Here is a 44,228-nt window from a genome sequence, read left to right as displayed (position 1 = left end):
GACGACGGCGGTGAGGGGGTGGTCGGCGGGGACGGTGTCGAGGAGGCGGGCGAGTTGGTCGCGGTCGGTGGTGTCGCAGGCGGTGAGGGTGACGGTGGCGCCGAGTCCGGTGAGCCGGGTGTGCAGGTCCCGGGCGCCGGGGGCGTCCGGGCCGCGGCGGCTGGCCAGGAGCAGGTGCCGCACCCCGTGCTCGCGCACCAGGTGCTCCGCCAGGACGGTGCCCAGCGCGCCGGTCGCACCGGTGATCAGCACCGTGCCGTCACCCCACTCGGGCGCGGTGGCGTCCGCTGCCGCGCGGGCCCAGCGGGGCACGAGCAACGTGCCCTCGCGGAGGGCCAGTTGCGGCTCGCCGGTGGCGAGCGCGCCGGGCAGCGCGGTGAGGTCGCCGTCCTGTTCCGCGTCGACGAGGACGAGCCGGTCCGGGTTCTCCGTCTGCGCGGAGCGCACCAGCCCCCAGACCGGGGCGTGCACCAGGTTCGTCCCGCCGGTGGCGCCCCGCGTGACCACCACGAGCCGCGACGCGGCGAACCGCTCGTCGGCCAGCCAGGCCTGCAGGTCGCCCAGGACGCCTTCCGTCACCTCCCGCACGGCGTCGGGAACCTCCGCCTCCGGGTGTTCCCCCACCGGCAGCAGCACGTACGGCGGGACCTCGGCACCGGCGTCCACCGCGCGGACCAGGGCGGGCAGGCCGTCGTACGCGACCGTAGCGCCGTACGCCGCCGTCCCGGAGCGGCCGAGCACGGCGAGCGAACCGGCCGCGGGCTGCGCCGGCTCCTGTGGGAGCGGCGTCCACTCCACCCGGAACAGCCCGTCGCGGCCCCCGCCGTCCGCGGCCCGCAGCGCCTCCGCGGACAGCGGCCGCAGGGTGAGCGCGTCGACCGAGACCACCGGCGCGCCGGTGGGGTCGCAGACCGTCAGGGCGTACGTCGGCGAGTCCGGGTCGCCGGCGGCCGGCGCCAGCCGGACCCTGAGGCTCGCCGCGCCCGTCGCGTGCACCGTGACCCCCGACCAGGCGAACGGCAGCCACGAGCGGCCCCCCGGTCCCGCCACCCCGGGCAGCACCGGATGCAGCGCCGCGTCCAGCAGCGCCGGATGCACCAGGAAGCGTCCGGCGTCCGCGCGCCACTCCTCGTCGAGGGACACCTCCGCGTACAACGCGCCGTCGGCGGCCGACGTCCACAGGCGGCGCAGCCCGCTGAACGGCGGCCCGTACGCGTACTCCGCCTCGGCCAGCCGCTCGTAGACGCCGCTCAGGTCGACCTCGGTGGCGCCCGCCGGGGGCCAGGCCCGCAGCTCCGCGCCGGGACCGCCCGCGGTGTCCGTGAGCCGGCCGTGCGCGTGCAGCGTCCAGCCGTGCTCCTCACCGCCGTCGCGGCCCGCGTCCGGCCGGGAGTGCACCCGGACCGAGCGCCCGCCGGCGTCGTCGGGGGCGACGGACACCTGGAGCTGGACGCCGCCGCGCTCGGGCAGCACCAGCGGGGCGGCGAGCGTCAGCTCCTCGACCCCGGCCGCACCGGTGCGCTCCGCCGCCGTCAGCGCGAGGTCCAGCAGACCGGTCGCGGGCACCAGGACGGTGCCGGCGACGGCGTGACCGGTGAGCCAGGGCAGCCCGGAGCGCGACAGCCGCCCGGTGAAGACCTGCTCGTCCCGGCCGGCCAGGGCGACCGCGGCCCCGAGCAGCGGATGGTCCGCCTCGGCGAGCCCCAGGCCGTTCGCGTCGCCCGCCGCGGCGGGCGCGTCCAGCCAGTACCGCCGGTGCCGGAACGCATAGGTCGGCAGATCGGTGCGCCGGGCGCCCGGGAAGACCCGCTCCCAGCGCACCGGGGCGCCGCGCAGCGCGAACCGGGCGAGGGCCGTGGCGAACGCGACGCCCTCCGGCCGGTCCCGGCGCAGCGCCGGCACCAGCGCACCGGTGTCCGTGCCGTCGAGGCAGGCGCGGGCGAGCGCGGTGAGCACCCCGTCCGGGCCGAGCTCCAGCCACTCCGTGACCCCGAGGCCGGCCAGGTGCCGCACGCCGTCCATGAAGCGGACCCCCTCCCGGATGTGCCGGGTCCAGTACTCCGGGGAGGTCAGCTGCTCGTCGGTGGCCAGCACACCCGTCACGTTCGACACTATCGGGATCTTCGGCCGGTGGAACGTCAGGCCCTTGGCCACGGACCGGAACTCGTCGAGGATCTCCGCCATGTGGGCCGAGTGGAAGGCGTGGCTGACCGGCAGCCGCCTGGTCCGCACCCCACGGGCGCGCCACCCGGCGGTGACCGCGTCGACGGCCTCGGCGTCCCCGGAGACCACGGTGGCCAGCGGCGCGTTGACCGCGGCGACCGTCACCGCGTCGCCGAAGCCGGCGAGGGAGGCGCGTACGTCCTCCTCGCCCGCCTCGATCGCGGCCATCGCCCCGCCCTCGCGCGCCGCCTGCATGAGACGGCCGCGCTCGGCGATCAGCACACAGGCGTCCGGCAGGTCCAGCACACCCGACAGGTGCGCGGCGGTCACCTCGCCGAGGGAGTGGCCCAGCAGGAAGTCCGGGACCAGCCCCTGGTGTTCGGCGAGCCGGAACAGCGCGGTCTCCACGGCGAACAGCGCGGCCTGGGTGAACGCGGTCAGGTCGATCAGCGCCGCGTCGGCGGAGTCCTCCGGCGCGAACAGCACCTGCTTGACCGGCCGTACCAGCTCCCGGTCCAGGTGCCGGCACACCTCGTCGAACGCCTCCGCGAACACCGGGGAGGCCTCGTACAGTTCACGGCCCATGCCGAGCCGCTGCGCCCCCTGCCCGGTGAGCAGGAAGGCCGTCCTGCCGCGCGGCACGGTCCCGTCCTCGCGGACCACCGCCGCCGACGTCTCACCGCGGGCCGTCCGCTCCAGCGCGTCCAGGAACCCGGCACGGTCGGTGGCCACGACGGCCGCGGCCCGGCCGTGCAGGGCACGGGTGGTGGCCAGGGAGAAACCGATGTCCGCCAGTGCCGTGCCGGAGGCGTCCACGTGCGCGTGCAGCCGCGCCGCCTGGGCCCGCAGGGCGTCCTCGTCCCGTGCCGACAGCAGCCAGGGCCCGGCGCCGGCGGAGTACCCGGCCGGCTCCTCGCGCGGTTCCTCGGCGGGCGGCTCCTCCAGGATGACGTGGGCGTTGGTGCCGCTGATGCCGAAGGAGGAGACGGCGGCGCGGCGGGGGCGTGCGGTGGGGCCAGCGGGCCAGGGGACGGGTTCGGTGAGCAGGCGCATGGTGCCGGTGGACCAGTCGACCATGGGGCTGGGGTTCTCGGCGTGCAGGGTCCTGGGCAGGGTGTGGTGGCGGAGGGCCTGGATCATCTTGATGATGCCGCCGACGCCCGCCGCGGCCTGGGCGTGGCCGATGTTGGATTTGAGTGAGCCGAGCCAGAGGGGCTGGTCGGGGGTGTGGGCGGCGCCGTAGGTGGCGAGGATGGCCTGGGCTTCGATGGGGTCGCCGAGGCGGGTGCCGGTGCCGTGGGCCTCGACGGCGTCGACGTCCGCCGGGCCGAGCCCCGCGTCCGCCAGGGCCGCCCGGATGACCCGCTCCTGGGAGGGGCCGTTGGGCGCGGTGAGCCCGTTGCTGGCCCCGTCCTGGTTGACCGCGCTGCCGCGCAGCACGGCGAGGACGCGGTGGCCGTTGCGGCGGGCGTCGGAGAGACGTTCGACGAGGAGGAGACCGACGCCTTCCGCCCAGCCGGTGCCGTCGGCGTCGGCGGAGAAGGAGCGGCAGCGCCCGTCGGCCGACAGCCCCCGCTGCCGCGAGAACTCCACGAAGACACTCGGACCCGCCATCACGGTCACCCCGCCGGCCAGGGCGAGGTCGCACTCGCCGTTGCGCAGGGCACCGGCGGCCAGATGCAGGGCGACGAGCGAGGAGGAGCAGGCGGTGTCGACGGTGACGGCCGGCCCCTCGAAACCGTAGGTGTACGACAGCCGCCCCGAGATGACGCTGGAGAGGTTGCCGGCGAGCAGGAAACCCTCGAACTCCTTCGGGCTGGAGGCCAGCCGCGACACGTAGTCGTCGTACATGGCGCCGGTGAACACACCGGTGCGCGAGCCGCGCAGGGCGGCCGGGTCAAGTCCCGCGCTCTCCAGCGCCTCCCAGGCCGTCTCCAGCAGCAGCCGCTGCTGCGGGTCCGTCGCCGTCGCCTCGCGCGGCGAGATCCCGAAGAACTCGCGGTCGAACTGGTCGGCGTCGTGCAGGAACCCGCCGTGCCGCACGTACGACGTTCCGGTGGCGGCCGGGTCGGGGTCGTAGAGCCGCTCCAGGTCCCAGCCCCGGTTGACCGGGAACTCGCTGATGGCGTCGGCGCCGTCGGCGACCAGCCGCCACAGGTCGTCCGGCGAGGCCACCCCGCCGGGATAGCGGCAGGCCATGCCCACGATGGCGATCGGCTCGTCCGCGGAGGCGGCCGTACGGACCGGGGCCGCGACCGGGGGAGCGGTGGGAGCGGCCACCAGCGACACCAAATGGTCGGCGAGGGCCTGCGGCGAGGGGTGGTCGAAGACGACCGTGGTCGACAGGCGCAGGCCCGTCGCCGCGATGAGCTGGTTGCGCAGTTCGACACCGGTCAGAGAGTCGAACCCGGCCTCGCTGAAGGCGCGCTGCGGATCCACGGCCGCCGCGTCGCTGTGCCCGAGCACCCGCGCGATCGTGGCCCGCACCAACTCCAGCACGGCGCCGCCGCGTTCCTCCTCGGGCAGGGCCGCGGTCCGCTGCGCCCAGCCCGTGTCCGCACCGCCCGCGCGGGCGGCCGTACGACGGGACACCGGCCGCACGAGTCCGCGCAGCAGCGCCGCCGGCTGCTCGTCCCGGCCGCGCAGCGCGGGCAGGTCGAAGGCGACCGGCGCCAGCAGCGCGGCGGGCTGGGCCAGCGCCCGGTCGAACAGCGCGAGCCCCTCGGCCGGTTCGAGCGCACGGATGCCCGCGCGGCGCCACCGGGCCACGTCGGCCTCACCGAGCGTGCCGCCCATGCCGCCCGTCGCGTCCCACAGGCCCCAGGCCAGGGAGACGGCGGGCAGGCCCTGTGCCCTGCGGTGCGCGGCCAGCGCGTCCAGATAGGCGTTGCCGGCGGCGTAGTTGGCCTGGCCGGGGGTGCCGACGAGACCCGAGACGGAGGAGAACAGGACGAAGGCGGTGAGGGGGTGGTGGCGGGTGAGGTCGTGGAGGTGCCAGGCGGCGTCGGTCTTGGGTCGCAGGACGGTGTGGAGGCGGTCGGGGGTGAGGTCGGTGAGGAGGCCGTCGTCGAGGGTGCCTGCGGTGTGGACGACGGCGGTGAGGGGGTGGTCGGCGGGGACGGTGTCGAGGAGGCGGGCGAGTTGGTCGCGGTCGGTGGTGTCGCAGGCGGTGAGGGTGACGGCGGCGCCGAGTCCGGTGAGCCGGGTGTGCAGGTCCCGGGCGCCGGGGGCGTCCGGGCCGCGGCGGCTGGCCAGGAGCAGGTGCCGCACCCCGTGCTCGCGCACCAGGTGCTCCGCGAACAGGGCGCCGAGACCGCCGGTTCCGCCGGTGATCAGGACGGTGCCGTCGGCGGCGAGGCGCACCGGCTCGCTCGCGGCACCCGCCCGGCCGAGGCGCGGGACCAGCAACCCGCCGTCCCGGACGGCCACTTGCGGCTCGTCCGTGGCCAGGGCGGCCGTCAGCAGGGACTCGTCGTCCGGGCCGGTCACATCGGCGAGCACCAGCCGGCCCGGGTGCTCGGACTGGGCCGAGCGCACCAGCCCCCAGACCGGAGCGGAGGCCAGCCCGGTGATCTCCTCGCCCTCCCGCGCGGCCACCGCCCGCCGGGTGACGAGGAGCATACGGGCCTGCGCGTACCGTTCGTCCGCGAGGAACCGCTGGACCAGCCCGAGGACGTGCCGTGCCGTGGCGTGCGCCGCGGCGGCCGGGTCGTCCCCCTCGGCGGCGAGCTCCCCGACGCGCACCAGCACGGTGAACGCGCCGCTCTCGTCGGGGAGTTCGCCGCCGGTCGCCGCCACGAGCCGCACCTCGTCGGCGGCGGGCGAGGGAAGCCGATGCCACTCCACCCCGTACAGGGCGTCCGCCGCGCCGTCGCGTACCGCGAGCCCGCCGCGCGGAACCGCGCGCAGCGCCAGCGACGCCACGGACGCCACCGGCGCTCCGGAGCCGTCGGCGAGGGACAGCGCGAAGCTGTCCGGGCCGGTGGGGGAGATACGGGCGCGCAGCTCGGTGGCCCCGGCCGCCCGCAGCTCCATGCCCGTCCAGGCGAACGGCAGCCGCACCGCCCCGTCGCCCGCGGCCTCGGCGGCGTGCAGGACCAGCGGGTGCAGCACGGCGTCGAGCAGCGCGGGGTGCACTGCGAAGCCGGCGGCACCGGTCCGCTGTTCCTGGGGCAGCCGGACCTCGGCGTACAGCTCGTCGCCGGCCCGCCACACGCGGGTCACGCCCTGGAAGGCGGGGCCGTAGACGTATCCGGCCTCGGCGAGGCGCTCGTAGACGTCCTCGGTCGGCAGCTCCGTCGCCCCGGCGGGCGGCCAGGCGGCCGGACCGGCGGCGGGCGCGGCGGCCGGGCCGCCCAGGAGGCCCGAGGCGTGCCGGGTCCACTGCGGGTCCCCGTCCGCGGCGTGGCCGGGCCGGGAGTGCACCGCGAAGGGCCGCAGGCCGTCGGCGTCGGGCGGGCCGACGGTGACCTGGACCCGTGCCGCCGCCTCGGCGGACAGCACCAGCGGCGTCTCCAGGGTCAGTTCCCCGATCCGGTCGGTGCCCAGCCGCTCGCCGGCGGCCAGCGCCAGCTCCAGGAAGGCCGTGGCGGGCACCAGGACGCTCCCCGCGACGGCGTGGTCGGCCAGCCACGGGTGGGTGGCGGTGGACAGCAGACCCGTGAGCACCAGGTCGCCGCGGTCGGCCAGCTCCACGGCCGTGGACAGCAGTGGGTGCCGGGCCGGGTCCAGCCCGAGGGAGCGGGCGTCCGCCGGGGCCCCGGAGGGCAGCCAGAACCGCTCCCGCTGGAAGGGGTACGTCGGCAGATCGGCCGGGCGGCCGCCCGGGAAGAACGTGGCGCCGTCGAGCGGCGCGCCGTGCACGCGCGCGGTCGCCAGCCCCAGCGCGAGGGTCTCGGACTCGGGGCGGCCCGCCCGCAGCAGCGGTACGGCCACGGCCGGCGCCGGTCCGTCCAGGACCGCCCGCACCAGGGCGGTCAGCACCGCGTCGGGCCCGATCTCCACGAACACCGTCGCACCGCGCGCCCGCAACTCGCGGACGGCGTCGTGGAACCGCACGGCCTCGCGGATCTGCCCGCTCCAGTAGTCCGCGGAGGACAGTTCCGCGGCGGTGGCGACCCGGCCGGTCACCGTGGACACGATCGGGACGCCCGGCTGGCGGAACGTCAGCTCCGCCGCCACCGAACGGAACTCCTCGAGGATCTCGTCCATGTGCGGCGAGTGGAAGGCGTGACTGACCGTCAGGCGGCGCGTCCGGCGGCCCCGGGTCCGCAGCCGCTCGGCCACCTCCTCCGCCGCGTCCGCGTCACCGGAGAGCACGACGGCCCTCGGCCCGTTGACCGCGGCCACCGCGAGACGGCCCGCGAACTCGGCCAGCTCGCCGACCAGTTCGTCCTCGTCCGCCTCCACGGCCACCATCGCGCCGCCCTCGCGCGCCGACTCCATCAGCCGGCCGCGCGTGGCCACCAGCCGGGCCGCGTCCGCCAGGGAGAGCACGCCCGCGCAGTGCGCGGCGGCCAGCTCGCCGATGGAGTGCCCGGCGAGCAGGTCCGGGACGAGCCCGTGGTGCGTGGCCAGCCGGAACAGCGCGACCTCGATCGCGAAGAGGGCCGGCTGGGTGTACGCGGTACGGTCGAGCAGCGCCGCCTGGGCACCGTCCTCCGCGGCGAACAGCACCTCCCGCAGCGGCCGTTCCAGGTGACCGTCGAAGGCCGCGCACACCTCGTCCAGCGCGGCGGCGAAGACGGGGTGGCCGGCGTACAGCTCGCGCCCCATGCCGAGGCGCTGGGCGCCCTGGCCGGTGAAGACGAAGGCCGTACGGCCCGCTCCCGACGCGTCACCGGCCACCGTACGCGCGTCGTCCCGGCCCTCGGCGAGGGCACCGAGACCCGTCAGCAGGTCCTGCGTGGTCACCCCGACGACGGCCGCCCGGTGCGGCAGGGCCGTCCGGTGGGCGGCCAGCGTGTACCCCACGTCGGACGGGTGCGTCCCCGTGGCGAGCACCAGATCGCGCAGCCGGCCCGCCTGGGCGCGCAGCGCCGCCGCGTCCTGCGCGGACAGCAGCCACGGCACCGGCACGGCCGGCTCGGCGGGCTCCGGGGCGGACACCGGCTCGGGGGCCTCCTCCAGGACGACATGGGCGTTGGTGCCGCTGATGCCGAAGGAGGACACGGCGGCGCGCCGCGGCCGGCCGGCGTCCGGCCACACGGCCGGCTCGGTCAGCAGGGACACCGCGCCCGCGGACCAGTCGACCAGCGGCGTGGGCTCCTCGACGTGCAGGGTGCGGGGGAGCAGGCCGTGCCGCATGGCCTCGATCATCTTGATCACGCCGCCGACGCCCGCCGCGGCCTGCGCGTGCCCGATGTTCGACTTCAGCGAGCCGAGCCGCACCGGGGACGTGTCCGGGCGGTCCTGCCCGTAGGTGGCGATGACCGCCTCCGCCTCGATGGGGTCGCCGAGGCGGGTGCCGGTGCCGTGGGCCTCCACCGCGTCGACGTCCGCCGGGCCGAGCCCCGCGTCCGCCAGGGCCGCCCGGATGACCCGCTCCTGGGAGGGGCCGTTGGGCGCGGTGAGCCCGTTGCTGGCGCCGTCCTGGTTGACCGCGGTGCCCCGGACCACGGCGAGCACCCGGTGGCCGTTGCGCACGGCGTCCGACAGCCGCTCGACCACCAGCAGACCCACGCCCTCCGCCCAGGAGGTGCCGTCGGCCGAGGCCGCGAACGCCTTGGACCGGCCGTCCGCGGCCAGCCCGCGCTGGCGGGAGAACTCCACGAACATGCCCGGCGACGACATCACCGTCACCCCGCCCGCCAGGGCCAGCGCCGACTCGCCCGACCGCAGCGAACGCACCGCCAGGTGCAGGGCGGTGAGCGAGGAGGAGCAGGCCGTGTCGACGGTCACCGCGGGACCGACCAGCCCCAGCTGGTAGGCGATGCGCCCGGACAGCACACTCGGGGTCGTACCGGTGAGCACGTGCCCCTCGACGCTGTCGGGGGCGTCCTGCATCCGCGGCCCGTAGTCGAGCGCCGTGGCACCGATGAACACGCCGGTACGGCTGCCCCGCAGGCCCTCCGCGTCCAGGCCGGCCCGCTCGACGGCCTCCCACGCGGTCTCCAGCAGCAGCCGCTGCTGCGGATCCATCGCGAGCGCCTCGCGGGGCGAGATGCCGAAGAAGCCGTTGTCGAACCAGGCGGCGTCGTCCAGGAAGCCGCCCTCGCGCACGGTGCTGTGCCCGCTGCGCCCGGGATCGCCGTCGTACAGCTCCGGGTTCCAGCCGCGGTCCGTCGGGAAGCCGGACACGGCGTCCCGCTCCTCGACCAGCAGCCGCCACAGGTCCTCCGGCGAACGCACCCCGCCCGGGAACCGGCAGGCCATGCCGACCACGGCGATCGGCTCCTCGGAACCGGCCGGCCCGGCCGGCTCCGGCGCCACGGCCGGCCGCGTCCCCTCCAGGAGCGCGCCCAGCCGCTCGGCGAGGGCCTCGGGCGTCGGGTGGTCGAAGAGCAGCCCGCCCGGCAGCCGCAGCCCGGTCGCCGCAGCCAGCGCGTCACGCAGCTCCACCGACATCAGCGAGTCGAAGCCCAGCTCCTTGAACGTGGCCCGGGCCGGCACCGGCTGCCCGTCCGGGTACTCCAGCACCCGGGCGGCCTCCCGCTGCACCAGCTCCCGCACGTCCGGCGCGGCCGTGGCCGCCGGAGCGCTCCGGGTGTCCGCGACCGGAGCCGACGGCAGGGCCGGGCGGGCCGTGCCGCCGACCCAGTAGCGCTCCCGCTGGAAGGCGTACGTGGGCAGCGGCACCCGGCGCGCGCCCCGGCCCGCGTGCACGGCCGCCCAGTCGACACCGGCGCCGTGCGCGAACACCCTGCCGACGGCGGCGAGCAGGGAGGGCACCTCGGGGCGCTCACGGCGCAGCGCGCCGGCCGTGACGATCGTGCCGTCGCCGCCCACCGAGGCGTCGGCCATGGTGGCGCAGACCGTGTCGGGGCCCAGCTCCAGGAACAGGCCCGCGCCCGCGTCCGCCAGCGCCCGCGCCGCGTCGGCGAAGCGCACCGGGCGGCGCACCTGCTCCACCCAGTAGTCCACCGAGGCCCACTCGTCGGCGACCGGCCGGCCGCTGACCGTCGACACGGCCGCGACTCGGGGCGCGCGCAGGGTCAGCGCGCCGACCACGGCGCGGAACTCCTCCAGCATCGGCTCCATCAGGGGCGAGTGGAAGGCGTGCGACACCGACAGCCGGGCCGTCCGGTGGCCCTGGGCGGCCAGCTGCCCGGTCACCGCGAGGACCGTCTCCTCGGCGCCGGAGACCACCACCGCGCGCGGCCCGTTCACCGCGGCGACACCGGCCCGCTCCTCGTGACCGGCCAGCAGCGCGAGGACCTCGTCCTCCGTGGCCTCCACCGCCACCATGGCGCCGCCGGCCGGCAGCGCCTGCATCAGCCGTCCGCGGGCCGCGACCAGCCGGGCCGCGTCGGCCAGGTCCAGCACCCCCGCGACATGGGCGGCGGCGATCTCACCGACCGAGTGACCGGCGACCAGGTCCGGCCGCAGACCCCACGACTCCACGAGCCGGTACAGCGCGACCTCCACCGCGAACAGCGCGGGCTGCGTGGACCCCGTCTCGTCCAGGCCCTCGCCGGAGGCGATCACGTCACGCAGCGGACGCTCCAGCAGCGGATCGAGTACGGCGCACACCGCGTCGAACGCCGCCGCGAACACCGGGAACGCCTCGTACAGCTCCAGGCCCATGCCGGCGCGTTGCGCGCCCTGGCCGGTGAACAGGAAGGCGAGCCCGGCGTCGGTCGCGGCCCCGGTCACCACCCGCGGCGAGCGCTCGCCGCCGGCGAGGGCGGCCAGGGCGGCGAGCAGTTCGCCCCGGTCGTCGGTGGGGACCGGCAGGACCGCCCGGTGCTCGAACACACTGCGGGTCGTCGCCAGCGACCACGCCACGTCCAGCGTCCCCGCCGCACCGTCCCGCCCGAGCACGGCACCCAGCTTCGCGGCCTGCCCGCGCAGGGCCGCCTCGGAACGGGCGGACAGGACGAGAGCGGCGAAGGGCAGGGGGGCCGGGGGTGGGGTGGGGGAGGGGGTGGTTGTGGGGGTGCCGGCGGAGTCGGGGGCGGCTGTCGGGGTGCCGGTGGCAGCGGCTTCGGCACCGCCGGCGGGGGCGTCGGCGGTTTCGAGGTCGGTAACGGAGGCGTCGGCGACTTCGGCACCGCTGGTGGGGGCGTCGGCGGTTTCGAGGCCGTCGCCGGGGACATCGGCGGCTTCGGGGTCGGTCGTGTGGGCCGGTGCGGGCAGTGGGGGCTCCGCCACGACCACGTGGGCGTTCGTGCCGCCCATGCCGAAGGACGACACCCCGGCCACCAGCGGTGCCTCGGGCGCGGGCCAGCCGGTCGGCTCGTCCTGCACCCGCAGACCCAGCTCCGCCAGCGGGATCCCCGGGTTCGGCTCGGCGAAGTTCAGGCTCGCGGGAAGCCGGCGGTGGCTGATCGCCAGCAGCGTCTTGACCAGGCCGACCATCCCGGCGGCACCTTCGAGGTGCCCGACGTTGGTCTTCGCCGAGCCGACCCGCAACCGCTCCTCGTGGCCGCGTCCGGCACCGAGCACCGCACCGAGGGCAGCCGCCTCGATCGGGTCGCCCACGGGCGTGCCGGTGCCGTGCAGCTCGACGTACTGCACGGCCGCGGGCTCGACCCCGGCCCGCCGGTACGCCTCGCGCAGCACCCGCTCCTGCGCCTGCCGGTCGGGCACGGTCAGCCCCGGGGTCGCACCGTCGTTGTTGACCGCGCTGCCGCGGATGACGCCGTAGATGCGGTCGCCGTCCGCGATCGCCCGGGCCAGCGGCTTGAGCAGGCAGGCCGCCCCGCCCTCGCCGCGGACGAAGCCGTCGGCGCGCGCGTCGAAGGTGTACGTCGTCCCGGTCGGCGACAGCCCGCCGAACCGCTCCTCGGCCAGCGCCCCTTCGGCCAGCAGATGCAGGTTGACGCCCGCGACCAGGGCCGCCTCGGACTCGCCCGCCCGCAGGGACGCGCAGGCCAGGTGCACCGCGACCAGCGAGGACGACTGCGCGGAGTCGACCGTGAGGCTCGGGCCGCGCAGACCGAGGTGGTACGACACCCGGTTGGCGATGACGCCCCGGTTGACGCCCGCCAGCGTGTGCTGGGTGACCGCCTGTTCGCCGTGCTGGTAGAGCAGCGCGGTGTAGTCGTCGCGCAGGGTGCCGACGAACACCGCGGTGCGGCTGCCGCGCAGGGACCGCGGCAGGACGCCCGCGTCCTCCAGCGTCTCCCAGGCCAGTTCGAGCACCAGCCGCTGCTGCGGGTCCATGGTGACGGCCTCGCGGGGCGAGACCCCGAAGAACGCGGCGTCGAAGGTGTCCACCGCGTCGAGGAACCCGCCGCGGCGCATGCCGGGTTCGGCGGCCTCGGGGACCGTGCCGGTCGCCGCGGCCGTCCACCGCCCGTCGGGTACGTCGGTGATCGCGTCCCGCCCCTGGAGCAGCAGGTCCCAGAACGCGTCGGGTCCGTCGGCTCCGGGAAGCCGGCAGGCCATGCCGACGACGGCGATGCCCTCGGCGGTGTCCTCGTCGTGTCCGGGGCCGCGGACGACCGGGTGGGAACGCTGCTGATCCGTCATGGCGTTCGACTTCCCTTTCCAGCTCGCACCGGTCGGAGTCGCCGGCCGGCAAAGGCGTTTCGGAGAAAGCACGCCGATCGTAGGCAGGCGCTGCTCTCCGGCTTCTCAGCAGCCGTCAACCGCCCGGTAATCGCGGGCTTCCCGGCAGGAGATCGGCTCATTACCCGGTGATGGTCGACATGTTGATGCCCGCCCCTAATGTTGCCGACGGAATGCACGCCACGTCACGAGAAGGCAGGTTGACTCTCGTCATGTCTCAGCTCACCGACAACGTCGAAAAGCACACCGATCAGTATGTGGCGGCGTTCAACGCCGGCGACTTCGAGACGGTCGACAGTTTCTACACGGAAGAGGCCGTCATCATCTGGGAGCCCGGAAAGCCGCTGACCGGCGAGGCGCGGCGGGAGTACCAGAGGGAATTCCTGAAGAACCGGCCGAAGATGACGGCCGTGCCCCGCGAGAAGTACGTCACCGGTGACACCGCCCTCCTGATCGTCGACTGGACGATCGACACGGTCGACGCCGACGGCAAGCCCGAGCGGCTCCAGGGCATCGGCGTCGACGTCCTGCGCCTGGGCGAGGACAAGGTGTGGCGCTACGCCATCGACGACCCGTACGGCCAGCGCTGACCGCTGCCCGCCCGCCGTACCCCCAGCCGCCCGCCCCGTACCCCGGACCGCAGAAGGGACCACCGCCCATGTCGCACTTCACCGTCGACTTCGATCCGGACCACCCGGACCTGACCGCCGACACCGACCTGCAGAACGAGATCTTCCTCCAGGCCTTCAACTCCGGCGACGGAGCCGTGTTCAACCTGCTCTACCGCGACGACTCCATCTCGAACTTCTCCGGCGAACCCCTCACCGGCGCGGCCCGGCTCGCCTTCTTCAAGGAGTTCCTGGCCGGCAAGCCCAGCCTGGAGGCGACCGTCACGCACTCCTACGTCGCCGGTGACGTCGCGCTGATCGGCGTCGACTACAAGGTTGACACCACCGGCCCGGACGGAGAGCCGGTCCAGCTGCGCGGCCAGTGCACCGACGTGCTGCGCCGCGGCGAGGACGGCCGCTGGCTGATGGCCATCGACCGCCCCGTCGCCGACAACGGCCTGCTGGCCGACTGACACCGGCGAACGCACCACCCCTGCGAACCCCCCTGCCCCTCCAGGGGGGTTCGGACGTCTGACGGCAATCCGCGCACAGCACGCACACCGAGGAGAGAGAGTGGCCACGCAAGAAGAGCTGAACTCCGTACTGACCGCGGTCCGCGAGGCCGTTCCCACCCTGCGCCGCAACGGGGCGGAGGCGGAGGAACGCCGCTGGATCCCGGACGAGAACATCCACCTGCTGGAGAAGGCGGGGGTGTTCCGTACGGCCGTGCCGCGCGCCCACGGCGGCCTCGACTTCGACGTGGCCCAGCAGGCGCAGGTCATCGCCGAGGTGGCTCGCGGCTGCCCGTCCACCGGCTGGCTCACCATGGTGTGGCTGACCAGCACCGCCGCCGCCGCGCTGTACCCCGACCGGGCGCAGAAGGAGGTGTTCGAGGGCGGCAGCGCCAGGGTGTCCATCGTGTTCGCCCCCACCGGCACGCTCACCCCGGTCGACGGCGGCTACCGGCTGAACGGCACCTGGCGCTTCAACTCCGGTGTCCGGGGCGCCGGCTGGGACCTGCTCGGGGCACTCGTCGAGCGTCCCGACGGGACCGAGGAGGAACTGGTCGCCCTCGTGCCGACGGCCGAGCTGTCCGTCGCGGACGACTGGGACGTGACGGCCGGCGCCGCGACCGGCAGCTCGACCACGACCGCGCAGGACGTGTTCGTGCCCGAGCACCGGGTGGTGCGGCTCGACGAGGCCATGCTCAGCGGCACCGGCAACCGGGCCAACGCGGGGGCCACGGGCCGCAACTACGCCCTGCTCGGCTACATCCTCTCCGGTGTCGCCGCGACCTTCGTGGGCATGGCCCGGGGCGGTCTCGAACTGTTCGTGGAGCGGCTGCCCGGGCGGGGCATCACCTACACCGAGTGGACGGAGCAGAGCCTGCACCCGCTCACCCAGCAGCAGGTGGCCGTCGCCGGCAACAAGATCGCCGCCGCCGAGGCGCTCTCCGCGACCTGGCACCGGGTCCTGCAGGAGGCGGCCGACGCCGGTGTCCAGCCGTCCGACACGGACAAGGCCGTCATGCGGGGCCGTACCGCCTACGCCGCGCAGCTGGCCAAGGAGGCCGTCGAACTGCTCTTCACCGCGAGCGGCGGCTCGGTCATCCGCCGCACCGAGCCACTCCAGCGCGTCCACCGCGACATCCAGGGCTTCTCCCTGCACGCCCTGGTCCAGCTCAACACCAACCTGGAAGTCCAGGGCCGCGTCCTCCTGGGCCTGGACCCCGGCACGTACTTCCTCTGACGGGTCGGGGGCGCCGCGTGGGGGCGGGGCCTCTGGGGGGCCGGGGTGCCTGTGGTGCCGGGGCCTGCGTGGGGCCGGGGTGCCTGTGGCGCTGGGGCCTGCGGGGCCGGGTTGTCTGGGGTGGCGGGGTCTGTGTGGGGCGGCCGGGTTCCGTGTGGTGCCGGGGTCTGTGTGGGGCCGGGTCCTCTGTGGCCCGGGCCCGGGCCCACAGGGGGCGTCGCCCGCATGGCCCCCGGCCCGTGTGGCGTCGGCCCCACGGCGCCGGACCCGTGTGGTGTCGGCCCCATGGTCCCGGGCCGGTGCGGCGTCGGCCCCATGGCCCCGGGCCGGTGCGGCGTCGGCCCCATGGCCCCCGGGCCCCATGGCTGGTCATGGGGCCGCCTCTTGCTTCATCCGCCCCTGGTCGCGGGCTCGTTCGTGGCTCCGAGTGCCTCTGGCCGCGGTTCCGCTCGTGGCTTCCGATCGCCTCTGGTCCCGGGTCCGCTCCTGGCTCCGGGTCCGCTCCTGGCCCCTGGCTCGGCGCGGGTCCGGGGCCAGCCGTGTCTTCTGGCCGGCTGGGCGAAGTCAGGCTTGGACCGAGACGGCGAGCGTCCAGGGGGCGGGTCGTCGGAGTCGGCCCCGCGCACTTTCGTGGGGGGCGGGAGAGAGGTCGGGCAGGGGCCCCGGCCTGCGCCTCGGGAACCGGGGGACACGTCCCCGGGCGGCGGGTGTCGCGTCCGCGACGACGTGACGGCAGGGGCGGCCCCCCCCGGGGGGCGTACACCACTCCGTCCGAGCCCGGGGCAACCACCGCCTCGGCGGCGGGCGGGCCGAGCTGCGGCGGGGCACCTCCGCAGACCGGGCGGTGTCGGTGGCGGCAGGCAGGCGGAGTCGGCCGTGCCCCCGTCCGGGCGGTGGGCGGCGGTGGGCGGTGTGGTCCTGGGCTCCCGCACGGGTCGCAGCCCGGAGCGCAACCGGTGTCGTACCTGCCTCGCCGACGCCGTGGTGTTCGCGGGGCGAGGGGCTGGCCACCCTTCACCGTCACCCGGGGGGCGATGCCGACCCGGCGCCCTCCCAGCCCCCGCACGTCCCCGGAACGGGCCACGCAGCCGGCGTCCGAAGACCCACCGAGCGGCCGCCTCCGTCCCCGCACGCCTCCGGCCCCGTGCCCGACCAGCGTCGTACACGGGGCCGGAGGCCGGGGCCGCGCCCGGCCGGGGCGGGACCGCTGTCGCCGGTGGGCCGGTGCCGTAGGCGGCCGTTCGCTCAGTGCGCAGCCGGACGCGGGGACTCCGCGCGGCCGAAGCGGCCGTTCACGAACAGCAGGCCGTCCGCGTCGTCACCCTGGCCCGCGGCCAGCACCGTGCCGATGAAGAGCGTGTGGTCGGCGAAGACGTGCGAGTCGGTCAGCGTGCACTCCAGCCACGCCACCGCGCCCGCCAGCAGCGGCGCCCCGGTGTGTTCGCCGGCCGACCAGTCCACGCCCTGGAACTGCGCGGCGCCGAGGGTGCGTTTCTTGTCCGCGAAATGCCGGGCCAGCCCCTCCTGCTCGGCGCCGAGAATGTTCACGGCGAATCGCCCCGCCGAACTGAGCGCACTGTGCATCACGGCGCCGTGTCCGACACTGCACAGCACGGACGGCGGATCGAGGGAAACGGAAGTGAACGCATTCGCCGTCATGGCGTGCACGTGTTCGCCGCCGACGGTGAGGACGGTGACCCCGGTGGCGAATCGGGACATCACTTCCCGCATCTTCGCGGGCGGCGGCCCGGATTCCGACGCCGGCCCGGAACGCAGGGCCACGGAATCGATGTCAGTGGACGCGGAATTCATGCCACCCTCTCCGTATTAGGCTGCACGGGATGCCGGCGGGCCGCGACGGGCATGAGCAGCCGACACATTCAACGTACCCGCGCCTTTCGCTGCGTCTCCCACTGTCGGGTAACCGCGCCGCCACCCCTCGCTGAGCACGGGTGATGACCCCGCGATGACCGCCCGTTGACCCCGCTGGCGCACTCTTCTGGCCATGGACGACTACAACGCGACGACTTCCGGGCCCGAGCTGGCGGAGCCCTATCTGCGCGAGGTGCTCGACAGTGCGGGGCTGGCCGTCGAATACGTGCGCGCGCAGGGGAACAGCCTGTACCAGCGAACCGACGACGGCGAGCTGCCGGTGGCCGATTTCGCCGGCGGCTACGGTTCCGTGCTCCTCGGTCACAACCACCCGGCGATCGTGGCGCGGGCCAAGGAACTGCTCGACGGCGGCACCCCCGTGCACGCGCAGTTCTCCCGCCACCCCTACGCCAACCGGCTCGCCGCGGAACTCAACCGCATCATCCACCGCGAACTCGGCACCGACGAGCCCTACTACGCCGTCTTCGCCAACAGCGGCGCCGAGGCCGTGGAAGCGGCGATCAAGCACGCCGAACTCGACCGGGGCATGCGCATCGCGGACCTCCTGACGCAGACGGCCGCCCGCCGCGACTCCGTGCGCTCGGCGGTGGCGGACGGCACGGCCACCGTGCCCGACACCGTCCTCCACACCCTCGGCGTCACCGCCCGACCGGAGTCCGCGGCGGAGCGGTTCGCGCTCGTGGAGGAGGAGATCGAACGGCGCACCCGTGAACTGACGGCCCGGCCACCGATGTTCCTGTCCCTGGAGGGCGGCTTCCACGGCAAGCTCGCCGCCAGTGTGCAGCTGACACACAACGAGGGCTACCGGCTCCCGTTCGCCGCCCTCGCCGCCCAGGCCCGCTTCGTCCCGCAGGACCGGCCCGACGTCCTCAAGGAGATCCACGCCGAGGAGCGCGGCGTCCTGCCGGAACCGGCCGTCGTGGACGGCCAGGTCGCCCTCGTGGAACGGGAGTTCCCCGTCTTCTGCGCCTTCCTCCTGGAGCCCGTCCAGGGCGAGGGCGGCATCCGCGAACTGTCGGCCGAGTTCGCCCGGGAGATACAGGAGTTCTGCGCAGCCGTCGACTGCCCCGTGGTCGTGGACGAGATCCAGAGCGGCATGGGACGCACCGGCACCCTGCTCGCCAGCTCCCCGCTCGGCCTGCGCGGCGACTACTACACGCTCGCCAAGACGCTCGGCGGAGGCATCGCGAAGACGTCCGTGATGCTGGTGCGCCGCACCTGGTACCGCAAGGAGTTCGAGATCGTCCACAGCTCGACCTTCGCCAAGGACAGCTTCTCCTGCCACATCGCCCTGAAGGTCCTGGAACTCCTCGAAGCGGACGACGGGGCGGCCTACCGGCGCGCCGTGGAACGCGGTGAGGCGCTGCGCTCGATGCTGACCCGGCTGCACGGCGACTTCCCCGACGTCGTCGCGGAGGTCCGCGGCCGGGGCCTGATGCTGGGCCTGGAGTTCCGGGACCAGTCGGAGTCCGCCTCCGAGGAGATCCGGCAGGCCGCCCAGGGCGGGCTGTTCGGCTATGTGCTGGCCGGACACCTGCTCCGCCGCCACCGGGTGCGCACCTTCCCCACGGCGAGCGCCGTCAACACCCTGCGCTTCGAACCGTCCGTCGAGGTCGACGACGCGCAGATCGCGCAGCTGGAGACGGGACTGCGGGACGTCTGCGGCCTGTTGCGGGCCGGGGACGGCGCGGCACTCGGGTCGGCGTAGTCCGGTGCCGGGCCCGCGCACGGGGCCAAGGGATATGTGATGGTTGAGCAGTGAGTGAAAGCAGGTTGCACCGCCGTACGGAGATTCGGTGAGAATCGCGGTGATTTCCGTTGTACGAGTGCGGATGACGGGGGAAACGCATGCGCATACGCATTCTGGGGCCGCTGGAGGTCGAGGACGACTCCGGTCTCGTCGAGCTGGGCGGGGTGCGGCAGCGCTCCGCCCTGGCCTATCTGCTCCTGCACGCCAACCAGGTGGTCTCCACCAGCCAGTTGCTGGCGGCGCTGTGGCCGGCCGACGACGCGCCCATGACCGCGCGGAAGATCCTGCAGAACGCCGTCTGGCGCCTGCGGGGCGCGCTGTCCGGGGACCGGTCGGAGGGCACGCCTCCGGAACTTCTCACCCGGAGCCCGGGGTACGTGCTCCGGGTCGCGCCCGGCCAGGTGGACCTGTTGGTCTTCCAGCAGCGGGTCGCCGAGGGCCGGGCGGCGATGGCCGCCGGCGACCCGGCCGCCGCGCGCGAGCTGCTCACCGGCGCGCTGTCGCTGTGGCGCGGCGGGGTCCTCGCCGACCTGGTCGAGGAGGGCACCTGCTGGCCGGAGCTGGCCTCGATCGAGAAGGAGCGCCTCGATGTCATGGAGGACTGGTTCGAGGTCGAATTGGCGTGCGGCGGTCACCAGAGCGTGCTGCACGACCTCAAGTCGCTGGCCGAGCAGGAACCCTTGCGGGAGCGTGCCGCCGGCCAGTTGATGCTCGCGCTGTACCGCTGCGGACGGCAGGCCGACGCGCTCGCCGTCTACGGCCGGTTGCGCGAGGCGCTGGTGGACAACCTCGGCCTGGAGCCGAGCCCCGATCTCCAGCGCCTGCAGCAGGCCGTACTGGTCCAGGACCCCTCACTGGACCTGCCGACCCGCGACGACCGGCCCGCCGCGCCGCTCATGCCGCAGCAACAGGGACCACGGGACGCCCTCGACGACAGCCCCGCCGCCCCGCTGCCGGCACTCCCACCCGACACCTCCACCGACCGTGCCCCCCTGCCCGAAGCCCCGAACCGCCCCGCGGCGCCCCCACGGGACGGCGAGGGGTGGCCCGCCGCGACCCCTCCGAACCCCGAGGGCTGGCCCGGGGCGACGCACCCGGACGCCCCGAGGCGACCCGGGGCGTCCTCACCAGACGGCACGGAGTGGTCTGCGGTGCCCTCAACGGACGGCGGGGAGTGGTCTGGGGCGTCCTCAACGGACGGCGGGGAGTGGTCTGGGGCGTCCTCAACGGACGGCGGGGAGTGGTCTGGGGCGTCCTTGTCAGATGGCTCGCGATGGCCTGCGGCGACCGGACCGGACGACACGGAGTGGTCGGCGGAGTCCGCCCCGGAGGGCAGCAGTTGGCTCGGGGCGGCCCGCCCGGACGGCGAGGGGTGGCCTGCGGCGACCGGACCGGATGACGCGGAGTGGCCGGCGGGGTCCGCCCCGGAGGGCAGCAGTTGGCTCGGGGCGCCCCGCCGGGACGGCGAGGGGTGGCCTGCGGCGACCGGACCGGATGACGCGGAGTGGCCGGCGGAGTCCCCACCGGAGGGCACCAGTTGGCTCGGGGCGGCCCGCCCGGACGGTGAGGAGTGGTCTGCGGCAGCCGGCCCGGACGACGCGGAGTGGCCGGCGGAGTCCCCACCGGAGGACGCGGGTTGGCTCGGAGGGGCCCGCCCGGACGGTGAGGAGTGGCCTGGGACATCCTCGTTGGACGGCCTGAGATGGCATACGGCGACCGCGCCGGATGACGCGGAGTGGCCTGCGGCGACCGCGCCGGACGGCACGGGCCGGCCCGGGAGGGCCCGCACGGACGACACGGAGTGGCCCGCCGTGACCGCGCCAGACGACGCGGGGTGGGTCGGGGCGGCTTCACCCGACGACACGGGGTGGCCCGGAGCGACGCGGCCGGACGGCACGAGAGGGCCCGCAGCGTCCCCTCCGAACGGCACTGGGTGGTCCGCGACGCGGCCGGACGGTTCGGGACGGCCTGAGGCGACCCCTCCGGAGGGTAGGGGCCGTCCTGCCGCGACCTCGCCCGCCGCCCAGGGCAGTTCTGCCGCAACGTCGGCCGGGGCCTCGGGTCGTCCTGGCGCAACGTCGGCCGGGGCCTCGGGTCGTCCTGGCGCAACGTCTCCCGGCGCCTCGGGTCGTCCTCCCGCGACCTCGCCTGACGCCCCAGGCCGCCCCGCCGCCCCCCCACCCGGCGTCCCGGCCCATCCCGCCGCGCCCCCACCCGGCGTCCCGGGCCATCCCGCCGCGCCCCCACCCGAGGGCACAGAGTGGTCCGAGACGCCAGGGCCCGGCGCGGAGCGGCCCGCGGATGCGCGGTCGGCCGGCGCGGATCCCGGCCTCGCGAGGCCGCACCCCGTGCCGAGTGCGCAGTTGCCCAAGCGCCCGGCCCCCGAGGTGGAGGCGCTCGCGCCCTCGGCCGTCCGCCGTCCCGCCGTCCCGGTGACCGGAGGCGACGAGGGCCGGCCGGTCACGGTCGTGCTGTTGCGCTTCGAACTCGGTGCCGGGTTCGACGGGGTTTCCGCCGAGTCCCTGGACCAGACCCTGGACGCGGTGACCCAGCTGGCCCGGGAGCGGATCGAGGCCGAGGGCGGCGTCATGGCGTCGGCCCTCGGTTCCGTGCTGCTGGGGCTGTTCGAGGGCGAGCCGCAGGAACGGGCGGCCGCCGCCGCGGTCCGGGCCGCGGCGGTCGTACGTGCCGGCCTGCGCCGCGCCTCGGCGTCCTTCCGCCCCGTCGGCAGAGGCATCTCGGCCCGGGCCGCCGTCGCCTCCGGACCCGCCGTCGTACGGCACAGGCCCGACGCCGGGCCCACGGCACCCTGGATCGGCGGGGGCCTGGTCTCCGCGTGTGAGGCCCTGCTCGCCGAGGTCGAGCCGGACGAGGTGCGCGTGTGCGACACCACCCGCCGGCTGACGGAACCCGGCATCGCCTACCGCCGTATCGACGGGCCCCTCCCGGCCTGGGCGGTCGAGGACGTGGCCGACGGGGCGTGGCACGATCCCGGCGCCGCTACGGACTGCCGGGACTGCGAACTCGACCTGATGCGCGGCATGACCCGTCGCAGCGTCGGCCTCGCGCTGCCCCATCTGCTCACCGTCCTCGGCCCGGGGAACCGCCGGACCTCCCTGCTGATGGCCTTCCGGCAGCAGCTGGAGGACAGCCCCGCCCGCGTCCTGGCGGCCACCTGCGGACCCTGCGCCGACGGCTGGCCCGCCCCGGCGGCCCTGCTCGCCGCCTACGCCGGTATCCGCCCGGACGACCTCGCCGAGGCGGTGCGGGCCAAGCTCGACGGGGCCCTGTCGGGGCTCGTCGACGACCGGCGGCGGCGGGACGCGCTGCTGGACCGGCTGGACCCGCTGTTCCGCCCGGCGCCGGGGCCCGTACCGCCCGAAGCCCTCGCCGCGGAGCGGGAGTTCCTCGTGCTGGCGGCGACCCGGGAGCCCCTGGTGGTGATCTGGGACGACCTCGACCGCGCGGACGAGGCGGCGCTGACGCTGGTGGAGGAGATGGTGTGCGCGGCGCCCGGCGTGCCGCTGCTGACCGTGGCCGGAGCGGACCCGCGGCTGCTGGAGCGCCGACCGGACTGGTCCGCGGGCCGCCCGCAGACCATGACGATCAGCCTGGTCCCGTCGGCCGACAGCGCGCTGGAACGGCTCCTGGAATGCCTGTACGCCCTCGACCGCGTGGCCTGGGCGGCGTAGCACCCCCCGGCCCCCGACCACCGCCGCGCGTGTCCGCGGTGGTCAGCGGGGCGGGTGCTGGCGGTTCGGTCCCCGGGTCACCGCCGTTCGCGCCCCGGTGCGGCCAGCCATACAGGCGCTGTCGGACTGCTCCCCGAAAGCGCTGCTCGCGCCCGGCGCGGTCAAACCGCTGCCCGCGCCCGGCGAGGCAACCCCACAGCCTCTGAACCGTTCCCCGACCACCACCCCTCCCGCGCCCCCTTCCGTCATCCCGAGGTGCGCCGGCCGGTCGTGCCGACCTCCCCGTCGCGGTGACCCGGCAGGCCGCCGGCTCGCAGGAGGGCCCGGACGACGGCGAGGGAGGCGGGGTCCTCCGAGGGCAGGCACCGGGTGGCCGCGTCGATGAGCAGGGGCAGTGCGACGGTGCGGTGGGGGGCGCCGGCGGGTGTCGGCCGCGCGCCCCGTGCCGCGGCCGGGACGCACGCGGTGTCCAGCAGTTGCCGTCCCCAGCGGGCCAGCGCCGAGCGTGTCCGGCGGTGCCGGGCGGCGGCGAGCGCGGGCAGCGCCGCAAGGGACCGCTCGTAGCGCCGGAGGATCTGCGGCGCGTGCGCGCGCAGCAGCAGGGCCTCCGGGGCCGGTGTCCGCTCCGGCGCGTGGTCCGGGACCCGGTGCGCACCGGTGTGCGCGGGAGCGGTCCCGGCCGTCGCCCGGCGCAGTCCGGCCGACAGGGCCGCCGTGAACTCCCGCCCGACGAAGGCCGCGAACGTGGTGTCCTCGAACGGCGCCGGCGGGAACGCGGGCACGCCGTCGCCCTCCGGCCGGGCACGTGTCGTATGGGGTGTCAGGAGATCGTCCATGCCGTCCAGCACAGCAGACGGCGCACATCGCGCACCCACTTCCCGCTGCACCGCCCGGTCATCGCGTGTTCTCGGCGCGGCATCGCGCCGGCGGCCGGCCGGTGACCGCGGCGGTCGCGGCCGCCGCGGTCACCTCGTGAGCAGCCGCGCACGGACCGCGCCCGGGCGCAGGACCACCAGCCCCTCGCGCGACGGCGGCACCGTGGCCGGCCTGGCCAGTCCTTCGCGTGGCGGCACCGCGGACGACCCGACCATCCCCTCAAGGGGCGACACCGCGGCCGGCCCGACCAGTCCGTCACGCGGCGGCGGCACCGCGGCCGGTCCGACCGGGGCGCGCCGGGGCTCCGGCAGCGGGGAGAGGCTGATCGTGCCGGTGCTGTGCTGTCCGACGCCCCACATCGGGCGCCGGCCGAGCAGTTCGGGCCGCGCGCCGGCCACGACGAGCAGCGGGGCGTCCGTCGCGCTGCCGGCGAGTCCCTCCAGCCAGTCCTGCACCGGGCCCGGGGCGAGATGCACGTCGTCGACGCACAGCACCACGGGTCGCTGCCGGGTGCCGGCCAGCAGCACCCGCGCCCACGCCTCCAGCGCCGGGCCCGCGGGCGCGTCCGGCCTCGCACGGCCCGGGGGGAGAAGGACGCGTAACAGCGGGTCGGCCTCGGGCCCGGGCCCCGCCACCGAGCGGACGAGCGCGGCGAGCGCGGCGTCCGCCGAGGCGGCCGGTCGCGGCCGGCAGGCCGCCCGCCAGGCGTCGAGCAGCGCGGTCGCCGGGGCCACGGGGCCGCCGAACGCGGGCCGCAGCACCAGCACGTCGCCGGTGGCCCCGGCCTGCCCGGCGAACTCGGCCAGCAGCTGGGACTTGCCGGTGCCCGGCCCGCCGAGCACGGTCAGCAGGTAGGGCACCCGCCGGTGCCGCGAGTGCGCCAACAGGCCGGACAGCACGGTCAGTTCGTGCTCCCGCTCATGGTGGTCCGCGCCCGTCGCCGGGGTGTGGCGGGGGCGGGGCGCGAGTGCCTCGTGGAGACCGTGGCCGGTGCCCCGGCCGCCGGCCACCCGCCGGTACGCGATGCGGTCCTCGGTGTCCGCGACGGCCCGGCCGCCGACGTACACCTTCCCGGGCGGCACCTCGGCGAGCATGTGCCGCGCGGTGTCCAGCAGGACGCCGACGGCGGAGACGGTGCTGTCGGGGCCCTTCGAGGAGCGGCGGATCAGCATGCTGCCGGTCGTCACGACGGCGCTCACGGCCAGTTCCGGCCGGCTCGCGAGCCGGTCCCGGACGGCAAGGGCCGCCCGGACCGCGTCCGGACCCGCCGCAGGCGTGTCGTCCCGCAGTCCGAACAGCGCGGCCCACACCTGCCCGAGGGACCCCACGACCCGGCCCCCGTGCGCGGCGATGCGCTCCACCGCCGCGGACATGGCGTCGTGCAGCAGGGTGTCCTGCGCCCCGGAGCCGACGTGGTCCCCGGAGGGGCGTACGGCCGCGCGCACCAGGAGCACGGTGACGTCACGCCGTTCGCTCGGCGGCCGGCCGGACTCCGGGCGGAGCACCAGGTCCGACGCGGAGGAGGAGCCGGCGAGGGTGGCCACGCGGGGCAGCGGATCCGCCCCCGGAGCCGCGCCGGGAGGGGCGGCGGCGGGCTCGGTCGCCGCCGTGACCGGCGGGTTCGCCACGAGGGCGACGGGTTCCGGCGGATGCTCCGTCTGCGCGGCGAGGACCAGCCCCGGATCGTGCCGCAGGATCCGCTGCTGGAGGCTCTGCAGTTCGCGCGAGGGTTCGAGACCGTACTCCTCGTCGAGCGTGCGGCGCAGGGAGGTGAAGGCGGCGAGGGCCTCGGCCTGGCGGCCGCACCGGTACAGGGCGAGCATCAGCTGCCCGTGCAGCCGTTCCCGCAGCGGTTCCGCCGCGGTCAGGGTGATCAGCTCACCGAGGACGGCCTGATGGCGGCCGCACCGCAGTTCGGCCTCGAAGCGGAACTCCATGGCGTCCAGCCGCAGTTGCCGCAGCCGGGCCATCTCCGGCCAGTCGACGCCCTGTTCCACCAGGTCGGACAGGACCGGGCCGCGCCATTCGTCGAGCGCGTCCCGCAGCAGTTCGGCCGCGCGCCGCGGACGGCCGGCCTCCAGGTGGGCCCGGCCCTCGGCCACCCGCTGGTCGAAGCGGGAGACGTCCAGGCTGCCGGGCTGTATGCGCAGCATGTAACCGGGGGCACGGGTGAGCAGTTCGGCCGGTCGGGCCCGGCTGTGGGTGCGGGCCAGGGCGGTGCGCAGGCCCGACACGGCGTTCTGGAGGATCTTGCGCGCGGTGGCCGGCCGGTTCTCGTCCGGCCACAGGGCACGGAGCAACTCGCTCGTGGCGACGACCTGGTTGGCGCGCAGCAGCAACAGGCCCAGCACGGCCCGCTGTTTGAATCCGCCCAGCGCGAGCGTGTGGCCGAGGGCCTGCACTTCCAGCGGTCCCAGGATTCTGAATTCCACGACTGCCCCTCTTGCTCGTTTCGACGGTGGGTCGATCCGGCGGCACCCGTCCGGGATCGTCCGCGGGTCCGCCGTGGTTCTCTGCGCAGCCGTGCCCGGCCCACGGACCGGCCCGTACGTACGGGGGTGTGCCGGTGCGGCGGCTGCGGATGCGATCGGGGCCCGGGCAGGGGGAGCGGCCGGCGACGGGATCCGGCGGGATCACGCGGCCGGTTGCCGGGGCCGGGAACGGACGGATGGGACGCACGGGACCGCACCGCGAGCCGGAGGCGCGGGCTCGCGGACGTCGTGCGCGGCCCCGGCCCGGGGCGGCGTCGGCCCGGGCCGGTTCACCTGGCGAGCGGCACGGACGCCCTCAGCGTCCGACCGCTTCCTGGACTTCCCGGATGCCGTCGACGACGACGTCGGCGACGGCGTCCGTACAGTGGTCCAGGTAGAAGTGACCGCCGGGGAAGACCCGCACCTCGCACCCGGACGAGGTGAACTCGCCCCACCGGGCCACCTCGGCCGGCGCCACGACGGGGTCGGTGTCGCCCGTCAGCGCGGTGACCGGGGTGTCCAGCGGTTCGCCGGGCGGACGGCGGTAGGCCGCGAGCGCCCGGTAGTCGGCCCGCAGGACGGGCAGGGCCAGCTCCAGCAGGTCGGGGTCGGCGAGCGCGGCGGCCGAGGTCCCGCCGAGCCGGCGGACGGCGGCCAGGATCGCGGCGTCGTCCGGCAGCTGGTCGTGCGGGTTCGGCTGCCCGGTGGGCGCGCCGCGCCCGGAGAGGAACAGCCTGAGCGGGGCGGGCGCTCCCCAGGCGCGCAGCAGCCGGGCGGTCTCGAAGGCGACGAGCGCGCCCATGCTGTGCCCGAACAGGGCGTACGGCCGGTCGGTGGCCGGCCGCAGCGCGGCGGCGATCTGCCGGGCGAGCCCGGCGACGTCCTCGGCGGGCGGCTCCCGCCTGCGGTCCTGCCGCCCGGGGTACTGCACGGCCAGCGCGTCGAGCCGTGGTGACAGGCACCGCAGCAGAGGGACGTACGCGGCGGCGGAACCGCCCGCGTGCGGGAAACAGATCAGGCGCACCGCCCGGGACTCCTCGGTCCCGAACCTCCTGAACCACAGACTGTCCATCGCTTCCCCCGTCACTCCGTCACATGCGTTTCATCCCGGGAGCCGGTACGGCTCCTCGGCGCGGGCCCGGCGCAGGGCGCGCGCCCACCAGCCCAGGCGGTCGAACATCTTGCAGGCGGCCTCGTCGCACTCCTCCCGGGCCAGCGGAAGGCCGTCCGGGCCGAAACTGGACCAGTAGTTGTGGAAGCTGACCGTCTCGCGCACCGTCACGGCGTGCACGTCGGCGAAGACCTGCCGCAGCTGCGCCACGGCGGTCAGGCCGCTGGAGGCGCCCCCGTAGGACACGAAGGCGACGGGCTTGGCGTGCCACTCCTCGTCGTACCAGTCGATCGCGTTCTTCAGCGCGGCCGGGAAGCTCTGGTTGTACTCGGGCGTGACGACCACGAAGGCGTCCGCCGCGCCCAGCCACGGCGCGAGGTCCTGGACCGCCCGGGGTCTGAGCGCGTCCCGGTCGGCCGACATGACGTCCGGCAGCCACGCCGTGGCGAGGTCGATGATGTCGACGTCGAAGTCGTGGCGGCGGCCCGCTCGGGACGCCAGCCAGTCCGCGACGACCGGTCCGAACCGGCCTTTTCTGACACTGCCGATGATGATCACCAGCTGTAGCCGATCCCCCTCGGCCATGCCGCCTCCCCGTGCGTCCGTGGCGCCGTACTCGGTCTCCGGGCCGCCACCCACCCTCTCCGATGGTGCTTCGGGTTTGCTTCGGGCCGGATTCGGACCTTCGCCCGCACCCCCTTCGGACCGCCGGAGCGCAAAGATTCGGTCAACACTCAGTCACCTTCGAGTTACTGTGATCACATGCGATTCGGGGTGCTGGGTCCGCTGGAGGTGTGGAGCGCCGAGGGAAGACTGGTGCGAGTGCCCGAGGTGAAGGTGCGGACGCTCCTCGCCGATCTCCTGGTCCACCACGGTGAGGCGGTGCCGTCCGGACGGCTGATCGACGACCTGTGGGGGGAGTCCAGCTACACCGCGCGGCCGGCCTCGTCCCTGCAGGCCAAGGTCTCCCAGCTGCGCCGCGCCCTCGACGACGCCGAGCCGGGCGCCCGCGCCCTGGTGGCCCACCAGCCGCCCGGCTACGGCCTGGACGTGCCCGCGGACGCCCTCGACAGCGGACGCTTCCGCGAGCTGGTGGCACGCGCCCGCCTGGCCGGGGACCCCGCCGAGAAGGCCGCCCTGCTGACGGAGGGCCTGGCGCTGTGGCGCGGCGCGGCGTTCGCCGACTTCGCGGACCAGCCGTTCGCGCGCACCGCGGCCGCCGCGCTGGAGGAGGAGCGGCTGGCCGCTGTGGAGGAGTACGCCGAGGCCCGGCTGGAACTGGGCGAACACGGCGCGCTCGCCGGCGAACTCACCCTGTGGGTCGAGAAGTTCCCGCTGCGGGAGGGGCTGCGCGCGGTCCACATGCGCGCCCTGTACCGGGCCGGGCGCCCCTCGGAGGCCCTCGACAGCTACACCGACCTGCGCCGCCGCCTCGACGAGGAGCTGGGACTGCGTCCCGGCCCCGCGCTCGACGCCCTGCAACAGGCCGTGCTGCGCCACGATCCGGCCCTCGCCGCTCAGGCGGACGCCGAGGGACCGGCACGGCCGGCCGCCGCGCGCACCCGCACCAACCTGGGCGCCCCGGTGAGCAGTCTGATCGGCCGGGACGAGGCCGTGGCCCAGGTGCGCTCCCTGGTCTCCGGCCGGCGCCTGGTGACCCTGACCGGGCCCGGCGGGGTGGGCAAGACCCGGCTCGCCACCGCGGCCGTGGGCGGTCTGGCCGGGGAGTTCCCGGACGGGATCTGGCTGGTGGAGCTGGCGGGCGCCGCCGGCCCGGAGGGCTGCGACCCCGCGTGGCCGGCCGAACGGGTGATGGCCGTGCTCGGCATCCACGAGGCCGCCACCACCGACCCCGCCGGAGGCCCGGACCGCAGGCTCGCCGACGCACTCGCCGGGCGGCGGCTGCTGTTGCTGCTGGACGGCTGCGAGCACGTGATCGACGACGTGGCCCGGCTGCTGGGCCCGCTGCTGGACGCCGCACCCGGGCTCCGTGTCCTGGCGACCAGTCAGGAACCGCTGCGCATCGCCGGGGAGACCGTCTGGCCGGTGACCGCGCTGGACGTGCCGGCGCCGGACGAGACCCGGCTGCCGCGCCTGCTGTCGGCCAGCGCCGTACGGCTGTTCGTCGACCGCGTCGCCGCCGCGGACCCCCACTTCGCGCCCGACGAGGCGACCGCGGCGCGCATCGCCGAGATCTGCCGCCGCCTCGACGGCATTCCGCTGGCCCTGGAACTCGCGGCCAACCGGGTCAGGGCGCTGGGCGTCGAGGAGCTGCACGACCGGCTCGACGACCGCTTCCGCGTCCTGACCGGCGGCTACCGGGACGCCCCGCACCGCCACCGCACCCTGCAGGCCACCCTCGACTGGAGCTGGAGCCTGCTGGAACCCCGCGAGCAGACGGTGCTGAGCCGGCTCTCCGTGTTCGCCGACGGCTGCGACCTGGAGGCCGCCCAAGTGGTGTGCGCCGACGACGGGCTGACCCGGCACGAGGTCCTGGACGCCCTGGCGATCCTGGTCGACCGCTCGCTGGCGCTGCGCGGCGACGAGCCGTCGGGCACCCGCTACCGGCTGCTGGAGTCCGTCGCCGCCTACGGCCAGCAGCGGCTGCGCGAGCAGGGCACGGCCGACGTCGCCGGGCGGCACCTGCGGTACTACACCGAGCTGGCCGAGCGGGCCGGACGGCAGCTGAGCGGCGGGGACCAGTGCCGGTGGCTGCTCCGGCTGGACGCGGAGAACGCCAACTTCCGCCGTGCGCTGGACGAGGCCCGGCGCTCCGGCGGCGCCGGCCTCGCGCTCCGGCTCGCCAACTCCCTGAGCTGGTACCGGTTCCTGCGCGGCCGGCTCGGCGAGGCGCGCCGGTCGCTGGCGACCGCGCTGGCCGTCGAGGGCGACGGGGCCTCCGCCGGGCGCGCCGAAGCGGTGTCCTGGCACGCCGGGTTCGCGATCCTGCTGGGCGAGGGCTGGTCCGGCGTCGAACACGTCGTGCACGCCCTGCCCGAGACGGCCCGCACCCCCGGCTCGATCCGCGCCGCCTGGTTCCTCGGCCACGCCCAGCTGAGCGTGGGGGCGCTGGAAGCCGGCGAGGCGAGTGTGCGCCGGGCGCTGGAGGAGTTCCGGGCGACCCGGGACCAGTGGGGTGTCGCGGCCGCCCTGGGCAGCCGCGCCGCTCTGGCCATGGCCCGCGGCGACCTGGACGCGATGCGCCGGGACGCCCTGGAGTCCCGCCGCCTCTTCGTGGAACTCGGCGAGCAGTGGGGGGAGTTGAAGGCCATCGAGGTGCTCGGTGTGTTCGCCGAGATCAACGGCGAGTACGGCCAGGCCGAACAACTGCACCGGGAGAGCCTGCGCATCGCCGAGGCCCTGGAGCTGTGGCCCGAGGTCTCCCGCCAGCTCTCCGGGCTCGGCCGGATCGCCCTGCTGGAGCGGCGCTACCGGGAGGCCGAGGACCTGCACACCCGCGCCCTGCGCCTCGCCGTGGAACAGGGCAACCAGCCGGCGGAGCAGTTCGCCGCGCTCGGCCTCGCCCTCGGCGCCCGGCGCGAGGGGCACCTCGACACCGCCGAGGACCGGCTGCGGCCCTGGCTGTCGTGGAACCGCAGCCGCTACGACGCCCCGGGCCTCGCCCTGGTGCTGGCCGAACTCGGCTTCATCGCGGAGCAGCGCGGCGACGCGGCCCAGGCGTACACCCTGCACCAGGACGGACTGGCCGCCGCCGTCTCCACCGGCGACCCGCGGGCCGTGGCGCTCGCCCTCGAAGGGCTGGCCGGGGCGCACTCGCTGACCGGCCGCTGGAGCCGCGCGGCACGCCTGCTCGCCACGGCCGCCGCCACCCGCAGACTGGCCGGCGCCCCCCAGCCCGCCGCCGAACGGGCCGACGTGGAACGGATAGCGGCCCGCATCCGCCGCGCGATCGGTGACGAGGCCTACGCCGCGCGGTTCGCGGAGGGCGAGAAGACCGACCACGCGTCGCAGGCGGCAGCCGAGGCCGAAGCCCCCCTGCCGCGCCGCGTCCCGTGACCGGCCCCGCCGCTCACCGCACCGCAAGGCTCCCGCGGCCCGGGAGGACCGCGCCGCGGGAGGCTGCCCCGGCTCAGGAGGCCTCCTCGCCGAACTCCGTACGCCCGTCGTACTCGGCGCGGGCCACCGCGATCTCCTCCTGGTGCTCCTCGGTCCAGGCCACCAGCGCCTGGATCGTGTCGTGCAGCGTCACGCCCAGCGGCGTCAGTTCGTAGTCCACCCGGGGCGGCACCACCGGGTGGACCGTACGCCGCACCAGTCCGTCCCGCTCCAGCTGACGCAGGGTCACCGTCAGCATGCGCTGGCTGATGCCCTCGATGCTGTGGCGCAGTTGGGTGAAGCGCAGGCTGCGGTTCTCCAGCAGCGCTATGACCAGGAGCGACCACTTGTCGGCGACGCGGTCCAGGATCTGGCGGACCTCGCAGCCCTCGCGCACGTCCCACTGGAGGATGTTGTAGTCCTCGGTACCCGAGCAGTGCCTCGGTGACTTTAAAGTGCCTTCTTCCATGGGACCTCAGCCTGCCGGATGATTCCGACAGTTACAAGTGGGAACCGGCAGGCTCTCGCGTAACCGGGGTGCGTACCCGCGGAATCGAGCCCTTTCCTCGATTTCTCCGATCCGTGTTCGGACTCCGCGGATTTCCCCCCGGTCCATCCCTCAGACATTCTCAAGGAGACCTTCAGTGTCCACAGTGCAATCCCCATCGGGCGGCGACACCGATCGCATGAGCGGGCGCGCTTGGGGCGTGCTGTTCGTGCTGTGCGGCGCGATCTTCCTGGAGGGCATCGACGTCGCCATGCTCAACGTGGCCCTCCCGTCGATCCGTGACGACCTCGGGATGTCCACCGGCACGCTGCAGTGGGTCATGAGCGCCTACGTCCTCGGCTACGGCGGCTTCATGCTGCTCGGCGGCCGGGCCGCGGACCTCTTCGGCCGGCGCCAGATGTTCGTGTTCTGGCTGGTCGTGTTCCTGCTCTTCTCCGGCCTGGGCGGACTGGCGACCGAGGGCTGGATGCTGCTCGTCGCCCGGTTCGTGACCGGTGTCGCGGCGGCCTTCATGGCCCCGGCGGGCCTGTCGATCATCACCACCGGCTTCGCCGAGGGCCCCCAGCGCAACAAGGCCCTGCTGGTGTACTCCGGCACCGCCGCCGGCGGCTTCTCCATCGGCCTGGTCGTCGGCGGTCTGCTCACCGCGGTCAGCTGGCGCTGGGTGTTCTTCGCCCCGGTGATCCTCTCGGCGGTCATCCTGCTCGCCGCCCTCGCCCTCATCCCCAAGTCGCCCCGCCCCGACCGGCAGGGCGAGCCCGTCGACCTGACCGGCGCCGTCACCGTGACCGGCGCGATCCTGCTGCTCGTGTTCGCCGTCGAGCGCGCCTCCCACGTCGACGCGGTCTGGACGATCGGCACGGTCGCCGCCAGCCTCCTGCTGTTCATCGCCTTCACCGTGATCGAACGCCGGTCGTCGGCACCCCTGGTGCGCCTCGGCCTGTTCCGGCACGGCGGTCTCGTCCGCGCCAACCTCGCCGCGCTGCTCTTCTCCGGCGGATTCTTCGGCTTCCAGTTCATCGTCACGCTCTACCTGCAGGAACTGCGGGGCTGGTCCACCCTGCAGACCAGCTTCGCGATGATCGTGATCGGCATCGACACGGTGCTCTCGCCCACGCTCACCCCCAAGCTGGTCGAGAAGTTCGGCAACGCCCGGGTCATGTTCGGCGGGCTGGTGCTGGCCTCCCTGGCCTACGCCCTGATGCTGCCGCTCCAGGTGGACTGGAGCTACGCGCTGATGTTCCCGAGCCTGCTCGTGCTGGGCCTGGCCTTCTCCCTCGCGTACGGCCCGCTCACCATCGCCGGCACCGAGGGCATCGAGGAGGAGGAGCAGGGCGTCGCCGGCGGTCTGCTGTACACCAGCTTCCAGTTCGGTGCCGCGCTCGGCCTGTCCGCGGCCGCCGCCGTCAACATCGCGGCCACCGACGGCTCCTCGCCCGCCGCGCTCCTCGACGGCTACAAGGCGGCCCTGTTCGTGCCGCTGGTCGCCGCGCTCGGCGCCGCCCTGATCAGCACCCTCGGTCTGCGCAAGCGCGCGGACGACGTGACCGGCGCGCCCACGCCCGCCTCGGTCGAGGTCTGACCGCTCCGGCCACCCCGCCGTACGTCCCGGTGACACCGGACGCACGGCCCCTGTGACACGCCGCCCTGGCCACAACCCCCGTCGGGTCAGGGCGGCGTCTTTTGTGCGTGTCCGGCGGCGCCCGGGGCATTCCGGCACGGGCCCGCCGGCCCGTTTCATTTCCCGGCCGGATATCCCCGGCCGTTTCCGCGGTCCGGCCGTTCCCGGGACGGGGATTACCGAAGACTTCGCGATTACCGGGGTGTGACCGCCCCTGGGGAAGAATGAAGACGCGCGATGTTCCCGGGATATGCCCGGCGGGAAGGACGCGCTTTTCCACGCCTTCGCGGGGGCGATCTGGGCGCCGGCCGGCGCACCGCACGGACCGGACCCCGGGGCTCCCTGCATCCCAGACGACGAGACTGCTCAGGAGGCAGCATGACTACGACGGACAGCGCCGTCGCTTCGGTGCTCGACGAGGTGACGAGCCTGGCCGCGACGCTTCGGGAGAACGGTCCCGAGGCCGAGGAACGCCGCTGGATCCCGGAGGCGAACGTCGATCTGCTGGAGAAGGCCGGTGTCTTCCGGCTGACCGTGCCGCGCCGCTTCGGCGGTCTGGAGGCCCCGGTCGCCGACCAGGTCCGGGTCCTCACCGAGATAGCCCGCGCCGACACGGCCACCGGCTGGGTGTCGATGATCTGGCTCGGCAGCGACTGGATCATCAGCCTGTTCCCGGACCGCACCCAGGAGGAGGTGTTCACGGGCGGCTCCGTCCGGGTCTCCACCGGCTTCACCCCGTCGGGCACCCTCACGCCCGCCGAGGGCGGCGGCTACACCCTGAACGGCACCTGGAAGTGGCTGACCGGCTGCCGCGGTGCCCAGTGGGCCATCCTCGCCGCCCTGCTGGAGGGCCCGGACGGCACCCCGGTGCCGCACGCGGCCCTGGTCCCGGTCTCCGACATCACCATCGCCGACGACTGGCACGCCGCCGCCGCGGCCGGCACCGGCAGCTCCAGCGTGACCGCCGCGAACGTGACCGTGCCCGCCCACCGCGTGGTCGGCCTGATGGACGTGCTCGCCGGCTCCACCGGCGACCGCTCCAACACCGGTGCCGACGGCCGCAACTACGCGCTGATCCCGCTGCTCATGGCGCACGGCGCCGCCGTGTTCCTCGGCATGGCCAAGGGCGCGCTGGAGCTGTTCCTGGAGCGGCTGCCGGGACGCGGCATCACCTACACCTCCTGGACCGACCAGAGCCAGTCGCCGGTCACCCAGATCCAGGCCGCCACCGCCGCCAACAAGATCGCCGCGGCGGAGGCGCTCCAGGAGGGCTGGCTCACGCTGCTGCAGAAGCACGCCGACGCCGGCACCCAGCCCTCCCTGGAGGAGCGGTCCGAGGTGCGCGGCCGGGCCGCGTTCGCGGTCCAGCTGGCCAAGGAGGCCGTCGACGGGCTCTACGAGGCCAGCGGCGCCTCCGTGATCATGCGCGACGTTCCCCTCCAGCGCTTCCACCGCGATGTGCGCGGCCTCGCCCTGCACGCGCTGTACGCGTTCAACTCCAACATGGAGGTGCACGGCCGCTCCCTCCTCGGTCTGGCCCCCGACACCCCCTTCCTGTGATCCGCCCGGCCCTCGGGCCGTCGCACTGAAGTTCCCTGTGCCCGGGCCGCTCGTCCCCGACGGGGCGGGCGGCCCGGGCACGGCCATGCCATGTCCGTACCCGAACACCCCGGGAGACAGCGATGAGCAAGAACACCGGCGACAGCGCTCCGACCGTCCTCGTCCTGGGCGGCACCGGCAAGACCGGCCGCCGCCTGGCAGGCCTGCTGCGCGAACGCGGCGCCCACGTGCGGGCCGCGAGCCGCAGCGGCGACGTGCGCTTCGACTGGGACGACCGCGCCACGTGGGAGCCCGCGTTGCACGGCGCCCAGGCGGCCTACCTGGTCGACATGCAGGACAAGCCGGGGGCCTGGGACGCCGAGCTGCACATCCGTGAACTCGCCAAGCTCGCCGTCGAGTCGGGCGTGCGCCGGCTGGTGCTGCTCCAGGCCCGGGTGACCGAGCCGGTGGGCGGCAAGTCCCTGATCGCCGGCGAGCGCGCGGTGCGGGAGTCCGGCGCCGAGTGGACCGTGCTGCGGCCCAACTGGTTCAACCAGAACTTCGACGAGGGCGTGCTGCTCGACGGCGTCCTCGCGGGCGAGCTGCGGCTGCCCGCCGGCGACGGCCGGGAGCCGTTCGTGGACGCCGACGACGTGGCGGCCGTGGCCGCGGCGGCGCTCCTGGAGGAGGGCCACGCGGGAGAGACGTACGAACTGAGCGGGCCGCGCGCGCTCAGTCTCGCCGAGGCCGCGCAGGAGATAACGAAGGCCACCGGGCGGGAGATCCGCTACGTCGCCGTGGGCCACGAGGAGTACGTCGAGGAACTCGTGGGGTACGACGTGCCCGCCGACTACGCGCGCTTCGTCGCCGACCTCGTCGGCCAGATCCGGGACGAGAAGAACGCCGCTCCCACGGACACCGTACGGCGCGTCCTCGGGCGCGAGCCCCGCGATTTCACGGAGTTCGCCGCACGGGCCGCCGCCGCCGGTGCGTGGAACGTCTGAACGGACGGTATCGCAGGGGTCAGTCGGTCACTTCAAAGTGCCTTCTTCCCTGCCCGGAAAACACCGGGCAAGCTGGCCCGGAGTGAATGAACCGAGATAGGAGCCGTCGTCATGGCGACCAAGGTCGACTCGTTTTCCGAGATCGCCGACAAGTTCTTCGAGTACATCAGTGACATCCGTTACTGCACCATGATCACGGTCGACAAGAAGTCCCGTCCGAGGGCCCGTGTCCTGCTGCCCATCTGGGAAGTCGTCGACGGCAGGCCCGTGGGCTGGCTCGCCGCGTACAAGACGCCGGTGAAGGTGGCGCACCTGGCGAACAATCCCCACACGACGTACTCGTACTGGAATCCCCGGCAGAACGCCGTATTCGTCGACAGTGTCTCGACCTGGGCCGAGGACATGGAGACCAGGACCTACGCCTGGAATCTTTATCAGAAGGGAAGTCCGGCCGGCGTCGGATACGACCCCTACAACTTCTGGAGCGGCGGCCCGGCCGACCCGAAATACCACGTCCTGCGCATCGACCCGTGGCGCGTCCAGGTCCTGCGCGGTTCGGACCTCAACAGCCGGATCTGGACGGACGAGAACCAGCGCTGACCGCGTGACACCCCCCCAGCCCCGCCGGGAAGCGTCCCGGCGGGGCTTCGGCGCGTCCGGGGTGCCGTGCGCCGGCGGGCCGGACGGCGATCGTGCGCAAGGAAGCGACGAGACCGGGGTATCAGCACACCGCGGAGTCGGGTGACTGGGAAGGTGTCGCGGGAGGTGACGGGTGGTGGACCGACTCGACCGTCGTCAGCACGCACTGGACATGATCGACTGGCTGCTGGAGACCGCCTCCCTGCGCGAGTTCCTCCAGCACCTGATCGACGATGCGGTCGGTGCCACGGGCGTGGACGGCTGCGGTGTGACACTGCAGCGGCGTCAGCGGCCGCTGACCGTGGTGAGCACCGGGGGAGTGGCGGACAAGCTGGACGAGAAGCAGTACGGCCAGGACGACGGGCCCTGCCTGCAGGCCCTGCGCACCGGCGAGGTCGTCCACGTGCCCGACGTCCTGGAGGAGACCCGGTGGGGCTCCTATCCGCGCTTCGCGGCCGGCCTGGGCATCCGCTCCTCGCTGTCCCTGCCGATCCCGGCGCGCACCCACACGGCCGGGGCGCTGAACTTCTACGCCGCCGACCCCGACGCCTTCTCCGAGGGCGACCGGCGGACCCTGGCCCTGATCGCCGCGCAGGCCGGCGGCGGTATCGCGCTGGCCCAGCGACTGGCCGACGCCGAGGAGTTCACCCGTGACCTGCAGACGGCGCTCGCGTCCCGCAGCGTCATCGACCAGGCCGTCGGGAGCGTCATGCAGCAACAGCACTGCACCGCCGAAGAGGCGTTCGACCTGCTGCGCCGGCTGTCCCAGGAGACCAACCTCAAGCTCCGTGACGTCTGCACGCGCCTGCTGACCGGCATCGCCGGCCGCCCGCCCACCGAGCAGCCGCCCCTGCGGCCCCGCCCCTGACACCCGCACCGGTCGGCCGGACACCCCTGAGGTCCGTGACCCATCCAGTAAACCGATCGGTTTATACGGCGCCCGATGCGGGTTAACCTCGCGACATGGGCACCGAAGTGAAGTCAACCCCCCGGGAGCGGCTGCTGGAGGCGGCGGCCACGCTCACCTACCGAGACGGCGTCGGCATCGGCATCGAGGCGCTGTGCAAGGCGGCGGGAGTGTCGAAGCGCTCCATGTACCAGCTGTTCGAGAGCAAGGACGAGCTGCTGGCGGCGAGCCTGGAGCGGCGCGCCTCCGCCTTCGTGGCGATGCTCCTGCCCGCCCCGGACGACGGCCGTCCGCCGCGTGAGCGGATCCTGTACGTCTTCGAGCGGGTCGAGCGGCAGGGGGGCGTGCCCGAGTACCGGGGCTGCCCGTACCTGGCCGTGCAGATCGAGCTGAAGGACCGGAGCCACCCCGCGAGCCGGGTGGCCCACCGCGTCAAGGAGGACCTGACGGCCTTCTTCCGGGGCGAGGCCGAGCGCGGCGGTGCGCGCGACCCGGACCTGCTGGCCCGGCAGCTGAGCCTGGTCTTCGACGGCGCCAGCGCCCGCGCGGGGATCGGGGCCGACGACCTCGCCGGCCTCGTCGCCCCCACGGTGGTCACCCTCCTGGACGCGGCAGGGGTGCACTGACGCGCCACCGACCTTTCTCCCTCTGGGCTTGCCCGAGGAAACCGATCGGTTTACCGTGAGGTGAAACCGATCGGTTTCCTAGGTCCGGAGGTAGTCATGACAGCAATCAAGGGCGCCACCGTCCTCGTCACCGGGGGCGGCCGCGGCATCGGCAGGATGCTGGTCGAGGAGCTCCACGACCGCGGCGCCGCCAAGGTCTACGCCACGGCCCGCGACCCCCGTACAGTGACCCACCCCCACGCCGTTCCGCTGGCCCTGGAGGTCACCGACCCCGCCTCCGTCGCGGCGGCCGCCGAGCAGGCCCAGGACGTCACCATCCTGATCAACAACGCCGGCGCCTCGGTCCGCGCCTCGTACCTGGACTCCCCGATGGAGGACGTGCGCCGGGACCTGGAGACCAACTTCTACGGCCCGCTGCTGGTCACCCGGGCCTTCGTGCCGATCATCGAGCGCAACGGCGGGGGCCACGTCCTCAACGTCCACTCCGCCCTGTCCTGGCTGGCCGACGGCACGCCCTACAGTGCCTCCAAGGCCGCCCTGTGGTCGCAGACCAACTCTCTGCGGCTGGATCTGCGGCCGCGCGGCATCGCGGTGACCGGGCTCCACGTGGCCTACGTGGACACCGACATGACGTCGGGCATCGACGCGCCCAAGTCCGACCCCCGCGACGTCGCCGTGGCCGCCCTCGACGGCGTCGAGGCGGGGGCCCACGAGGTGCTGGCCGACGACACCACCCGCTGGATCAAGTCACAGCTGTCCGCCGCCCCGGAAGCCCTCTACGCGCAGCTGGCCGAGTAGTACGTATCGGCGGGCTCAGCGGCGAGCCGCTCGCCGCGGTGTGTCCGGTTCTCGCCGGTCCGCGGTAAATGCCTGGACTGAGAAACTCCACGGACGGGAGACTGCCGACTTCCGAACCTCCGGGAGTGTGATGGGCACGACACAGACGCGGGGACCGGCGCCGGGCAGGAGCGCGGTCGTTCTGGCCCTGCGCCGCTACGGCCGGGAACTGCTGCGCCTCCGACTGCTGACCCTGCCCGCGCTGCTGTTACCGGCCGTGGGCAACATCGGCATCCGCTACATCGCCCCGCTGCTGATCGCCAAACTGGCAGGACAGGCGGCCGGCGACGGCGGTCTCACCCTCGGCCACGCGCTGCCGTACGTGCTGGGCTTCGGCGCGACGCTGCTGCTCGCCGAGGCCGTGTGGCGGATCGGGCAGCACTGCCTGAACCGCGTGGACGCCCTCGGCATGGAACACCTGTACGTGAGCGGCATGGACGAACTCCTCGCCCAGGACGCGGCGTTCTTCCACGACAACTTCGCCGGCTCCCTGACCAAACGGGTGCTCAGTTACGGCAAGCGCTTCGAGGACTTCGTCGACACGGTGACGTACCGGATCGTCGGCAGCCTCGTCCCTCTGCTGTTCGGTTCCGTGGTGCTGTGGACCTACGAACCGATGCTCGTCGTCGGCCTCCTCGTGATGATCGTGCTGACCGTGGTGGCCGCGACGCCCCTGATCCGTCGCCGGCAGCGGCTCGTCAACGACCGTGAGGCGGCGATCGCCCGGGTCTCCGGCCACGTCGCCGACAGCCTCATGAACATGGAGACCATCCGGGCGTTCGCGGCGGAGCGGCGGGAGGCCGACGAACACCGCAGCCGCGTCGCGGACTCCCGGCGCCTGACCCTCAGGTCGTGGGACTACGGCAATCTGCGCGTCGACACCCTGGTCGCCCCCATGTCCGTGCTGACCAACGTGCTGGGTCTGCTGGTCGCCATCGCCTTCGGCGGCTCGGGCCAGGGAGTCGAGGAGATCGTCGTCAGCTTCACCTACTACTCCAACGCCACACAGATCATGTTCGAGTTCAACCAGATCTACCGGCGTCTGGAAAGCTCGATGACCGAGGCCGCGCAGTTCACGGAGCTGCTGCTGGATCCGCCCACCGTGCTCGACCCGGCGACACCCGAACCGCTCGCACCGCGGGACACGGGCATCCGCTTCGAGGCGGTGACCTTCGCCCACACCGGTGCGAAGCCGATCTTCCAGGGCCTCGACCTGGACGTGCCCGCGGGCGCGCGGATCGGTCTGGTCGGCAGGTCCGGCGGCGGCAAGACCACGCTCACCCGGCTCCTGCTGCGGATGTCGGACCTCGACGACGGACGCATCCTGATCGGCGGCCAGGACATCAGCCGGCTGCGCCAGAGCGACCTGCGCTCACTGATGGCCTACGTCCCACAGGAACCCGCCATGTTCCACCGCAGCCTGCGGGACAACATCGCCTTCGCCCGGCCCGGCGCCACCGACGAGGAGATCCACGCGGCGGCCGCGGCCGCGCACGTCACCGAGTTCGCCGACCAGCTCCCCGACGGGTTCGCCACCCTGGTGGGGGAGCGGGGGGTGAAACTCTCGGGCGGCCAGCGCCAGCGCGTCGCCCTCGCCAGGGCCATCCTGCGCGACGCCCCGATCCTGCTGCTGGACGAGGCGACCAGCGCACTGGACTCGGAGAGCGAGCTCCTCGTCCAGGACGCCCTGTGGCGGTTGATGGACGGACGCACGGCCCTCGTCGTCGCCCACCGCCTGAGCACGGTCGCCGGCATGGACCGGCTCGTCGTCCTCGACCGCGGAAGCGTCGTCGAGCAGGGCACTCACGAGGAACTGCTCGCGGCGGACGGCGCCTACGCCAAGCTGTGGCAGCACCAGTCGGGCGGCTTCCTCGGCGAGAGCGCCGAGCCGGCCCTCGAACGCCCGGTCTCGTGAACCGGCCCCCACGGGCCTCGGCCGGGCAGCCGACCCGCCGCACGGAGGAGCTGCCCGGTGCGGAATACTGCCCTGATGAGTTCACGCACCTCCCCGCTCAGCCGGCCGGTCACCATACGGAAGGCCGTCGCGCGGGATGCCAGACGGCTCACGCGTCTCGTGCGTGGCTCGGGAGCCTACGAGGGGAAGTACGCCTCCGCGGTCGCGGGCTACCGGGTCGGTCCCGACTACATCGAGGCCCACCGCACCTTCGTGGCCGTCGGTGCCGGCGAACACGGGGACCGGATCCTCGGGTTCTACTCGCTCGTCCTCGCTCCACCGGAACTGGACCTGCTGTTCGTCGCCGACGAGGTGCAAGGACGGGGTATCGGACGGCTGCTCGTCGCGCACATGCAGTCCGAGGCCCGTGCCGCCGGGCTCGACCGTGTCAGGGTCGTGTCGCACCGTCCCGCCGAGGACTTCTACCACCGCATCGGCGCGGTGCGGATCGGGACCGCACGCGCGAACCCGCCCGCCGTCCCCTGGGACCGTCCCGAATTCGAGTTCCGCATCCCTCCGCAGTGACGCGGAGCGCCCCTTCCTTCATGCGGGGCCCGGCGCCGCTGACATGCCATGGGTGAAGCGGACGGTGCCGGCTACGAAGCTCCGCACGTGGCCAGCGCGGTGCGTGCCAGCCCGCGCAGCCAGGCGTGGGCGTGGTCGGTGTCGTAGCGCTGATGCCACGACAGGTACACCGGCGCCGACGGCAGTTCGAGCGGAAGGGGGAGCACGACCAGGCCGAGGTCGGCGACCGCGGACCGCGTGGTGGCTTCGGGGACGGTGATCAGGAGATCGGAGCCGCGGGCGAACTCCAACGCGGCCGCTTCCGTGGGCGCGGTCGCCACCACGCGGCGGGTGAGGCCGAGCCGTGCGAGGGCGTCGTCGAGGGCATTGCCGAGGTTGCCACGTCGCGAGACGCCGACGTGCTCCGCGGCGGCGTACCGCTTCGCGGTGACGGTCCTGCCGCGGGTGAGGGGGTGCCCCTGCCGCACGACGATGACGAGGCGGGTCTCGCCCACCTTCTCGGCACGGATGTCCGGTGCGCTCGGGCGGGTGGCGTTCGCCTCCAGGTCGACCTCGCCGCGCCGCAACTCGGGTGTGTCGACGCTCGATTCCGCGACGAAGCGCAAGCGCACGCCCGGCGCCTGTTCACGCACGGCCGCGAGCAGTGCGGGGCCGCTCAGGGCGACCAGGGAATCGTGCCAGCGCAGTGTGAACGTGCGCTCCAGCGTCGCCAGATCGAGTTCACGGCTCGGTGCCAGCACCCCCTGGACCTGGTGCAGCAGCTCGTGCACCTGTTCCCGGACGGCGATCGCGTACGGCGTCGGGGTCATCGTGCGGCCGGTGCGCACCAGGATCTGATCCCCGGTCGTGCGCCGGAGCCGGCCCAGACTCCGGCTCATCGCGGGGGCGGTGACGTGCAGGCGCGCGGCAGCCCCGGCCACGCTTCCCTCCTCCAGCAGCGCGTCGAGCGCGGTGAGCAGGTTCAAATCCAATTGCATATGAGTAATCCTAGCCGTGCTTGACATGCATTTGTGGTTAATGAAGGTGCTCTATACCGTCGAGACGAGAGCGCAGGACGGAACGCACACCCTGGCTCGACCGGCCCCAACACCACCTCTGCACACGGGAGTACCGCCATGTCCGAAACGCTTCAGACCGCTGACGTCGCGGCCTCCGACGCCGACCTGCTCCGCCGGACCGCGATCGCGGTGCGCGCGGCCGGTTCGGCGCTGCGCGAGCGCTTCGGCGAGGTGGTCCGCTATCAGACCCGCGAAGAGCTGATGCGCGCGCTCGCCGTCAACGACGACACGGCCCTCGACATCCTGCGCCCCCGTCTCACGCGCCTGCGCCCGGACGCCGGATGGGTGGAGGACGAGCTGGACGGCGGGGCGCTGCCGCCCGGCGAATGGTGGGTCGTGGATCCGGCCGAAGGCAACGTCAACCACCTGCACGCCCTGCCGGAGTGGGCGGTGACCGCCACCCTCGTGCGCGAGAACCAGCCGGTGCTCACCGCGGTCCACCTGCCGTTGACCGGGGAGACCTACACCGCGCTCACCGGCGCGGGCGCCCACCTCGACGGCCGGCCGCTGCGCGTCTCCCGGACCGCGGACCTCGGCCTGAGCATCGTGGCCACCAGCCAGGCCCGGCCGGACGAGGACGAGAAGGTCGTCAGGCGCGTCGGCTCCTCGATCACCGCGATGCTTTTCGACGCGCTCGTCGTCCGCACGGCCGTGCCCGCGACCCTGCACCTGCTGAACGTGGCTGCCGGCCGGATCGACGCCTTCTGGCAGTTCGCCGGCGCCCGCGCGGACCTGCTGCCCGGGGCGCTGCTCGTCACCGAGGCCGGCGGACGGATCTCCGACGCCGAGGGCCGCCCCTGGACCCCGCAGAGCGAGAGCTTCCTGGCCGCCGCGCCCGGCGTCCACGCCGAGGCCGTCGCCACGCTCTCACGCTGAGCGCACACCACCCGCACGCACCGGAAGGACCGGATCACCATGACCACGATCGCAGTTCTCGGCAACGGCCGCGTAGGCGGCAACCTGGCCGCAGCCCTCAGCCGGGCGGGGCATGAGGTCACCGTGGCGGACCGGGCGCCGGGCGCCGCCGCCGACGCCGCCCGGACAGCCCGCATCGTCATCAACGCCACCCCGGGCGCCGGCTCGCTGGACCGGCTCGCCGCCCTGCGCGAGGAACTGCGCGACAAGATCCTCGTCGACGTCTCCAACGCCACCGTCGACGGACCGGACGGACTGCCCGCCGACCTGGTCTACCCCGGCTCGAGCCTCGCCGAGCAGCTCCAGGAAGCGCTCCCCGAAACGCGCGTCGTCAAGACACTCAACACCATGCTCTTCCCGGTGATGACCGCGCCGGGTCTGCTCGCCCAGGCGCCCGACGCCTTCCTCTCCGGCGAGGACGCGCAGGCCAAGCAGACGGTCCGGGAACTGCTCGTCGACCTCGGCTGGCGCACGGAGTGGATCACTGATCTCGGGGGGATCAGGACCGCCCGCGCCACGGAGGCCGCGATCCTGTTCGTGCCGCACGTGATCCGGTCCAGTGGCTTCGCTCCCTTCGCGATCTCGGTCGCCCGCTGACGCCGGCCGCCGCCGGTGGAAGCAGACGCACACCCATGGAGAAAAACTGTCATGGCGAGAGTAGACATTCCGCTGTCACAGGATTAGCGTTGTCTTCGTACCCAGAAGTCGAAGTGGGCACAGCAGGCACGCTGCTGTGCAGGTAGACGAGAAGGACACAGCCCCAGCGGGGTTGTGAGCAGTACCCGCGGTATCCGTGTAATCGAAAGGTAAGGAGCAGAACGCCATCAGGATCGCCCGGGCGAGGAAGCAGTCCGCCCGGGTACCGCAAGGCCCCGGATTGGAAGGTGGTCCCCGGTCACGCATCCGCGATCCCCGCAACCCCGCCCTCCCGGGCGGTACCTGCGGAAAAAGAAGGCCGGCGCAGTGCGCCGGTAGATGGTGTTGAAAGCTCGGGGCCCGGGGGGCGGACATGGCCCCCGGCCCCCCCACCCCCCCCCCACACAACACGTTTA

At 74.3% G+C, this 44,228-nt stretch carries 25 protein-coding genes; 17 read left to right on the top strand and 8 right to left on the bottom strand.

Features of this window, described 5'->3' with window-relative positions; all coding sequences use genetic code 11:
• Positions 1 to 12,798 (bottom strand): SDR family NAD(P)-dependent oxidoreductase (locus tag ABZ923_RS28720; protein WP_361476942.1); only part of this gene is annotated, 12,798 nt, incomplete at its 3' end.
• A gap of 251 nt (positions 12,799 to 13,049) precedes the next feature.
• Here ABZ923_RS28720 and ABZ923_RS28715 point away from each other — a divergent pair.
• The 3 genes from ABZ923_RS28715 (at position 13,050) to ABZ923_RS28705 (ending at position 15,194) form a co-directional block, all read left to right on the top strand.
• The gene (locus tag ABZ923_RS28715) at positions 13,050 to 13,427 is read left to right on the top strand and encodes a nuclear transport factor 2 family protein (protein ID WP_361476940.1); all 378 of its coding nucleotides are present in this window, start codon (positions 13,050 to 13,052) and stop codon (positions 13,425 to 13,427) included.
• Between the two features lie 68 nt (positions 13,428 to 13,495).
• Positions 13,496 to 13,918, top strand: a complete 423-nt coding sequence (locus ABZ923_RS28710; protein WP_361476938.1) for a nuclear transport factor 2 family protein — start codon at positions 13,496 to 13,498, stop codon at positions 13,916 to 13,918.
• Positions 13,919 to 14,018: 100 nt separating this feature from the next.
• Positions 14,019 to 15,194, top strand: a complete 1,176-nt coding sequence (locus ABZ923_RS28705; RefSeq protein ID WP_361476936.1) for an acyl-CoA dehydrogenase family protein — start codon at positions 14,019 to 14,021, stop codon at positions 15,192 to 15,194.
• Positions 15,195 to 16,439: 1,245 nt separating this feature from the next.
• On the opposite strand, the gene ABZ923_RS28700 is transcribed toward ABZ923_RS28705, so the two are convergent.
• Positions 16,440 to 16,913, bottom strand: coding sequence for a flavin reductase family protein (locus tag ABZ923_RS28700; protein ID WP_361476934.1), 474 nt, complete (start codon positions 16,911 to 16,913; stop codon positions 16,440 to 16,442).
• A gap of 286 nt (positions 16,914 to 17,199) precedes the next feature.
• Here ABZ923_RS28700 and ABZ923_RS28695 point away from each other — a divergent pair, with 286 nt between their 5' ends.
• Complete coding sequence (locus tag ABZ923_RS28695; RefSeq protein ID WP_361476932.1) at positions 17,200 to 18,795, top strand: aminotransferase class III-fold pyridoxal phosphate-dependent enzyme; 1,596 nt, start codon at positions 17,200 to 17,202, stop codon at positions 18,793 to 18,795.
• A 140-nt stretch (positions 18,796 to 18,935) separates the two neighbouring features.
• Complete coding sequence (locus ABZ923_RS28690; RefSeq protein WP_361476930.1) at positions 18,936 to 22,529, top strand: BTAD domain-containing putative transcriptional regulator; 3,594 nt, start codon at positions 18,936 to 18,938, stop codon at positions 22,527 to 22,529.
• A 245-nt stretch (positions 22,530 to 22,774) separates the two neighbouring features.
• Here ABZ923_RS28690 and ABZ923_RS28685 read toward each other — a convergent pair whose 3' ends face one another.
• The 4 genes from ABZ923_RS28685 to ABZ923_RS28670 form a co-directional block, all read right to left on the bottom strand.
• Positions 22,775 to 23,365 (bottom strand): hypothetical protein, encoded by a 591-nt coding sequence (locus tag ABZ923_RS28685; RefSeq protein WP_361476928.1) that lies wholly within the window; start codon positions 23,363 to 23,365, stop codon positions 22,775 to 22,777.
• 129 nt (positions 23,366 to 23,494) lie between these two features.
• Entirely contained in the window at positions 23,495 to 25,837 is a 2,343-nt protein-coding gene (locus ABZ923_RS28680; protein WP_361476926.1) for a BTAD domain-containing putative transcriptional regulator, read from the bottom strand.
• 355 nt (positions 25,838 to 26,192) lie between these two features.
• Positions 26,193 to 26,948, bottom strand: a complete 756-nt coding sequence (locus ABZ923_RS28675) for an alpha/beta fold hydrolase (RefSeq protein WP_361476924.1) — start codon at positions 26,946 to 26,948, stop codon at positions 26,193 to 26,195.
• Positions 26,949 to 26,978: 30 nt separating this feature from the next.
• Complete coding sequence (locus ABZ923_RS28670) at positions 26,979 to 27,572, bottom strand: NAD(P)H-dependent oxidoreductase (protein WP_361476922.1); 594 nt, start codon at positions 27,570 to 27,572, stop codon at positions 26,979 to 26,981.
• 177 nt (positions 27,573 to 27,749) lie between these two features.
• On the opposite strand from ABZ923_RS28670, the gene ABZ923_RS28665 reads away from it, so the two are divergent.
• Positions 27,750 to 31,004 carry a BTAD domain-containing putative transcriptional regulator gene (locus ABZ923_RS28665; protein ID WP_361476920.1) on the top strand — a complete coding sequence of 1,085 codons (3,255 nt, stop codon included), beginning with the start codon at positions 27,750 to 27,752 and terminating at the stop codon, positions 31,002 to 31,004.
• Between the two features lie 73 nt (positions 31,005 to 31,077).
• Here ABZ923_RS28665 and ABZ923_RS28660 read toward each other — a convergent pair whose 3' ends face one another.
• Positions 31,078 to 31,512, bottom strand: coding sequence for a helix-turn-helix domain-containing protein (locus ABZ923_RS28660; protein WP_361476918.1), 435 nt, complete (start codon positions 31,510 to 31,512; stop codon positions 31,078 to 31,080).
• A 217-nt stretch (positions 31,513 to 31,729) separates the two neighbouring features.
• On the opposite strand from ABZ923_RS28660, the gene ABZ923_RS28655 reads away from it, so the two are divergent.
• The 9 genes from ABZ923_RS28655 (at position 31,730) to ABZ923_RS28615 (ending at position 41,203) form a co-directional block, all read left to right on the top strand.
• Entirely contained in the window at positions 31,730 to 33,133 is a 1,404-nt protein-coding gene (locus tag ABZ923_RS28655; RefSeq protein ID WP_361476916.1) for an MFS transporter, read from the top strand.
• A 417-nt stretch (positions 33,134 to 33,550) separates the two neighbouring features.
• Complete coding sequence (locus tag ABZ923_RS28650; RefSeq protein WP_361476914.1) at positions 33,551 to 34,732, top strand: acyl-CoA dehydrogenase family protein; 1,182 nt, start codon at positions 33,551 to 33,553, stop codon at positions 34,730 to 34,732.
• A 122-nt stretch (positions 34,733 to 34,854) separates the two neighbouring features.
• Positions 34,855 to 35,715, top strand: a complete 861-nt coding sequence (locus tag ABZ923_RS28645) for an NAD(P)H-binding protein (RefSeq protein ID WP_361476912.1) — start codon at positions 34,855 to 34,857, stop codon at positions 35,713 to 35,715.
• A 111-nt stretch (positions 35,716 to 35,826) separates the two neighbouring features.
• Positions 35,827 to 36,315, top strand: a complete 489-nt coding sequence (locus tag ABZ923_RS28640) for a pyridoxamine 5'-phosphate oxidase family protein (protein ID WP_361476910.1) — start codon at positions 35,827 to 35,829, stop codon at positions 36,313 to 36,315.
• Between the two features lie 211 nt (positions 36,316 to 36,526).
• Positions 36,527 to 37,222 carry a GAF and ANTAR domain-containing protein gene (locus tag ABZ923_RS28635; protein WP_361476944.1) on the top strand — a complete coding sequence of 232 codons (696 nt, stop codon included), beginning with the start codon at positions 36,527 to 36,529 and terminating at the stop codon, positions 37,220 to 37,222.
• Between the two features lie 95 nt (positions 37,223 to 37,317).
• Positions 37,318 to 37,887, top strand: a complete 570-nt coding sequence (locus tag ABZ923_RS28630; RefSeq protein ID WP_361476908.1) for a TetR/AcrR family transcriptional regulator — start codon at positions 37,318 to 37,320, stop codon at positions 37,885 to 37,887.
• Positions 37,888 to 37,983: 96 nt separating this feature from the next.
• Positions 37,984 to 38,685, top strand: a complete 702-nt coding sequence (locus ABZ923_RS28625; RefSeq protein WP_361476906.1) for an SDR family oxidoreductase — start codon at positions 37,984 to 37,986, stop codon at positions 38,683 to 38,685.
• Between the two features lie 130 nt (positions 38,686 to 38,815).
• Positions 38,816 to 40,639, top strand: coding sequence for an ABC transporter ATP-binding protein (locus ABZ923_RS28620; protein ID WP_361476904.1), 1,824 nt, complete (start codon positions 38,816 to 38,818; stop codon positions 40,637 to 40,639).
• Between the two features lie 75 nt (positions 40,640 to 40,714).
• A complete protein-coding gene (locus tag ABZ923_RS28615; protein WP_361476902.1) occupies positions 40,715 to 41,203 on the top strand; it encodes a GNAT family N-acetyltransferase in 489 nt (162 codons plus the stop codon).
• A gap of 71 nt (positions 41,204 to 41,274) precedes the next feature.
• On the opposite strand, the gene ABZ923_RS28610 is transcribed toward ABZ923_RS28615, so the two are convergent.
• Positions 41,275 to 42,180, bottom strand: coding sequence for a LysR family transcriptional regulator (locus ABZ923_RS28610; protein WP_361476900.1), 906 nt, complete (start codon positions 42,178 to 42,180; stop codon positions 41,275 to 41,277).
• A gap of 138 nt (positions 42,181 to 42,318) precedes the next feature.
• On the opposite strand from ABZ923_RS28610, the gene ABZ923_RS28605 reads away from it, so the two are divergent.
• Both ABZ923_RS28605 and ABZ923_RS28600 read left to right on the top strand, forming a co-directional pair.
• Positions 42,319 to 43,137, top strand: coding sequence for a 3'(2'),5'-bisphosphate nucleotidase CysQ (locus ABZ923_RS28605; RefSeq protein ID WP_361476898.1), 819 nt, complete (start codon positions 42,319 to 42,321; stop codon positions 43,135 to 43,137).
• A 39-nt stretch (positions 43,138 to 43,176) separates the two neighbouring features.
• On the top strand, positions 43,177 to 43,773 hold the full coding sequence (locus ABZ923_RS28600; protein ID WP_361476896.1) for an NAD(P)-binding domain-containing protein: 597 nt from the start codon (positions 43,177 to 43,179) through the stop codon (positions 43,771 to 43,773).
• Positions 43,774 to 44,228: the final 455 nt, after the last annotated feature.

It is taken from the genome of Streptomyces sp. NPDC046881, assembly GCF_040645015.1.
Lineage (GTDB): Bacteria > Actinomycetota > Actinomycetes > Streptomycetales > Streptomycetaceae > Streptomyces.
This window is presented reverse-complemented; position numbering and strand designations above follow the sequence as displayed.

What these genes read in the sequence shown, in the direction of transcription:
- ABZ923_RS28710 (WP_361476938.1), top strand. Translation starts at nt 13,496, where the DNA reads ATGTCGCACTTCACCGTCGACTTCGATCCGGACCACCCGGACCTGACC.
- ABZ923_RS28655 (WP_361476916.1), top strand. Translation starts at nt 31,730, where the DNA reads ATGAGCGGGCGCGCTTGGGGCGTGCTGTTCGTGCTGTGCGGCGCGATC.
- ABZ923_RS28610 (WP_361476900.1), bottom strand. Translation starts at nt 42,180, where the DNA reads ATGCAATTGGATTTGAACCTGCTCACCGCGCTCGACGCGCTGCTGGAG.
- ABZ923_RS28685 (WP_361476928.1), bottom strand. Translation starts at nt 23,365, where the DNA reads ATGGACGATCTCCTGACACCCCATACGACACGTGCCCGGCCGGAGGGC.
- ABZ923_RS28665 (WP_361476920.1), top strand. Translation starts at nt 27,750, where the DNA reads ATGCGATTCGGGGTGCTGGGTCCGCTGGAGGTGTGGAGCGCCGAGGGA.
- ABZ923_RS28690 (WP_361476930.1), top strand. Translation starts at nt 18,936, where the DNA reads ATGCGCATACGCATTCTGGGGCCGCTGGAGGTCGAGGACGACTCCGGT.
- ABZ923_RS28715 (WP_361476940.1), top strand. Translation starts at nt 13,050, where the DNA reads ATGTCTCAGCTCACCGACAACGTCGAAAAGCACACCGATCAGTATGTG.
- ABZ923_RS28660 (WP_361476918.1), bottom strand. Translation starts at nt 31,512, where the DNA reads ATGGAAGAAGGCACTTTAAAGTCACCGAGGCACTGCTCGGGTACCGAG.
- ABZ923_RS28650 (WP_361476914.1), top strand. Translation starts at nt 33,551, where the DNA reads ATGACTACGACGGACAGCGCCGTCGCTTCGGTGCTCGACGAGGTGACG.
- ABZ923_RS28670 (WP_361476922.1), bottom strand. Translation starts at nt 27,572, where the DNA reads ATGGCCGAGGGGGATCGGCTACAGCTGGTGATCATCATCGGCAGTGTC.
- ABZ923_RS28605 (WP_361476898.1), top strand. Translation starts at nt 42,319, where the DNA reads ATGTCCGAAACGCTTCAGACCGCTGACGTCGCGGCCTCCGACGCCGAC.
- ABZ923_RS28635 (WP_361476944.1), top strand. Translation starts at nt 36,527, where the DNA reads ATGATCGACTGGCTGCTGGAGACCGCCTCCCTGCGCGAGTTCCTCCAG.
- ABZ923_RS28625 (WP_361476906.1), top strand. Translation starts at nt 37,984, where the DNA reads ATGACAGCAATCAAGGGCGCCACCGTCCTCGTCACCGGGGGCGGCCGC.
- ABZ923_RS28620 (WP_361476904.1), top strand. Translation starts at nt 38,816, where the DNA reads ATGGGCACGACACAGACGCGGGGACCGGCGCCGGGCAGGAGCGCGGTC.
- ABZ923_RS28700 (WP_361476934.1), bottom strand. Translation starts at nt 16,913, where the DNA reads ATGTCCCGATTCGCCACCGGGGTCACCGTCCTCACCGTCGGCGGCGAA.
- ABZ923_RS28640 (WP_361476910.1), top strand. Translation starts at nt 35,827, where the DNA reads ATGGCGACCAAGGTCGACTCGTTTTCCGAGATCGCCGACAAGTTCTTC.
- ABZ923_RS28630 (WP_361476908.1), top strand. Translation starts at nt 37,318, where the DNA reads ATGGGCACCGAAGTGAAGTCAACCCCCCGGGAGCGGCTGCTGGAGGCG.
- ABZ923_RS28695 (WP_361476932.1), top strand. Translation starts at nt 17,200, where the DNA reads ATGGACGACTACAACGCGACGACTTCCGGGCCCGAGCTGGCGGAGCCC.
- ABZ923_RS28675 (WP_361476924.1), bottom strand. Translation starts at nt 26,948, where the DNA reads ATGGACAGTCTGTGGTTCAGGAGGTTCGGGACCGAGGAGTCCCGGGCG.
- ABZ923_RS28600 (WP_361476896.1), top strand. Translation starts at nt 43,177, where the DNA reads ATGACCACGATCGCAGTTCTCGGCAACGGCCGCGTAGGCGGCAACCTG.
- ABZ923_RS28615 (WP_361476902.1), top strand. Translation starts at nt 40,715, where the DNA reads ATGAGTTCACGCACCTCCCCGCTCAGCCGGCCGGTCACCATACGGAAG.
- ABZ923_RS28645 (WP_361476912.1), top strand. Translation starts at nt 34,855, where the DNA reads ATGAGCAAGAACACCGGCGACAGCGCTCCGACCGTCCTCGTCCTGGGC.